This is a genomic window from Pseudomonas sp. CIP-10, assembly GCF_020911845.1.
In the GTDB taxonomy this organism is placed as follows: domain Bacteria; phylum Pseudomonadota; class Gammaproteobacteria; order Pseudomonadales; family Pseudomonadaceae; genus Aquipseudomonas; species Aquipseudomonas alloputida.
Map to the genome: position 1 here is coordinate 1,173,784 of NZ_CP087160.1, position 57,671 is coordinate 1,231,454.

The 57,671-nt window shown below is 62.5% G+C and carries 47 protein-coding genes (2 of these 47 only partly in view); 24 read left to right on the top strand and 23 right to left on the bottom strand.

Features of this window, described 5'->3' with window-relative positions; genetic code table 11:
• The 7 genes from gltS to arcD (LMH93_RS05350) all read right to left on the bottom strand — a co-directional run.
• Positions 1 to 1,160 carry the 5' portion of a sodium/glutamate symporter gene (gltS, locus tag LMH93_RS05320; protein WP_014860118.1) on the bottom strand. 46 nt of this gene lie to the left of the window's left edge, so 1,160 of the gene's 1,206 nt are visible here — the first part of the coding sequence; its start codon is at positions 1,158 to 1,160; its stop codon lies off the left edge, out of view.
• Positions 1,161 to 1,287: 127 nt separating this feature from the next.
• Complete coding sequence (locus LMH93_RS05325; RefSeq protein ID WP_003255078.1) at positions 1,288 to 2,796, bottom strand: sigma-54-dependent transcriptional regulator; 1,509 nt, start codon at positions 2,794 to 2,796, stop codon at positions 1,288 to 1,290.
• A 140-nt stretch (positions 2,797 to 2,936) separates the two neighbouring features.
• Complete coding sequence (locus tag LMH93_RS05330) at positions 2,937 to 3,305, bottom strand: DUF5064 family protein (RefSeq protein ID WP_003255077.1); 369 nt, start codon at positions 3,303 to 3,305, stop codon at positions 2,937 to 2,939.
• A gap of 56 nt (positions 3,306 to 3,361) precedes the next feature.
• A complete protein-coding gene (gene arcC, locus LMH93_RS05335; protein WP_004575648.1) occupies positions 3,362 to 4,291 on the bottom strand; it encodes a carbamate kinase in 930 nt (309 codons plus the stop codon).
• A gap of 187 nt (positions 4,292 to 4,478) precedes the next feature.
• Positions 4,479 to 5,489, bottom strand: coding sequence for an ornithine carbamoyltransferase (locus tag LMH93_RS05340; RefSeq protein ID WP_230064892.1), 1,011 nt, complete (start codon positions 5,487 to 5,489; stop codon positions 4,479 to 4,481).
• Positions 5,490 to 5,558: 69 nt separating this feature from the next.
• The gene (gene arcA / locus LMH93_RS05345; protein ID WP_003255072.1) at positions 5,559 to 6,812 is read right to left on the bottom strand and encodes an arginine deiminase; all 1,254 of its coding nucleotides are present in this window, start codon (positions 6,810 to 6,812) and stop codon (positions 5,559 to 5,561) included.
• A gap of 33 nt (positions 6,813 to 6,845) precedes the next feature.
• A complete protein-coding gene (gene arcD, locus LMH93_RS05350; RefSeq protein WP_003255071.1) occupies positions 6,846 to 8,273 on the bottom strand; it encodes an arginine-ornithine antiporter in 1,428 nt (475 codons plus the stop codon).
• A gap of 436 nt (positions 8,274 to 8,709) precedes the next feature.
• Here arcD (LMH93_RS05350) and arcD (LMH93_RS05355) point away from each other — a divergent pair, with 436 nt between their 5' ends.
• Positions 8,710 to 10,137 (top strand): arginine-ornithine antiporter, encoded by a 1,428-nt coding sequence (gene arcD / locus LMH93_RS05355; RefSeq protein ID WP_003255067.1) that lies wholly within the window; start codon positions 8,710 to 8,712, stop codon positions 10,135 to 10,137.
• Here arcD (LMH93_RS05355) and LMH93_RS05360 read toward each other — a convergent pair.
• The 6 genes from LMH93_RS05360 to gap form a co-directional block, all read right to left on the bottom strand.
• Positions 10,117 to 10,530 (bottom strand): YbaN family protein, encoded by a 414-nt coding sequence (locus tag LMH93_RS05360; protein WP_003255065.1) that lies wholly within the window; start codon positions 10,528 to 10,530, stop codon positions 10,117 to 10,119. The two genes, arcD (LMH93_RS05355) and LMH93_RS05360, sit on opposite strands and share 21 nt — an antisense overlap.
• 54 nt (positions 10,531 to 10,584) lie before the next feature.
• Positions 10,585 to 11,178 (bottom strand): biliverdin-producing heme oxygenase, encoded by a 594-nt coding sequence (locus LMH93_RS05365; protein ID WP_121782918.1) that lies wholly within the window; start codon positions 11,176 to 11,178, stop codon positions 10,585 to 10,587.
• Positions 11,179 to 11,399: 221 nt separating this feature from the next.
• A complete protein-coding gene (locus LMH93_RS05370) occupies positions 11,400 to 13,988 on the bottom strand; it encodes a TonB-dependent receptor (RefSeq protein ID WP_230064893.1) in 2,589 nt (862 codons plus the stop codon).
• 125 nt (positions 13,989 to 14,113) lie between these two features.
• Positions 14,114 to 15,076, bottom strand: coding sequence for a FecR family protein (locus LMH93_RS05375; protein WP_047605015.1), 963 nt, complete (start codon positions 15,074 to 15,076; stop codon positions 14,114 to 14,116).
• A gap of 88 nt (positions 15,077 to 15,164) precedes the next feature.
• A complete protein-coding gene (locus tag LMH93_RS05380; RefSeq protein WP_003255059.1) occupies positions 15,165 to 15,677 on the bottom strand; it encodes an RNA polymerase sigma factor in 513 nt (170 codons plus the stop codon).
• 391 nt (positions 15,678 to 16,068) lie between these two features.
• On the bottom strand, positions 16,069 to 17,070 hold the full coding sequence (gene gap, locus LMH93_RS05385; RefSeq protein WP_014589858.1) for a type I glyceraldehyde-3-phosphate dehydrogenase: 1,002 nt from the start codon (positions 17,068 to 17,070) through the stop codon (positions 16,069 to 16,071).
• Here gap and LMH93_RS05390 point away from each other — a divergent pair.
• From LMH93_RS05390 to LMH93_RS05445, 12 genes are all read left to right on the top strand, one after another.
• Positions 17,069 to 17,257, top strand: a complete 189-nt coding sequence (locus tag LMH93_RS05390) for a hypothetical protein (RefSeq protein WP_135007147.1) — start codon at positions 17,069 to 17,071, stop codon at positions 17,255 to 17,257. The two genes, gap and LMH93_RS05390, sit on opposite strands and share 2 nt — an antisense overlap.
• 77 nt (positions 17,258 to 17,334) lie before the next feature.
• On the top strand, positions 17,335 to 19,161 hold the full coding sequence (gene edd / locus LMH93_RS05395; protein ID WP_003255057.1) for a phosphogluconate dehydratase: 1,827 nt from the start codon (positions 17,335 to 17,337) through the stop codon (positions 19,159 to 19,161).
• On the top strand, positions 19,158 to 20,117 hold the full coding sequence (locus LMH93_RS05400; protein WP_230064894.1) for a glucokinase: 960 nt from the start codon (positions 19,158 to 19,160) through the stop codon (positions 20,115 to 20,117). Before edd ends, LMH93_RS05400 begins: the two co-directional genes overlap by 4 nt.
• 78 nt (positions 20,118 to 20,195) lie before the next feature.
• Entirely contained in the window at positions 20,196 to 20,921 is a 726-nt protein-coding gene (gltR, locus tag LMH93_RS05405; protein WP_003255055.1) for a two-component system response regulator GltR, read from the top strand.
• Positions 20,902 to 22,356: an ATP-binding protein gene (locus tag LMH93_RS05410; RefSeq protein ID WP_010952195.1), complete on the top strand. Its 1,455-nt coding sequence runs from the start codon at positions 20,902 to 20,904 to the stop codon at positions 22,354 to 22,356. Before gltR ends, LMH93_RS05410 begins: the two co-directional genes overlap by 20 nt.
• A gap of 215 nt (positions 22,357 to 22,571) precedes the next feature.
• Entirely contained in the window at positions 22,572 to 23,825 is a 1,254-nt protein-coding gene (locus tag LMH93_RS05415) for a D-mannose isomerase (RefSeq protein WP_230064895.1), read from the top strand.
• Between the two features lie 107 nt (positions 23,826 to 23,932).
• Positions 23,933 to 25,219 carry an ABC transporter substrate-binding protein gene (locus LMH93_RS05420; RefSeq protein WP_230064896.1) on the top strand — a complete coding sequence of 429 codons (1,287 nt, stop codon included), beginning with the start codon at positions 23,933 to 23,935 and terminating at the stop codon, positions 25,217 to 25,219.
• Positions 25,220 to 25,352: 133 nt separating this feature from the next.
• Entirely contained in the window at positions 25,353 to 26,261 is a 909-nt protein-coding gene (locus LMH93_RS05425) for a carbohydrate ABC transporter permease (protein ID WP_003255050.1), read from the top strand.
• Positions 26,254 to 27,099 carry a carbohydrate ABC transporter permease gene (locus LMH93_RS05430; protein ID WP_003255048.1) on the top strand — a complete coding sequence of 282 codons (846 nt, stop codon included), beginning with the start codon at positions 26,254 to 26,256 and terminating at the stop codon, positions 27,097 to 27,099. The genes LMH93_RS05425 and LMH93_RS05430 overlap by 8 nt, the downstream gene beginning before the upstream one ends.
• A 3-nt stretch (positions 27,100 to 27,102) precedes the next feature.
• The gene (locus tag LMH93_RS05435) at positions 27,103 to 28,257 is read left to right on the top strand and encodes an ABC transporter ATP-binding protein (RefSeq protein WP_230064897.1); all 1,155 of its coding nucleotides are present in this window, start codon (positions 27,103 to 27,105) and stop codon (positions 28,255 to 28,257) included.
• 40 nt (positions 28,258 to 28,297) lie between these two features.
• A complete protein-coding gene (locus LMH93_RS05440) occupies positions 28,298 to 29,641 on the top strand; it encodes a carbohydrate porin (protein WP_004575641.1) in 1,344 nt (447 codons plus the stop codon).
• Positions 29,642 to 29,758: 117 nt separating this feature from the next.
• The gene (locus LMH93_RS05445; protein ID WP_003255044.1) at positions 29,759 to 30,613 is read left to right on the top strand and encodes a D-hexose-6-phosphate mutarotase; all 855 of its coding nucleotides are present in this window, start codon (positions 29,759 to 29,761) and stop codon (positions 30,611 to 30,613) included.
• Here the strand turns inward: LMH93_RS05445 and hexR are convergent.
• Positions 30,606 to 31,469, bottom strand: a complete 864-nt coding sequence (hexR, locus tag LMH93_RS05450; RefSeq protein ID WP_169774905.1) for a DNA-binding transcriptional regulator HexR — start codon at positions 31,467 to 31,469, stop codon at positions 30,606 to 30,608. The two genes, LMH93_RS05445 and hexR, sit on opposite strands and share 8 nt — an antisense overlap.
• Positions 31,470 to 31,680: 211 nt before the next feature.
• Here hexR and zwf point away from each other — a divergent pair, with 211 nt between their 5' ends.
• The 3 genes from zwf to LMH93_RS05465 are packed head-to-tail and all read left to right on the top strand — an operon-like array spanning position 31,681 to position 34,548.
• A complete protein-coding gene (gene zwf, locus LMH93_RS05455) occupies positions 31,681 to 33,150 on the top strand; it encodes a glucose-6-phosphate dehydrogenase (RefSeq protein ID WP_010952201.1) in 1,470 nt (489 codons plus the stop codon).
• Entirely contained in the window at positions 33,137 to 33,850 is a 714-nt protein-coding gene (gene pgl / locus LMH93_RS05460; protein WP_019750580.1) for a 6-phosphogluconolactonase, read from the top strand. The genes zwf and pgl overlap by 14 nt, the downstream gene beginning before the upstream one ends.
• 17 nt (positions 33,851 to 33,867) lie before the next feature.
• Entirely contained in the window at positions 33,868 to 34,548 is a 681-nt protein-coding gene (locus LMH93_RS05465) for a bifunctional 4-hydroxy-2-oxoglutarate aldolase/2-dehydro-3-deoxy-phosphogluconate aldolase (RefSeq protein ID WP_003255037.1), read from the top strand.
• A gap of 400 nt (positions 34,549 to 34,948) precedes the next feature.
• Here the strand turns inward: LMH93_RS05465 and leuA are convergent, their stop codons facing one another.
• The 4 genes from leuA to LMH93_RS05485 form a co-directional block, all read right to left on the bottom strand.
• Positions 34,949 to 36,622 carry a 2-isopropylmalate synthase gene (leuA, locus tag LMH93_RS05470; protein WP_003255035.1) on the bottom strand — a complete coding sequence of 558 codons (1,674 nt, stop codon included), beginning with the start codon at positions 36,620 to 36,622 and terminating at the stop codon, positions 34,949 to 34,951.
• A 422-nt stretch (positions 36,623 to 37,044) separates the two neighbouring features.
• Entirely contained in the window at positions 37,045 to 37,872 is an 828-nt protein-coding gene (locus tag LMH93_RS05475) for a M23 family metallopeptidase (protein ID WP_230064898.1), read from the bottom strand.
• 3 nt (positions 37,873 to 37,875) lie between these two features.
• Positions 37,876 to 39,255, bottom strand: a complete 1,380-nt coding sequence (xseA, locus tag LMH93_RS05480; RefSeq protein ID WP_004575640.1) for an exodeoxyribonuclease VII large subunit — start codon at positions 39,253 to 39,255, stop codon at positions 37,876 to 37,878.
• Between the two features lie 205 nt (positions 39,256 to 39,460).
• Positions 39,461 to 40,339, bottom strand: a complete 879-nt coding sequence (locus LMH93_RS05485; protein ID WP_230064899.1) for a LysR family transcriptional regulator — start codon at positions 40,337 to 40,339, stop codon at positions 39,461 to 39,463.
• A 97-nt stretch (positions 40,340 to 40,436) separates the two neighbouring features.
• On the opposite strand from LMH93_RS05485, the gene LMH93_RS05490 reads away from it, so the two are divergent.
• From LMH93_RS05490 to guaA, 4 genes are all read left to right on the top strand, one after another.
• A complete protein-coding gene (locus tag LMH93_RS05490) occupies positions 40,437 to 41,192 on the top strand; it encodes a sulfite exporter TauE/SafE family protein (protein ID WP_003255029.1) in 756 nt (251 codons plus the stop codon).
• A gap of 47 nt (positions 41,193 to 41,239) precedes the next feature.
• Positions 41,240 to 41,797, top strand: coding sequence for a hypothetical protein (locus tag LMH93_RS05495; RefSeq protein ID WP_003255027.1), 558 nt, complete (start codon positions 41,240 to 41,242; stop codon positions 41,795 to 41,797).
• An 86-nt stretch (positions 41,798 to 41,883) separates the two neighbouring features.
• Entirely contained in the window at positions 41,884 to 43,353 is a 1,470-nt protein-coding gene (gene guaB, locus LMH93_RS05500) for an IMP dehydrogenase (RefSeq protein ID WP_003255025.1), read from the top strand.
• Positions 43,354 to 43,431: 78 nt separating this feature from the next.
• Positions 43,432 to 45,009, top strand: coding sequence for a glutamine-hydrolyzing GMP synthase (gene guaA, locus LMH93_RS05505; protein ID WP_003255024.1), 1,578 nt, complete (start codon positions 43,432 to 43,434; stop codon positions 45,007 to 45,009).
• A 55-nt stretch (positions 45,010 to 45,064) separates the two neighbouring features.
• Here guaA and LMH93_RS05510 read toward each other — a convergent pair whose 3' ends face one another.
• Positions 45,065 to 48,022, bottom strand: coding sequence for a membrane-targeted effector domain-containing toxin (locus LMH93_RS05510; protein WP_230064900.1), 2,958 nt, complete (start codon positions 48,020 to 48,022; stop codon positions 45,065 to 45,067).
• Positions 48,023 to 48,218: 196 nt separating this feature from the next.
• On the opposite strand from LMH93_RS05510, the gene LMH93_RS05515 reads away from it, so the two are divergent.
• Both LMH93_RS05515 and tadA read left to right on the top strand, forming a co-directional pair.
• Complete coding sequence (locus LMH93_RS05515; protein WP_003255022.1) at positions 48,219 to 49,598, top strand: multicopper oxidase family protein; 1,380 nt, start codon at positions 48,219 to 48,221, stop codon at positions 49,596 to 49,598.
• Positions 49,598 to 50,077, top strand: a complete 480-nt coding sequence (gene tadA, locus LMH93_RS05520) for a tRNA adenosine(34) deaminase TadA (protein WP_003255021.1) — start codon at positions 49,598 to 49,600, stop codon at positions 50,075 to 50,077. The genes LMH93_RS05515 and tadA overlap by 1 nt, the downstream gene beginning before the upstream one ends.
• A gap of 91 nt (positions 50,078 to 50,168) precedes the next feature.
• Here tadA and mltF read toward each other — a convergent pair whose 3' ends face one another.
• Entirely contained in the window at positions 50,169 to 51,626 is a 1,458-nt protein-coding gene (gene mltF, locus LMH93_RS05525) for a membrane-bound lytic murein transglycosylase MltF (RefSeq protein WP_003255019.1), read from the bottom strand.
• Positions 51,627 to 52,223: 597 nt separating this feature from the next.
• Here mltF and purL point away from each other — a divergent pair.
• Entirely contained in the window at positions 52,224 to 56,123 is a 3,900-nt protein-coding gene (gene purL, locus LMH93_RS05530; RefSeq protein ID WP_230064901.1) for a phosphoribosylformylglycinamidine synthase, read from the top strand.
• A 3-nt stretch (positions 56,124 to 56,126) separates the two neighbouring features.
• Complete coding sequence (locus LMH93_RS05535) at positions 56,127 to 56,438, top strand: NIF3 1 (RefSeq protein WP_012051368.1); 312 nt, start codon at positions 56,127 to 56,129, stop codon at positions 56,436 to 56,438.
• 103 nt (positions 56,439 to 56,541) lie between these two features.
• Here the strand turns inward: LMH93_RS05535 and tatC are convergent, their stop codons facing one another.
• The 3 genes in view from tatC to tatA are tightly spaced (each overlapping or abutting the next) and all read right to left on the bottom strand, a layout consistent with a single transcriptional unit that may run on beyond the window.
• Positions 56,542 to 57,303 carry a twin-arginine translocase subunit TatC gene (gene tatC / locus LMH93_RS05540; protein ID WP_230064902.1) on the bottom strand — a complete coding sequence of 254 codons (762 nt, stop codon included), beginning with the start codon at positions 57,301 to 57,303 and terminating at the stop codon, positions 56,542 to 56,544.
• Positions 57,300 to 57,590: a Sec-independent protein translocase protein TatB gene (gene tatB / locus LMH93_RS05545; RefSeq protein ID WP_003255013.1), complete on the bottom strand. Its 291-nt coding sequence runs from the start codon at positions 57,588 to 57,590 to the stop codon at positions 57,300 to 57,302. Before tatB ends, tatC begins: the two co-directional genes overlap by 4 nt.
• Positions 57,590 to 57,671: the end of a twin-arginine translocase TatA/TatE family subunit gene (gene tatA, locus LMH93_RS05550; RefSeq protein ID WP_003255011.1), read on the bottom strand. It continues 152 nt past the right edge of the window; the window shows 82 of its 234 coding nt (coding positions 153–234); the start codon falls outside the window, past its right edge; it ends in the stop codon at positions 57,590 to 57,592. Before tatA ends, tatB begins: the two co-directional genes overlap by 1 nt.

Sequence of the window (57,671 nt, forward strand, 5' to 3'; positions counted from 1 at the left end):
ATGACATTGATGATGTCGATGAAGAACGCCCCCACCATCGGCACCACCAGGAAGGCGAGGTGCGAGGCACCATAGCGTTGTGTCACCGCCTGCATGTTGGCGATGGCTGTCGGTGTAGCACCCAGGCCGAAGCCACAGTGGCCGGCAGCCAGGACTGCTGCATCGTAGTTGCGCCCCATTACCTTGAACGTCACGAAGATTGCGAACAGCGCCATGACCAGTGTCTGCGCGGCCAACAAGGTAAAGAAGGGTAACGCCAGGGCTGCCAGGTCCCACAATTTGAGCGACATCAAGGCAATGGCCAGGAACAGGGACAAACTCACATTGCCCAGTACCGACACTTCCCGTTCGAATACTTTGTAAACGCCTAAAGCCCGAAGCCCATTGCGCAACACTACACCGACGAAGAGTACGCAAACGAAGGTCGGTAGTTCGAATGCTGTGCCTTTCAACAAGCCATTAAGTAATGTGCCCGTCAGTAAGCTGACCGCAATAAGTGCCAAGGTTTCTATAAATGAAAACGATGTGATCAGGCGCTCTTTGTCGGGTTGTTCAAAGCCCTTGGGTAACTGCGGTGCCTCTTCTTGCACGCCAGGTGTTTCGACCCGTTTGATCAGCAACCGGGCGACTGGCCCACCGATCAAACCGCCCAACACCAGGCCGAAAGTGGCAGAGGCCATTGCCAGTTCCGAAGCCGAAGCCAGGCCGAACCGCTCAGTGAAGGTCGCGCCCCAGGCAGCGCCTGTACCGTGGCCACCCGACAAGCTGATCGAACCGGCCAGCAGGCCCATCAGCGGGTCGAGCCCCAGTGCGGTTGCCAGGCCGATGCCCATGGCGTTCTGAACCATTAGCAAACCCGTCACAACCAGAAGGAATACGGCGACCACGCGTCCCCCCTTCTTCAGGCTTGCGAAGTCTGCACTCAAGCCGATGGTAGCGAAGAATGCCAGCATCAACGGTGTTTGCAACGAGGTATCGAATTGGACGTGTACATCGAAACTGCGCAATGCCAGGAGTAACAGGGCAACGACCAGGCCGCCTGCAACAGGCTCCGGGATATTGTATGCGCGCAGGAAACCAATGCGTGCAACCAGGCCGCGTCCCAGTAGCAGTACCAACGAGGCGGCTACCAGTGTCCCGTAAAAATCGAGTTCGAACATCAGGGTACTCTTCGTTCAGGGTGACAAGCAAAATTGCAATGTCGCCATTCTACGGGGAGCACTCCAGTCACATGTGGCTGAGCGGCTAGGAAAAGTCCGATTCAATTATGGGTTTTGACCACAGCCGTCATGGTTTCCCGGGTATTCCATATTTACGCAGCCTCTGCGCGATAGCCGTGTGCGAAGTTTGCAAGCGCCCGGCCAGTTGCCGTGTTGACGGGTAGCTGGCATACAAGCGCTGTAACAGCTCGCGCTCGAAATCACCTACAGCCTGTTCCAGGCTGGCCACTTCGCCATCTTGCCCGCGTGCCACCGAGGTGCCGGCGATGTCCAGGTCGCCGATATCCACCAGGTTGCCCTCGCAGATAGCCGCGGCGCGAAAGATCACGTTCTGCAATTGGCGCACATTGCCCGGCCAAGGGTTGGCCAGCAGTGCCGAATGGGTGGAGGGGGTCAGCCGACAGGCTGGGCGCTGGATCTGCGTGCACGCCTGCTGCATGAAGAAGTGCGCCAGCATCAGGATGTCCTGGCCACGGTCGCGAAGCGGCGGTACCTCCAGGTTAAGCACGTTCAGGCGGTAGAACAGGTCTTCGCGAAAGCTGCCTTCGGCGACCATGCGCTCCAGATCGCGGTGGGTGGCGCTGATGATGCGCACATCCACCTTCACTTCACGGTCGCCACCCACCCGGCGGAAGCTGCCATCGCTGAGAAAACGCAGCAGCTTGGCCTGCAGGTAGGGCGACATTTCACCAATTTCATCGAGAAACACGGTGCCCTGGTTGGCCAGTTCCATCAGCCCAGGCTTGCCACCTCGTTGCGCGCCGGTAAAGGCCCCGGGCGCGTAGCCGAACAGCTCGCTTTCGGCCAGGCTCTCGGGCAGCGCGGCGCAGTTCAGGGCCAGGAACGGGGCCGCATGGCGGCTGCTGACGGCATGGCAGGCGCGGGCGACCAGTTCTTTGCCGGTGCCGGTCTCGCCATGCACCAGCAGCGGTGCATCGAGCGCAGCCACGCGTAAGGCGCGGGCCTTGAGGGTGCGGATGGCCGGCGACTCGCCAAGCAAGGCATCGAAGCCTTCGGCGTGGTCGTGGTGCAAGGCCGACAGGCGTTCGCCCATGCGCGAGGGGGGGTACAGCGTCAGCAGGCCACCGGCGTTGGTAATCGGCATGGCGTCCAGCAGCAGGCTATGGCCGTTCAGCTGCATTTCGCGCATGGGCAGGTGGAAGTTGTTGTCCAGCAGCGCCTGCAGCAGCGCGGGGTCGCCAAACAGCTCACCCACCGAGCGCCCGGCAGATTCGCGGCCGCACAGTTCGATCAGCGCCGGGTTGGCCAACAGCACCAGGCCTGCGCTGTCCACCGCCAGCACCGGGTCGCTCATGGCGGCCAGCAGGGCATCGAGCTGCAGGTGGCGGCGCTGGCCGGGGAGGATGTCGACCACGTCCACCGATTGCACGCCGTGTACTTCGAACAGCGCGTCGTGCAGTTCTTCAAGTACGGCGGGGCTGAGGGTGGGGGCGTCGATGTAGACGTTCGGCGGGACCATCTCCACGGCGTCCAGGTTGAGGTTGCGGGCACCGAGCAGGGCGAGGACTTCCTGGGTGATGCCGACGCGGTCGATGAAGCTGACGTGGATGCGCATGGGGTTCGAACAGTTGGCAACGGAGGCCGCCAGTATGCCCTGAGACGGGGTTCAGGCCCAAGGTCGGCGGTGGCGCATTCGCGGGCGTGCCCGCTCCCGCAGGGTTGCTGCTGTAGGGGCGGGCTTGCTCGCGAAAAGGGTCACTCCAGATGTTCAGGTTTGATCGGGTCGCCCGATTTCACGTCGAGCTTTTCGCGGATGTCCGCAAACATATGGTCATAGAGCTTGTGCGGCGAACTCAGGGTCTCGAATTTCTTCGGCGGCGCCAGATACGACTGCGCCTTGCGGGTCAGCAGCATGAGGAAGCTGGGCAAGGCCTGGTCCTTGGCCAGGAAGAACTTTTCTTCCACCGTTTTGCCTTCGATGCTGCCATGCATGTGGAACTGAATGCCTCTGCCTTCCTTGGGGTCCGACACAGCTTCGTACTCGATGTTCAGGTCATAGCTGTGGTCGGCGTTGTTCAGCGCAGAGCGCTCAATGTGTACATGACCGGGCTGATACTGGGCCATGGCTATCTCCTTTGGAAGGTCGAAAATGGCAGGCCGCGTAAGCCCGCCGACTGCATTCAACGGTAGCTGATCCCCGGCTTCTCGGTGGAAACCCGAGTGCCGGCTTTGCCTTTGACGATGCCTTCGATGTTCTCCAGCGAACTGATCACCGCCACCTTGCCGGTGTTGCGGGCAAAGTCGCAGGCGGCCTGCACCTTCGGCCCCATGGAGCCGGCGGCAAACCCCAGCGTTTCCAACGCGTCCGGGTGGGCCTGGGCGATGGCCTTCTGCGTCGGCTTGCCCCAGTCAATGTAGGCTGCATCGACGTCGGTGGCGATAATCAGAAGGTCGGCTTCCAATTGCTCGGCCAGCAGCGCCGAGCACAGGTCTTTGTCGATCACCGCCTCGATGCCTTTGAGCTTGCCGTTTTCATCGTACATGGTGGGGATGCCGCCACCGCCTGCGCAAATCACGATGCTGCTTTTTTCCAGCAGCCACTTGATCGGGCGAATTTCGAAGATGCGCTTGGGTTTCGGGCTGGCTACCACGCGGCGGTACTTGTCGCCGTCGGCCTTGACCACCCAGCCCTTTTCCTTGGCCAGGCGCTCGGCCTCTTCCTTGCTGTAGACCGGGCCGATGAACTTGGTCGGGTCCTTGAAGGCAGGGTCGTTGGCGTCCACTTCCACCTGGGTCAGCAGGGTGGCGAACGGCACTTCAAAGTCCAGCAGGTTGCCCAGTTCCTGTTCGATCATGTAACCGATCATGCCCTCGGTCTCGGCACCCAGCACGTCCAGCGGGTAGGCCTCGTCTGGCTTGTACGACAGGGCCTGAAGCGACAGCAGACCCACTTGCGGGCCGTTGCCGTGGGCGATGACCAGCTCGTTGCCAGGGTGAATCTTGGCGATCTGTTCGGTGGCGGTGCGGATATTGGCGCGCTGGTTGTCAGCGGTCATGGGCTCGCCGCGACGAAGCAGGGCGTTGCCGCCCAATGCAACAACGATACGCATGGTAATGTCCTTTGATGAAAGAGGGGACGCTGCGCTCGGACCGCCCCGCTCCCCGGTGTAGGAGCGGGTTTACCCGCGAATGCGTCGGCAGCACCAACAGCGTTACCTGGGCTGACGCCTTCGCGGGTGAACCCGCTCCTACACACACACACACAAGGGCGGGGTGGCCGCGCTATCGAGACAGCCCTTACAGATCAGCCAGGGTCGATACCAGGATCGCCTTGATCGTGTGCATGCGGTTTTCCGCCTGCTCGAAGGCGATGCACGCTGGCGATTCGAACACGTCATCGGTCACTTCGATGCCGTTGGCCAGGTCCGGGTATTGTTCGGCGATCTGCTTGCCTACCTTGGTGTCGGAGTTGTGGAATGCCGGCAGGCAGTGCATGAACTTGGTCCGCGGGTTGCCGGTGCACTTCATCAGTTCGGCATTCACCTGATAAGGCTTGAGCTGCTTGATGCGCTCACCCCAGGCTTCGATCGGCTCGCCCATCGATACCCACACGTCGGTATGCACAAAGTCGACACCCTTGACCGCGGCTTTCGGGTCTTCGGTGAGGGTAATGCGTGCGCCGCTTTCTTCAGCGTACTGCTTGCAGCGCTCGACCAGGTCGTCGTGCGGCCACAGTGCCTTGGGCGCGGCGATGCGCACATCCATGCCCAGCTTGGCGCCGATCAGCAGCAGCGAGTTGCCCATGTTGTTGCGGGCATCGCCCAGGTAGGCGTAGCTGATGTCGTGCAGCGGCTTGTCGCTGTGCTCACGCATGGTCAGCACGTCGGCGATCATCTGGGTGGGGTGATATTCGTCGGTCAGGCCGTTGAACACCGGCACGCCGGCGAACTTGGCCAGCTCTTCGACGATTTCCTGCTTGAAGCCACGGTACTCGATGGCGTCATACATGCGCCCGAGCACACGGGCGGTGTCCTTCATGCTTTCCTTGTGGCCGATCTGCGAGGAGTTGGGGTCGATGTAGGTGACGTTGGCGCCTTGGTCATAGGCTGCGACTTCGAAGGCACAACGGGTACGGGTGGAGGTTTTTTCGAAGATCAGGGCGATGTTGTTGCCCTTCAGGTGCTGCTGCTCGGTGCCCGTGTACTTGGCGCGCTTGAGGTCGCGGGACAGGTCCAGCAGGTAGCGCAACTCGCGGGTGGTGTGGTGTTCCAGGCTGAGCAAGTTGCGGTTGTGAATGTTGAACGCCATGACAGTTTCTCCTTGAGTTCGGTGATGTCCCGGCCGCCACTTCATGGGTGCGGCCGGGCGTAATGGTCGTTAGTAGTCGATCGGGTCGCGCACGATAGGGCAGGTCATGCAGTGGCCGCCGCCACGGCCCCGGCCCAGTTCGCCGGCGCTGATGGTGATGACCTCGATGCCGGCCTTACGCAGCAGGGTGTTGGTGTAGGTGTTGCGGTCGTAGCCAATGACCACGCCCGGCTCGATGGCCACCACGTTGTTACCGTCATCCCACTGTTCGCGCTCGGCGGCGAAGCTGTTGCCGCCGGTCTCGACCACGCGCAGCTTGACACCCAGTTGCTCGCCCACCACTTCGATGAACGACTTGTTGATGCGGCGTACATCCATGCCGTAAGGCTTGCTTTCGTCCGGGCGGATGATGAATGGCACAATCTCTTTCACCACTTCCGGGAAGACCGTGACCAGGTCGCGGTCGCAGAAGCTGAAGACAGTGTCCAGGTGCATGGCGGCGCGGGACTTTGGCAGGCCGGCGACGATCACTTCCTTGACGGCGCCCTTGGCGAACAGGTTTTGCGCGAGCTGGCCGATGGCCTGGCGCGAGGTGCGCTCACCCATGCCGATGAGCACGATGCCATTGCCGATCGGCATCACATCACCGCCTTCGAGGGTGGCATTGCCATGGTCCTTGTCCGGGTCGCCATACCACACCTGGAAGTCGGCCTCGGTGAACGCCTTGTGGAACTTGTAGATGGCGGTGGTCAACAGGGTTTCCTGGCGACGCGCCGGCCAGTACATCGGGTTCAGCGTCACGCCGCCGTAGATCCAGCAGGTGGTGTCGCGGGTGAACTGGGTGTTGGGCAGGGGTGGCAGGATGAAGCTGGAGTGGCCCAGGTAGTCGTTGTACATCTTCACGACTTCGGCGCCTTCGCTCTGCGGCAGGTCCTGGCCTGCCACGCCGCCGATCAGGAATTCGGCCAGGTGGCGTGGCTCCAGGCCTTCGAGCCAGCTGCGCACTTCGTTGGTCAGGCCTACGCCGACGGTATCAGGGGTGATCTTGCGGTCGAGGATCCACTTGAGGGCCTCTTTGTTCTGCACGATATCGGTCAGCAGGTTGTGCATCTCCAGCACATCCACACCACGCTCGCGCATCTTGGTGACGAAGTCGAAATGGTCACGCTTGGCCTGGTCGACCCAGATCACATCGTCGAACAGCAGTTCGTCACAGTTGCTCGGCGTCAGGCGCTTGTGCGCCAGGCCCGGTGCGCAAACCATCACTTTGCGCAGTTTGCCGGCTTCGGAGTGGACACCGTACTTCTGTTTTTCAGCGGACATGGTTTCATTCCTCCAATTGAGCGAAGACGTGGGTCAAAGGGTCAGGAAGCCGTCATACAGGCCAAAGGCTGCCACCAGGGCGCCAATGACCACGGCTGCGAAGATCAGTTTTTCCACGTTGGTGAAGACCGGTTTGCCCACCTCACGCTTGGCCTTGGCGAACAGGATGGCGCCAGGTGCGTAGAGCAGGGCAGAGAGCAGCAGGTATTTCACGCCGCCGGCGTACAGCAGCCAGATGGCGTACAACAGGGCGATGCCACCGATGATCAGGTCCTTCTTGCGTTCGGCCAGGGCCTGTTCGTAGGTTTCGCTGCGCAGTGCCAGCAAGAACGCATAGGCTGCCGACCACAGGTAGGGCACCAGGATCATCGAGGTGGCGAGGTAGATCAGAGACAGGTAGGTGCTGCTTGAGAACAGCGTGATGACCAGAAAGATCTGCACCATGGCGTTGGTCAGCCACAGGGCGTTGGCCGGTACCTGTTTGGCGTTCTCGCGGCGCAGGAACTCCGGCATGGTGTGGTCCTTGGCTGCGGCGAACATGATCTCGGCGCACAACAGCACCCACGACAGCAGCGCCCCGAGCAGCGAGATGACCAGGCCGACGCTGATCAGCACCGCCCCCCAGTGGCCGACCACATGCTCCAGCACGGCAGCCATCGATGGGTTCTGCAGCTTGGCCAGTTCCGGTTGAGTCATGATGCCCAGCGACAGCACGTTGACCAACACCAGGAACAGCAGCACGGTCACGAAGCCGATCACCGTTGCCTTGCCCACGTCGGTGCGTTTTTCTGCCCGCGCCGAGAAGATGCTCGCGCCCTCGATGCCGATGAATACCCACACGGTAACCAGCATCATGTTGCGCACTTGGTTCATGACGCTGCCAAGCTCTGGCGTGCCTACGGCCCAGATATCGGCGGTGAAGATGTCGAGCCTGAAGGCGAACAGGCAGATCAGGGCGAACAGCACCAGCGGCACCACCTTGGCCACAGTGGTGACCAGGTTGATGAAGGCTGCCTCCTTGATGCCGCGCAGTACCAGAAAGTGCACCGCCCACAACAGGATCGACGCGCCAATGATGGCGGCTGGGGTGTTGCCTTCACCGAAGATCGGGAAGAAGTAACCCAGGGTGCTGAACAGCAGCACGAAGTAGCCGACGTTGCCCAGCCAGGCACTGATCCAGTAGCCCCAGGCCGAGGAAAAGCCCATGTAGTCGCCGAAGCCAGCCTTGGCATAGGCATACACCCCACCATCCAGGTCGGGCTTGCGGTTGGCCAGGGTCTGGAACACGAAAGCCAGGGTCAGCATGCCGACCGCGGTGATCCCCCAACCGATCAGCACGGCCCCAACCCCTGCGCTGGCGGCCATGTTTTGCGGCAGCGAGAAGATCCCGCCGCCAATCATCGAGCCGACGACAAGTGCAACTAATGCGCCGAGCTTTAGTTTTCCGGATGAATCAGACATTTAACAACTCCTGCCAGGAGAAAGTTGACGACAGAATAGATCCGACGCCGTTGCCTTGACCTGACTTACGTCAGTTTAAGGCGACGTGAAGGTAGGAAATTTCCTTCACGGGTGCTCCTGGAGAGTGCCGACAGCTTGAGCTGCAGGCCTTGTGTGCTGGCACCTCCATGTCCTTCTAGAGCAAACGCTCTGTTCAGCCTGCGAAGCTTGAAACTAGCCGCTTTTGCCGCTTTAGCAAATTTTTCACAAGAATTTCGAGTTTTATCAGTTTCTTTTCTAGTTGCTGGACTGCTGCTAGTTTTGAGGGAGCAGGTACATAGACAAAGCAGTTATGAGTGATATAGGTTGGGCGCACGGCTTCAGTATAAGTAACGGTATTTATATAGCCAGCAAGGCTGTTTCAAACGCATGACAGGGCTGGAAGAAAGGGAGGCTCATGAGCGAACCGGGACAGAAGCTGCGCCTGGGCGCGCTGATCGCGCTGGTGGTCGGGTCGATGATTGGCGGCGGGATCTTCTCGCTACCGCAGAACATGGCCGCGCGTGCTGATGTGGGTGCAGTGCTGATCGGCTGGGGGATCACCGCAGTCGGCATGTTGGCCCTGGCTTTCGTGTTCCAGACCCTGGCCAACCGCAAGCCGGAACTGGACTCAGGGGTATATGCCTACGCCAAGGCCGGCTTTGGCGAGTACATGGGCTTTTCCTCGGCCTGGGGCTACTGGATCAGCGCCTGGCTGGGCAATGTCGGCTACTTCGTACTGCTGTTCAGCACCCTGGGTTTCTACTTCCCGGTGTTCGGCGAAGGCAACACACCCATCGCCATCGGTTGTGCCTCGCTGCTGCTGTGGTCGGTGCACTTCCTGGTACTGCGCGGCATCAAGGAGGCGGCCTTCATCAACCAGGTCACCACCGTCGCCAAAGTGGTGCCTTTGCTGATTTTCGTGGTGATCGCGGCATTCGCCTTCCGCGCCGATATCTTCACCCGGGATATCTGGGGCTTGAGCAACCCACAATTCGGCAGCGTGCTGGAGCAGGTGCGCAACATGATGCTGGTGACCGTATTCGTGTTCATCGGCATAGAGGGTGCCAGCGTGTATTCCGGGCGCGCCCAGCGTCGGTCAGACGTGGGCAAGGCCACGGTCATCGGTTTTCTGGGTGTGCTGGCGCTGCTGGTGCTGGTCAACGTGTTGTCGCTGGGCATCATGACCCAACCGGAACTGGCCGGGCTGCAGAACCCCTCGCTGGCCTCGGTGCTGGAGCATATCGTCGGCCCCTGGGGCGCCTTGCTGATCAGCCTCGGCCTGGCGGTCTCGCTGCTTGGCGCCTTGCTTTCATGGGCGCTGCTGTGTGCCGAAATCCTTTACGCCACTGCGCGGGACAAGACCATGCCGCGCTTTCTGGCCAAGGAAAACGCCAACCATGTGCCGGCTAACGCCCTGTGGCTGACCAACTGCATGATTCAGGGTTTCCTGCTGATTACGCTGTTCTCCGCCGGTACGTACACCAGTCTGATCTACCTGGCCTCGTCGATGATCCTGGTGCCCTACCTGTGGTCTGCGGCGTATGCCGTGTTGCTGGCGATGCGCGCAGAAACCTATGCCGGGCAGCCGAGGTTGCGGCGCAAGGACTTGCTGGTGGCGCTGGTTGCCCTGCTGTATGCCGTGTGGCTGCTGTATGCCGGCGGGCTCAAGTACCTGCTGCTTTCGGCGCTGCTGTACGCCCCCGGCGTCATCTTGTTCGCGAGGGCCAAGCATGAGCAGGGGCAGACGTTGTTCACGGCCTGGGAAAAGCTGATTTTCGCCGCCGTGCTGGTGGGTGCCGCGCTGGCGGCCTACGCCTTGTATTCAGGGCTGCTGAGCTTGTGACGGGGCAGGGCAGGCGTGTTCCGGGCGTGACCAGATCCACAGGTTGCCCAGGGTCATGCCGGCGATTGCCAGGAATACTGGCCAGTGGTGTTCCAGAAAGGTCAGCATCAGGCCCGCGCACAGCAGCATGCTGATGGTTGCGCTGACCTTGGCCCGGCGCTGGATCACCTTGCCGTTGCGCCAGTTATGCAGAATTGGCCCGAACAGCCGGTGGTTCTCCAGCCATGCCGACAGGCGCGGTGAGCTGCGCGTGGCGGCCCAGGCGGCCAGCAGGATGAACTCGGTGGTCGGCAAGCCAGGAATCACAATGGCGACCAGGCCCACCCCGAGGCTCACGTAGGCCAGGATTCCATACAACAGGCGGGCGAGTTTCGAGCGGGCTGGTCGGGTCATGTTCTCACTGCATAAAACGGTTCGGCCACCGGAGGGGTGGCCGGCTTCGGCGTATCAGACCAGCGCGGCATCCGCAGCGTAGGCGTGCTTGAGCAGCTCGGTGAAGCGCTCGAAAGCGGCCACTGCACCGCGCTCGGCAGCCGCTTCCTCTTCCGGCGAGAGCGCCAGGCCATCGAGGATGCGGGTGAACTGCTTCCAGCCTTCGGCACGGCCACCGGCGGGCTCCCCCAGGTGACGGGCACCGAAGCTGTCGGACAGTTCCAGGGCCACGGCACGCTTGATCAGAAACGCAGCGCCCAGTTTGGAGCCTTCGGAGACGAAGATCCAGCCCATTGCCTCGCCCAGGCTCAGCTTGCCCACGGCACCCGGTACGGCGGCCGGTACTTCGGTGTCGAGGTCGGCAAGGTCCAGGCGGGCCTGGTCGGCACGGCAGCGCTCAGCCAGATCAGGGACGATGGCGATCAGCTGAGGGTCGTTGTACAGGGCCTGCAGCTCGGACTGGAACAGGTACTGCGCGACGACGAAGCGGGCGAAGCTTTCGCGGCTGTCGAAAGGCGCGTGGGATTTGACCAGGGCATCCAGTTCGGCGTGCGGGGCGTGGGTGATCTGGTTCAAGCGCTGGGAGCGCAGGGCTGGGCGTTCGGTCATGGGGCAGTCCTTGGAAAGAGGGCGTCTAGATACAAGACGAAACAGCGGGAGCGGGACAGTAAAAAAAGCCGGTATTTGGTTTGCCAGTACCGGCCTCTTCGCGGGTAAACCCGCTCCTACAGGCGCATCACTGGCTCAAGGCATGCGCAGTTCCTGTAGGAGCGGGTTTACCCGCGAAGGGGCCGGCACTGACGGAACACATCGACTAGTGGCAGCTCAGGTCAGATATCCCAAACCACATTGATACCGAAATTGCGCCCCGGCATGGTCAGGCGGTCGATGTTGGCCGGCTGGGTCACAGCCGCCTCACCCTGGCCGTCGTAGCTGCGCACCGAATCCCACTGCCAGTACTTCTTGTCGGTAAGGTTGTACAGCCCGGCGTTGATGGTGACGTCGTCGGTGACCTTGTAGTAGCCGGTCAGGTCCAGCACACCGTAGCCCGGGGTGCGGAACTTCGAGGTAGAACCGTCAGGCGAATAAAAGGTGCTGTCGTCGACACGGGTCTTGCGCTTGACCAGCGTCCAGCTCAGCAAGCCACCGTAGTTCTGCTGCTCGTAGCCCAGGCCGAATACGCCTTTGAGCGGGTTGACACTGTTCAGCGGTTGACCGGTGTCATCGTTACGACCATAGGTGTAGGCAATCGAGGTTTGGGTATAGAGGCCCTGCGGTGCGCCGAAGTGGTCGAGGTTCAGGCGGCCCTTGAATTCGGCACCCTTGATGGTGGCGTGCTTGATGTTGTTGGCCTGGAAGGTCTGTTCCAGGTTGGCGCTTTGCAGGGCATCTTCGTCGATGAAATCACGGTACTTGTTGTAGAACACTGCCACGTCGAAGTTGCCGGCGTCGAAGTTGCCACGCAGGCCGGTTTCGTAGCTTTTGCTCTTTTCAGGCTCAAGGTTCGGGTTGCCCTCCACGCGGTAGCCTTGGTCCAGGTTCTGGAAGCGGCCATACATGGCTTTGGCGGTCGGCGTGCGGAAGCCCTCTGCATATTGGCCGTACCAGGTGTAATTGTCGTTGAAGGCGTAGGTCAGGCCGAACTTGGGCGAGACGCGGTGCCACTTCTTGTCCGAATCGTCCTGGGAGGTAGGCGCCGTACCGCTGGACTCCAGGCCACGCAGGAATGCCTCGGTGAATTTGGGCTCCATACGGGTGTAGTCGTAGCGCGCGCCGGGCATGAAGGTCCAGTTGTTCCAGCGGATTTCATCCTGCGCGAACAGGCTGTAGGTATTCACGGTCGGGTCCGGGAAGTCGCTGACCAAGGCCTGGCCGTCACGCGCGCTGTCCTGTCCGATGGCTGTACAGGTACCCCCGATGTTCAGGCAAGTGCCGGTGCCGCTACGTGAACCCGTGACTTTCTCCTGTTTGAATGTGGTGCCGTAGGTAAACAGGTGGTCGGTTTGGCCAATGCTGAAGGCCTTGTCCAATTGGGCGTCGAATACCCACTGGCGATCCTTGTAGGTAGTCTGCCGGTCCCGAAGCACTTGGCGTCCCGAGGCGACATACAGCTCATCGGTACGTTGGTCGGTCTTCGCGATCTGGTAGTTGAGGCTCCATTTGACGTGATCTGCGACCACGCTATCGAGGTCGAATTCATGATTGAGGCCGAAGCGTTCACGGGTGATCGTGTCGTTGCCTTGGCGCATGCGGTACGAGTTCATGCCACCAAAGCCGGGGATGAACGGCCCACCCACCGCGCTGAGGATGTTCTGGTCGCGGTCATCTTTGTAGCGCTCGTAGGTGAACCCCAGGCGCGCGTCGTCGGCGTAGTTCCAGCCCAGCTTGGCCAGCACGTTGGTGGTGCGCACGTCCATCGGGTTGGCTTCGGTGCGCGACAGGCCGTCGCCACTGTGGCTGCCGTGGGTTTCGGTCTCGTGGCCGTTGCGCTGGCTCAGGTGCAGCAGGCCGTCGAAATCACCCTGGCGGCCGGCGACGGTGGCGGAGGTCAGCCAGCTTTCGTCGGCCGAGCTGTAGCCGGTTTTCAGGCGTGCACCCACGTCTTTACCGGGCTTGATGATGTCGTCCGGGTCGAGGGTGAAGTAGCTCACCGCACCGCCGATGGCGTTGCTGCCATACAACACCGAGGCCGGGCCGCGGAGGATTTCCACACGTTTGACGATTTCCGGGTCGACGTAGTTGCGCTGGGTTTGGGCGTAGGGGCCGTAGAAGAAGCTGTCGGGGATCGACACGCCGTCGACTTGGGTGAGGATCCGCTCGCCGTCGATACCACGGATGTTGTAGCCGTTCAGCCCGCTGCGTTGGCCGGTTCCGGATACCGACACCCCCGGCTCGTAGCGCACCAGATCCTGGATATTGTTCACGTTCTGCCGGTCCAGTTGCTCACGGGTCTGCACGCTGACAGTGCTCGGCACCTGGCTGACGTCCTGTGCGCTGCGGGTGGCGCTGACGGTCACCTGCTGCAGGGCGATCACGTTGCTTGCGGTTTGGCGCTCCAGTACCACATTGCCGTTGCTGATCTTGCGAAAGCTCAGCCCGGTGCCCCGCAACAGGCGCTTGAGGGCAGCATCTGGCGGCAGCGAACCTTGTACGCCTGGCGAAGCCACGCCGTCGGCCAGCTCGGCGCTGAAGCCGACCTGCCAGCCGGTGACCTGGCTGAAGGCGTTGATCGCCGACACCAGCGGCTGCTGGTCGATGCTGAAGCGGTAGTCGCCCATGCGCGGGCTGCTGGCCTGGGCCGGCTCGGCGGCCAGCGCCGGCAGGCTGCAGGCGCCGCTGGCGAGCAGAGCAAGGGTCAACAGGGACAGTTGGCTTGTACGGCGGGGAAGGTTGGACGAGCGGGTAGGACCAGTGGACATCGGAAGCGCTCCCAGACGCGCGGGCTGTTATAGGTGATGGCTGTTCTTGCTTTAAACAAGAATCAGTTGCATTGGCTATAACGAGACGGGCGGGCGAGTGCGATCGCGTAAAAATAATTCAGGGGTCAGTTCAGGATGACCAGCGCCGGGTACTCATGCAGTTGTGCCGAGGTGATGTGGGCCAGTGCGCGCAGGGTTTCCAGCGGCTGGTCGAGGCGATAGTTACCGGTGACGGCAACGTTCTCCAGCTGCGCATTGCGGTTGATGATCCAGCCCGGGTAGTAGCGCTGCACTTCGGCCAGTACCTGGCTCAACGGGCAGTTCTCGAACACCAGACGGCCGTCGATCCAGGCCAGGTCCTTGTGCATGTCGGGGCGCTGGCGCTGGCCAAAGCCCTGGGGGCCGACGCTGATGCTGTCGCCGGCAGTCAAGCGGATGCGCTGGTCGCGCTCCCCCTGCAGGTCGACATCACCGCGTTGCACCCGTACCTGGGCCTCGCCGTCAAGGTAGCGCACGGCAAAGTCGGTGTCGCGCACCTGTGCGCGCAACGGCCCGGCTTCAACCTCCAGCGGCAACTGAGCGCCCTCGGGGACCTGGAAGTAAGCCTCGCCCTGTAGCAGGCGGGCGACCTGGCGGCCGTCCTGGCGTTCGCTGGCAAATGCTGAATTGGTGTTGAGCAGCACTTTTGCGCCGTCTTCCAGTTGCAAGCGCTGGCGCTCGCCGACCACCGTAAGGTGGTCGGCCTGCAGGCGCATGGGCAGGTTACCGACGGTGAACAGCCCGACCAGCAGCATCGCCGCGGTGGCCAGGGGTTTCCAGTGACTGCGCAGGCGCCCGCGTAATGAGCGGCGTTGCCGCTGGTGCATGTGCGTGGCCACCTGATGCAACGGCGCACCGTTCCACAGTGCCTCAGCCTCGACATAGGCCTCGGCGTTTTCGGGCGCGGCGCTCAGCCATGCTTCAAAGGCCTGGGTGTCCTCGGCATCTGCGCATTGCAGGCGCACCAGCCAGTCCAGCGCCTCGTCCATGGCACGAGCACGGGCAATAGGCCTGGCAGGTGACGGGCGAGGAGCAGGGCTGTCGGTCACGGTGAATCCTTGAATGGTTTTTTGCGAATGATCAAGACTAAGGCGGGGTGTGGCAAGGGCTTTGCGTTGCCGTTCGCCTGCGGTCAGCTTACTTGAGTCGTTCGGCAACACCCATGCAGATTGCCATGATCAGTTTCAGTTCCTTTTGTACCGTGCTGGGCGAAACACTCAGTTGTTCGGCGATTTCCAGATAGGTGGCGCCATGCAGGCGGCTTAGGATGAAAATGCGTTGTTGGCGCTCGCTCAGTTGATTGAGGCTGACGCTGAGGTGCTTGAGCAACTGCTCGGCGTGCGCGGCATCCTCGCTGCTGGTGGCGGGCGCGGCGACACTGTGCAGCACTTCGTCGGGCACGTCGTCGACCAGCATGCGTGCCTGCACCCGGCGTGCACGCAGGTGGTCCAACGCCAGGTTGCGCGCGGTCTGAAACACAAACGGCTCGATGTGCTCGATGGGCCGCTCGCCCAGCGCGCGGGACACCCGCAGGTAGGTTTCCTGCAGCAGGTCTTCGGCCGTGCTGGGGTTACCGACCATGCGCTGCAGGGTACGCAGCAGGGTGAGGCGCTGAACGAGGAAGACGGAATTGAACCGGGACTGACTCACGGGGGGACCTGGCCGACGAAAGGTTAATGATAATGCTTATCATCCTTGCTGCAGGTCAAGTGTGGAATTATCAGGAAAAGGTAAAGATTGTAGTCGCGGGATGCCGTGTGCTTTTTGTGGGAGCGGCCTGCAACCTTGAGCCTGCCCTAACCATTCATCGGTCACGGTGCGTTATACCTTGGTCGACGACCACGTTTGCCACGAGGCCTGAGCAACCCTTGTGGGAGCGGCCTTGTGTCGCGATAGGGCCGCAAAGCGGCCCCAGCAATCTATGCATGATGCGGAGATCCTGGGGCCGCTGCACGGCCCTTTCGCGACGCAAGGCCGCTCCCACAGGGATCGCGCCAGCTTTTAGAAATTGAGCAGGGCAGTTGCCCCCACACGGGTCGCGTCAGCCAGCCCGGTGCAGCGCCAGGCAGTTATCCAGCATCCGGTTGCTGAACCCCCACTCGTTGTCATACCAGGCCAGCACCTTGAGCATCCGCCCGTTGGCCCGGGTATGGTTGGCATCGAAGATCGACGACAGCGGGTTGTGGTTAAAATCGCAGGAAACCAATGGCAGGGCGTTGTAGCCCAATACCTTGGAATGCTTGCTGGCCTCGAGGAACAGCTGGTTGACCTGCTCGGCCGTGGCCTCGCGCTTGAGGTTGACGGTGAGGTCCACCAACGACACGTTGATGACGGGCACCCGCACCGCCATGCCGGTCAGCTTGCCGGCCAGCTCCGGCAGCACCAGGCCCACGGCCTCGGCGGCACCGGTCTTGCTCGGGATCATCGACTGGGTGGCTGAACGCGCACGGTACGGGTCGCTGTGGTAAACGTCAGTCAGCACCTGGTCGTTGGTGTAGGCGTGAATGGTGGTCATTAGGCCTTGCTCGATGCCGAACTCCCGGTGCAGCACCTGGGCGATCGGCGCCAGGCAGTTGGTGGTGCAGGAAGCATTGGAAATGACCTGGTGCGAGGCCCGCAGGATGTCGTGGTTGACCCCGTACACCACAGTGGCATCGGCACCCTTGGCCGGAGCCGAGACAATCACCTTGCCCGCCCCGGCGGCCAGGTGCGCAGCGGCTTTGGCGCGGTCGGTGAACAGCCCGGTGCACTCGAACACCACGTCGATCGCCTCGGCCTTCCAGGGCAGTTCGGCCGGATTGCGAATGGCACTGACCGCAATACGGTCCCCGTTGACCGTCAGGCTTTCGTGGTCGGCCTCGACGGTCGCGTCGAAGGTGCCGTGGACACTGTCGTACTTGAGCAGGTGGGCGTTCATGGTGCTGTCGCCCAGGTCGTTGATGGCGACGACCTGCAGGTCCTGGCGGTAGCCTTGGGTATACAGTGCGCGCAGGACATTGCGCCCGATTCGGCCGAATCCATTGATGGCGATGCGAAGGGTCATGGCAGTACCTCTGGCAGTTCGAGTGAAACCTATGGCACAAAGGAGCTTCACTGAAACGGTTTTGTTGTTGGAATTACAAGATTATTCACTGGCTGATAGAAAACAAGCCTTTTTAGTGGCAGTATTTTGTTTAAATATACAACGAGTGGTTGGGCAACGTGCCTCCACCGATGCAGCGGGCTCCTAACCATGAGCCTAGGCCGCAATCGTTTGGAGGGGAAATGCCCGGTAAACCGCCCTTACAATTAGCCTGGAGTCCAGTACATGCATCCGCGCATCCTTGAGGTCACCCAGCGGCTGGTCGAACGCAGCCGCGCCACCCGCGAACGCTACCTGCAACTGATTCGCGGTGCGGCCAGTGAAGGCCCCATGCGTGCCAGCCTGCAGTGCGCCAACTTCGCCCACGGCGTGGCCGGTTGCGGCAGCGAAGACAAGCAGACTCTGCGCCTGATGAACGCGGCTAACGTGGCCATCGTCTCGGCCTACAACGACATGTTGTCTGCCCACCAGCCTTACTTGCACTTCCCCGAGCAGATCAAGCAGGCCCTGCGCGAGGTCGGCTCGGTCGGCCAGTTCGCCGGTGGCGTGCCGGCCATGTGCGACGGGGTGACCCAGGGCGAGCCGGGCATGGAGCTGGCGATCGCCAGCCGTGAAGTGATCGCGATGTCCACGGCGGTAGCGCTGTCGCACAACATGTTCGACGCAGCACTCATGCTGGGCATCTGCGACAAGATCGTCCCCGGGCTGATGATGGGCGCGCTGCGCTTTGGCCACCTGCCGACCATCTTCGTCCCGGGTGGGCCTATGGTTTCCGGCATCTCCAACAAGCAGAAGGCCGATGTGCGCCAGCGCTATGCCGAAGGCAAGGCCAGCCGCGAAGAGCTGTTGGAGTCCGAGATGAATTCCTACCACAGCCCCGGCACCTGCACCTTCTACGGCACCGCCAACACCAACCAGCTGGTGATGGAAGTGATGGGGCTGCACCTGCCGGGCGCCTCGTTCGTCAACCCGTACACGCCGCTGCGTGACGCACTCACCGCCGAGGCTGCGCAGCAGGTGACGCGCATGACCAAGGCCAGCGGCAGCTTCATGCCGCTGGGCGAAATCGTCGACGAGAAGGCGCTGGTCAATTCCATCGTCGCGCTGCACGCGACTGGCGGCTCGACCAACCACACCCTGCACATCCCGGCGATTGCCCAGGCTGCCGGTATCCAGCTGACCTGGCAGGACATGGCCGACCTCTCCGAAGTGGTGCCGACCCTGTCGCACGTGTACCCCAACGGCAAGGCCGACATCAACCACTTCCAGGCTGCCGGCGGCATGGCCTTCCTGATTCGTGAACTGCTCGATGCCGGCCTGCTGCACGAAGATGTGAACACCGTGGCCGGCCATGGCCTGCGCCGCTACACCCAGGAACCCTTCCTCGACAATGGCAAGCTGGTGTGGCGCGAAGGGCCGCAACACAGCCTGGACGAAAGCATCCTGCGCCCGGTGTCGCGACCATTCTCGGCCGAAGGCGGCCTGCGGGTGATGGAGGGCAACCTGGGCCGTGGCGTGATGAAAGTGTCTGCCGTTGCCCCCGAGCACCAGGTGGTCGAGGCCCCGGCGCGGGTGTTCCAGGACCAGCAGTCGCTGGCCGACGCGTTCAAGGCCGGTGAGCTGGAGCGTGACTTTGTCGCGGTGGTGCGCTTCCAGGGCCCGCGTTGCAATGGCATGCCGGAACTGCACAAACTCACCCCGTTCCTCGGTGTATTGCAGGACCGTGGCTACAAGGTGGCGCTGGTTACCGACGGGCGTATGTCCGGTGCCTCGGGCAAGATCCCTGCGGCCATCCACGTTTGCCCGGAGGCTTACGACGGCGGCCCGCTGGCGCGGGTGCGCGATGGTGATATCGTGCGGGTCGACGGAGTCGAAGGCACGTTGCGGATCATGGTGTCGGCCGAAGAACTGGCCAGCCGTGAGCTGCCGCCAGCCCCCCAGGGCAACGACCTGGGGTGTGGGCGCGAGCTGTTCGGCTTCATGCGCATGGCGTTCAGCCCGGCAGAGCAGGGCGCCAGTGCCTTTACCTCGGCCCTGGAGCACCTCAAATGAAGCACCTGCTGGTTGGTGATATTGGCGGCACCAATGCCCGTTTTGCGTTGTGGCGTGACAACCAGCTGCATGAAGTAAATGTTTTCGCCACCGCGGACTACACCAACCCCGAGCAGGCCATCGAGGCCTACCTGGAAAGCCAAGGTATCGCCCGCGGTGGCCTGGCGGCGGTGTGCCTGGCGGTGGCCGGCCCGGTCGATGGCGATGAATTTCGCTTCACCAACAACCACTGGCGCCTGAGCCGCACGGCATTTTGCAAGACCTTGCAGGTCGAGCGACTGTTGCTGATCAATGATTTCACCGCGATGGCGCTGGGCATGACGCGTCTGCGCGAAGGCGAGTTCCGCGCGGTGTGCCCCGGCCAGGCCGACCCCTCGAGGCCGGCACTGGTGATCGGGCCAGGTACTGGCCTGGGTGTGGGCTCGCTGCTGCGTCTGGGCGAACAGCACTGGAAGGCCCTGCCGGGTGAAGGCGGGCATGTTGACTTGCCGGTAGGCAATGCTCGCGAAGCGGCAATCCACCAGCAGATCCACAGTCAGATCGGCCATGTCAGCGCCGAGGCCGTGCTCAGTGGGGGTGGCCTGGTGCGGCTGTACCAGGCGATCTGTGCGCTGGACGGCGACACGCCCAGGCACAAGACCCCGGCGCATATCACCGACGCCGCACTGGGCGGTGAGCCACGGGCGCTGGCGGTGGTCGAGCAGTTCTGTCGTTTCCTTGGGCGAGTGGCGGGTAACAATGTGCTGACGCTGGGCGCGCGAGGCGGGGTCTATATTGTGGGCGGTGTGATTCCGCGCTTTGCCGAGCTGTTCCTGCGTAGCGGGTTTGCCGCGAGTTTTGCCGACAAGGGGTGTATGAGTGGCTATTTTACCGGGGTGCCGGTGTGGCTGGTGACGGCGGAATTTTCCGGATTGGAGGGGGCAGGGGTAGCGTTGCAGCAGGCGTTGGATCACTGATGGAGCCGCTTTGCGGCGCCAATGGCACTACCCGACAGCAGGCAAAAAGACCTGCAATCAACAAGAGGAAGGACCACCTTGAGCACTGCCGGCAAATCGATCCTGATGGTCGACGACGACCAGGAAATCCGTGAACTGCTGCAAACCTACCTGAGCCGCTCCGGCTTCCAGGTACATGCCGAGGCTGACGGCAAGGGCTTTCGCCACGCGCTGGAAACCACGCCCTGCGACCTGGTCATTCTTGACGTCATGTTGCCCGACGAAGACGGCTTCAGCTTGTGCCGCTGGGTACGCCAGCACCCACGCCAGGCGCGCGTACCTATCATCATGCTCACCGCCAGCTCCGACGAGGCCGACCGGGTCATCGGCCTGGAGCTGGGCGCTGACGACTATCTGGGCAAGCCGTTCAGCCCCCGCGAATTGCAAGCGCGAATCAAGGCTTTGTTGCGCCGCTCCGAGTTCGGCCAGGCGGCGCCGGGCAGTGCCGTATTGGCCTTCGACGACTGGCGCCTGGACACGGTCAGCCACCGCCTGTTCCACCGTGATGGAGAGGAGGTGATCCTTTCTGGCGCCGACTTTGCCCTGCTCAAACTGTTCCTCGATCACCCGCAGCAAATCCTCGACCGCGACACCATCGGCAACGCCACCCGTGGCCGCGAACCGATGCCGCTGGACCGTATCGTCGACATGGCGGTCAGCCGTCTGCGCCAGCGCCTGCGCGATACCGACAAACCTCCCCGGCTGATCCGCACCGTGCGTGGCAGTGGCTACTTGTTGGCGGCGCATGTCTGCTGTGCGCCCTGAGCGGCGCTGGCGCCTGCTGCCGCGCTCCTTGCTGGGGCGCATGCTGCTGCTGACCTTGCTGGTTGTCCTGCTGGCCCAGGGGTTGTCCAGCATTATCTGGGTTTCCCAGCTGCGGGCCAGCCAGCTTCAGGGGCTGCGTGCCAGCGCCAGCAGCCTGGCCCATTCCATGAGTGCCAGCGTCAGTTACTTCCGCTCGCTGCCGGTGGCCTATCGGCCGCTGGTGCTCGACCAATTGCGCAGCATGGGCGGCACGCGTTTCTTCGTGTCGCTCAACGCCACACCGCTGGACATGCAGGCACTGCCCGTTACCCCTCGCAAGCAAGCGGTGATCGATGTATTCCAGCAGGTGCTGCACGAGCGCCTGGGTTCGCAGATGGAAATTTCCGTGGAGTTTGTCGGGCCTGACGACCTGCGCATCTTCAACAGCGGCCTCAAACTCGACGAACTGCCGCGCTCATGGGCCCATTATTCGCTGACCCTGGAGCCGCTGAAACCCCCGGTACTGGTCACGCAGATCCGCTTGGGCGAGGGCGAATGGTTGTACATCGCCTCACTGTTGCCCGAACCGTACACGGGGCTGGAAGCCGAACGCCTGCCGCGCCAGCAGATCGGCTTCATCGTGCTGACCACGGCCTTGCTGTTGCTGTTCATCGGCTTGCTGGTGCATTGGCAAAGCTGGCCACTGAAGCGCCTGGCGCGGGCCGCCCGAGAGATGTCGCTGGGTGCCGATGTGGCGCCAGTGGCTGAAGCTGGCGGCAGCGAAGTGGTCGAGGTGAGCCGGGCATTCAACAGCATGCGCGAGCGTATCAGCCGTTACCTGACCGAACGCAGCCAGCTGTTCAGCGCCATTTCCCACGACTTGCGCACGCCGATCACGCGCCTGCGATTGCGCGTCGAACTGCTGGAAGACGAGCGATTGCAAGCCAAGTTCAGCCAGGACCTGGACGAGCTGGAGTTGCTGGTCAAAGGCGCCTTGCAGTGCGTGAAGGACACCGACATCCACGAAAACATCGAGCCGGTCGACCTTAACCAGGTGCTGGAGATTTTGGCCGAGCCTTACCTGGGCGATGGTCGCATCACCGTCGAGGGCCAGGCGTTGGCGCCTTACCCGGGCAAGCCGCTGGCGTTGCGTCGCTGCATCGGCAACCTGATCGACAACGCCATCAAGTACGGCGAACGGGCGCGGCTACGCATCATCGACGGGGCAGAGGGCTTTGTGCTGCAGGTGGATGATCAGGGGCCCGGGGTGCCGCAACAGCAGCTGGAACAGGTGTTCGAGCCGCATTTCCGTCTGGCCGGGCAGCAGCAGGGCTATGGGCTGGGGTTGGGCATTGCGCGCAACATCGCCCATAGCCATGGGGGCGAGGTGAGCTTGCTGAACCTGCGTGAGGGCGGGCTGCGGGTGACCCTGTATCTGCCGCGGGGTATGGATTGAATTTTTGGGGTGCCTGTGCGGGCCTCTTCGCGGGTGAACCCGCTCCTGCGACGCAAACCTGACTCGGCCGTTGTAGGAGCGGGTTCACCCGCGAAGAGGCCCGCACAGGCACCCCAAATGTCACTGACCGGTGACAATCCCGTCGTCCTTCGTGACATCCGCCATGACCCCGCTGGCTAGAATTCGCAAACGACTGGCAAGGATCAAGCTGGCCCATGAACACCCTCAACCTGCCGCCCACCAGCTGGCTCAACGCCCCGGCCCATACCGCCTGGCGCCTGGCCGAAGCGCAGCGCCTGCTGGCATTCGCCAAAGCCGCGAAACTGCCCGACGGCTTTGGCAACCTGGATGCCAAAGGCCAGCTCACGCCCGGCGCCTGCGCCGAAACCATGAATACCGCGCGAATGACCCACTGCTTCGCCCTGGCCCATCTGCAGGGCATTCCCGGCAGCCTGGCCTATGCCGAACACGGTGTGGCTGCCCTGCGTGGGGCCATGCAGGACGCCAGCTACGGTGGCTGGTTCGCCCACCCCGGCGGCCAGGAAGACAGCGGCAAGGCCGCCTACCTGCATGCCTTCGTCGCCCTTGCCGCCAGCTCTGCAGTGGTGGCCGGTGCAGCCGATGCCCAGCTGTTGCTGGCCGATGCAACCGAGGTGATCGAAACGCACTTCTGGAGCGAAGCCAAGGGTGCCCTTCGAGAGACCTTCTCTCGCGCATGGCAACTGCCTGAGCCATACCGTGGCGCCAACAGCAACATGCACGCGACCGAGGCATTCCTGGCCCTGGCCGATGCCACCGGCAACAGCCTTTGGCTGCAACGCGCCTTGCGCATTGCTGAGCGCATTATCCATACCCATGCCGCCGCCAACGGTTATCGGGTCATCGAACATTTCGACGCCCATTGGCAGCCGCTGCCGGATTACAACCGCGAGCACCCCGCCGACCACTTCCGGCCCTATGGCACTACGCCCGGGCATGCCATGGAGTGGGCACGGCTCCTGTTGCACCTGGAGGCCAGCCTGCAACGGGCCGGGTTGTTCGCCCCGCAGTGGCTTCCAGACAGTGCCTGCAGATTGTTCGATGCCGCCTGCCAGCATGCCTGGAATGTCGATGGCGCTGCAGGTTTCGTCTACACCCTGGACTGGGCCAATCGCCCGGTGGTGCATGCACGCCTGCACTGGGTGCACGCCGAAGCTTGTGCCGCCGCAGCAGCCTTGTTGCTGCGCACCGGCGAAGCCCAGTACGAGCAGTGGTACCGCAACTGCTGGGGCTTTATCGCCAACCATTTCATCGACCCTGTCGCTGGCAGCTGGCACCACGAACTCGATGCCCGCAACCGGCCAGCGGGGACCCTCTGGCCAGGCAAGCCCGACCTCTACCACGCCTACCAGGCGCTGCTGCTGCCAGGCTTGCCGCTGGCACCCAGCCTGGCCAGTAACCTGGCCAGCTCCAGCTATGTAACCAGATGATGACATTCACGCATCGTTTCGTTACCTGACGAGGCGGGCACGCTGTTTAGACTTCATGCTACGCAAGCGATCGACTTGCACGGCATAACAACAAGAAAGGTGCTCCGATGAATTCCACGCTCCGTCTCGCTGCCGCAATCTCTCTGGCTTCTTTACTTCCTTTGGGGGCTTCGGCTGCCGAACCCAAAGGCAGTGTCGAGGTCGTGCACTGGTGGACCTCTGGCGGTGAAAAGGCGGCGGTCGATGTGCTCAAGGCGCAGGTCGAGAAAGACGGCTTCACCTGGAAGGACGGCGCTGTTGCCGGTGGTGGTGGTGCCACGGCCATGACCGTGCTGAAAAGCCGCGCCGTCGCAGGCAACCCGCCCGGTGTCGCGCAGATCAAAGGCCCCGACATCCAGGACTGGGCGGCCACCGGCTTGCTTGATGCCGATGTGCTCAAGGATGTGGCCAAGGCCGAAAAGTGGGATTCGCTGCTCGACAAGAAAGTGGCCGACACCGTGAAGTACGACGGTGATTACGTTGCTGTACCGGTGAACATCCACCGCATCAACTGGTTGTGGATCAACCCCGAGGTGTTCAAAAAAGCCGGCATCGACAAGGCGCCTACCACCCTCGACGAATTCTACGCCGCCGCCGACAAGCTCAAGGCGGCCGGCTTCATCCCGCTGGCTCATGGTGGCCAACCCTGGCAGGACAGCACCGTATTCGAAAGCGTGGTGCTGTCGGTGATGGGCGTCGATGGCTACAAGAAGGCCTTGGTCGACCTCGACAGTGCAACGCTGACCGGGCCGCAGATGGTCAAGGCGCTGACCGAGTTGAAAAAGGTCGCCACCTACATGGACCCGGACGGCAAGGGCCAGGACTGGAACCTGGAAGCCGCCAAGGTCATCAACGGTAAGGCCGGCATGCAGATCATGGGCGACTGGGCCAAGAGCGAATGGACCCTGGCGAAGAAAACCGCCGGCAAGGATTACCAGTGCGTGCCGTTCCCCGGTACCGACAAGGCCTTCCTGTACAACATCGACTCGCTGGTGGTGTTCAAACAGAACAACGCCGGCACCTCTGCCGGGCAGCAGGACATCGCGCGCAAAGTGCTGGGGGAGGACTTCCAGAAGGTCTTTAGCATCAACAAAGGGTCGATCCCGGTGCGTAACGACATGCTCGCCGACATGGGCAAGCACGGTTTCGATGCCTGCGCGCAAACCTCCGCCAAGGACTTCCTTGCCGATGCCAAGACCGGCGGCCTGCAGCCGAGCATGGCGCACAACATGGCCACCACGCTGGCTGTGCAGGGTGCGTTCTTCGATGTGGTGACCAACTACATCAACGACCCCAAGGCCGACCCGGCCGATGCGGCGAAGAAGCTGGCGGCGGCGATCAAGGCTGCCCAGTAACGGCTGTTCGCGGGCACGCCCGCTCCCAGATGGGCCCTGCTCACCACTGTTCCTGGTCATGACGCCGGACCTGTGGGAGCGGGCTTGCCCGCGAAGCGGTGCGTAGCACCGCCACTACCTCGGGATCCAAGACATGACTACGACCACCGCCCAACTGCGGGCCTCACCCCTGGACGCGCTTCAGCGCTGGCTGCCCAAGCTGGTGCTGGCACCCAGCATGTTCATCGTCCTGGTGGGCTTCTACGGCTACATCCTCTGGACCTTCGTGCTGTCCTTCACCACCTCGACCTTTCTGCCTACCTACAAGTGGGCGGGCCTTGCGCAATACGCCCGTCTGTTCGACAACGACCGCTGGTGGGTGGCGAGCAAGAACCTGCTTCTGTTCGGCGGCCTGTTCATTGCCATCAGCCTGGCCATCGGTGTGTTGCTGGCAGTGTTGCTCGACCAGCGCATCCGTCGCGAGGGCTTCATCCGCACTATCTACCTGTACCCCATGGCACTGTCGATGATCGTCACCGGCACGGCCTGGAAGTGGCTGCTCAACCCCGGCATGGGCCTGGACAAGCTGCTGCGCGACTGGGGCTGGGAGGGTTTTCGCCTGGACTGGCTGATCGATCCCGACCGGGTGGTGTATTGCCTGGTGATCGCGGCCGTGTGGCAGGCTTCGGGCTTCATCATGGCAATGTTCCTTGCCGGCTTGCGTGGCGTTGACCCGTCGATCATCCGCGCTGCGCAAATGGATGGTGCCAGCCTGCCGCGTATCTACTGGACCGTGGTGCTGCCCAGCCTGCGCCCGGTGTTCTTCAGCGCGCTGATGATCCTCTCGCACATTGCCATCAAGAGCTTCGACCTGGTGGCGGCAATGACGGCCGGCGGCCCGGGTTACTCCTCCGACCTGCCGGCAATGTTCATGTACTCGTTCACCTTCAGCCGCGGCCAGATGGGCATGGGCTCGGCCAGCGCCATCCTGATGCTCGGGGCAATCCTGGCGATCCTCGTGCCTTACCTGTACTCGGAGCTGCGGAGCAAACGCCATGCATAGTCCTGTCGACAAGCCGGTGCTCAGCCTCAGCCGTATGGCCATCCATGCCGTGTTGCTGATCGCCGTGCTGCTGTATCTGGTACCGCTGGTGGTGATGCTGCTGACCAGCTTCAAGACCCCCGAAGACATCAGCACCGGCAACCTGCTGAGCTGGCCTGCAGTGATTACCGGCATAGGCTGGGTCAAGGCCTGGGGAGCGGTCAGCGGTTACTTCTGGAACTCGATCATGATCACCGTGCCCGCGGTGCTGATCTCCACCGCGATTGGTGCACTGAACGGCTATGTGCTGTCGATGTGGCGCTTCCGAGGTTCGCAACTGTTCTTCGGCCTGCTGCTGTTCGGCTGTTTCCTGCCGTTCCAGACTGTGCTGCTGCCTGCCTCGTTCACCCTCGGCAAGCTTGGCCTGGCCAGCACCACCGGTGGCCTGGTGCTGGTGCATGTGGTCTACGGCCTGGCCTTCACCACGCTGTTCTTCCGCAACTTCTACGTGAGCATCCCCGACGCCTTGGTCAAGGCCGCACGGTTGGACGGCGCCGGGTTCTTCACCATCTTCCGCCGCATCATCCTGCCGATGTCCACGCCGATCATCATGGTCTGCCTGATCTGGCAGTTCACCCAGATCTGGAACGACTTCCTGTTCGGCGTGGTGTTCTCCAGCGGTGACTCGCAACCGATTACCGTAGCCCTGAACAATCTGGTCAATACCAGCACCGGGGCCAAGGAATACAACGTCGACATGGCGGCAGCAATGATCGCTGGCCTGCCAACCCTGCTGGTCTACGTGGTGGCAGGCAAATATTTCGTGCGCGGGCTGACGGCCGGCGCGGTCAAGGGGTAAGCCATGGCAACGCTCGAACTTCGCAATGTGAACAAGACCTACGGCAGCGGCCTGCCGGATACCCTCAAGGACATCCAGCTGTCGATCAAGGATGGCGAGTTCCTGATCCTGGTGGGCCCGTCGGGCTGCGGCAAGTCGACCTTGATGAACTGTATCGCCGGCCTGGAGCAGATCACCGGCGGCGCCATCCTCATCGACGAGCAGGACGTCAGTGGCATGAGCCCCAAGGACCGCGATATCGCCATGGTGTTCCAGTCCTATGCGCTGTACCCCACCATGAGCGTGCGCGAGAACATCGAATTCGGCCTGAAGATCCGCAAGCTGCCCCAGGCCGCCATCGATGAGGAAGTGGCGCGGGTGGCCAAGTTGCTGCAGATCGAACACTTGCTGGCGCGCAAGCCGGCGCAGCTGTCCGGCGGCCAGCAGCAGCGCGTGGCCATGGGCCGGGCACTGGCGCGGCGACCCAAGATCTACCTGTTCGATGAACCCCTGTCCAACCTCGATGCCAAGCTGCGGGTCGAAATGCGCACCGAAATGAAGTTGATGCACCAGCGCCTGAAGACCACCACGGTGTACGTCACCCATGACCAGATCGAGGCCATGACCCTGGGCGACAAGGTGGCGGTGATGAAGGACGGCATCATCCAGCAGTTCGGCACCCCGCAGCAGATCTACAACGACCCGGCCAACCAGTTCGTGGCCAGCTTTATCGGTTCGCCACCAATGAACTTCATTCCGGTGCGTCTGGCCAGGCAGGACGGCCGCTTGCTGGCGTTGCTCGACAGCGGCCAGGCGCGCTGCGAGCTGCCTTTGGGGCTGGCTGCTGACGCGCTGGAGGGGCGCGAGATCATCCTCGGCATCCGCCCTGAGCAGATTGCCCTGGGCGCTGCTGACGGCAATGGTTTGCCGGCTATCCGCGCCGAGGTGCAGGTCATAGAGCCCACCGGGCCGGACCTACTGGTGTTCGTCACGCTCAACCAGACCAAGGTGTGCTGCCGCCTGGCGCCAGATGTGGCGTGCCGGGTGGGTGACACCCTCAACCTGCAATTCGACCCGGCCCGGGTGCTGCTGTTCGACGCTACCAATGGCGAGCGCCTGCACCTGGCCAGCACTGGCGCAACCGCAAAGGACAACGTGGCTCACTTCAAAGGCCGTTGAATCGTCTACACCATCAATAAGAAAAAGAGGACGCAAAGGGATGGAACAGCGCAAACGCATCAAGACACTGGGATCGCTGGCCCTGCTTGCACTTGTAGGCAGCAGCGGTACACAGGCTGCCGAGGCTTTTTCCAGCGAATCCAAATGGATGACCGGCGACTGGGGCGGCACCCGGACCGAGCTGCTGGACAAGGGCTATGACTTCACCCTCGATTATGTGGGCGAGGTGGCTGGCAACCTGCATGGCGGCTACAACGACGACAAGACCGCACGCTACAGCGACCAGTTCGCCCTCGGCGCGCATCTGGACTTGCAGAAGATACTGGGCTGGCATGATGCCGAGTTCAAGCTGGCAATCACCGAGCGAAGCGGTCGCAACCTGTCCAACGACCGCATCAGCGACCCGCGCGCCGGGCAGTTCAGCTCGGTGCAGGAGGTGTGGGGCCGTGGCCAGACCTGGCGCCTGACCCAGATGTGGATCAAGCAAAAGTACTTTGACGGCGCGCTTGACGTGAAATTTGGCCGTTTTGGCGAGGGGGAGGACTTCAACAGCTTCCCTTGCGACTTCCAGAACCTGGCCTTCTGCGGCTCGCAGGTGGGCAACTGGGTGGGCGGTATCTGGTACAACTGGCCGGTCAGCCAGTGGGCGCTGCGGGTGAAGTACAACATCACCCCGGCGTTCTTCGTGCAGGTCGGGGCCTTCGAGCAGAACCCCTCCAACCTGGAAACCGGCAACGGCTTCAAGCTGAGCGGTAGCGGTACCAAGGGTGCGATCCTGCCGGTGGAAGCGGTGTGGTCGCCCAAGGTCAATGGTCTGCCGGGCGAGTACCGCCTGGGTTACTACTACAGCACGGCCAAGGCTGACGATGTGTACGACGACGTCAACGGCAACCCGCAGGCGCTGACCGGTGAGGCCTTCAAGTCGCATTCCAGCAAGCACGGATGGTGGGTGGTGGCGCAGCAGCAGGTCACTGCCCATGGCGGCGACGTCAACCGTGGCCTCAGCCTGTTCGCCAACTTCACCGTGCACGACAAGGCCACCAACGTGGTCGACAACTACCAGCAGGTGGGGCTGGTCTACAAAGGCGCTTTCGACGCTCGGCCCAAGGATGATATCGGCTTCGGCGTGGCGCGAATTCATGTGAATGACGACGTGAAGAAGCGCGCCGAACTGCTCAACGCACAGAGCGGCATCAACGATTACGACAACCCTGGTTTCGTACCGCTGCAGCGTACCGAATACAACGCAGAGCTCTACTACGGCTTCCACGTCACCAACTGGCTGACCGTGAGGCCCAACCTGCAGTACATCAAGAGCCCTGGCGGGGTGGACGAGGTGGATAACGCGCTGGTCGCTGGCTTGAAGATTCAGTCGTCATTCTGAGGCAACTTGTTGTAAATTTACGCCAATCCATTTTCGGTTCCCGGCACCCACTGGTCTGCAGTGGGTGTTGGGGATAGGCCGAGACAGCGCTATCTCAAACAACAAGAGCTCTGAACCATGCCCGAACATCCGCTCCATCGCTTCTTTTCCTCGCAGCGGCCCCGGCCGACATTCGAGTGGGAGCGTTATCAGCAGCGCGATGTCCTGATCATCGATCACCCCCGTTGCCAGGCGGTGTTCAGCCGCCAGGGCGCGCAGTTGTTGCACTTTCAACCAGCGGGTGAACGGCCGTGGCTGTGGTGCGCCGAACAGTGGCCGCAGGTTGGGGCGATCCGGGGTGGTGTGCCGGTGTGCTGGCCCTGGTATGGCCGTCATCCCAGCGAAGACCTGTGGCCGGCCCACGGTTGGGCGCGGCTGCTGGACTGGAAGCTGGTGGACAGCCGTGAGGACGAGGAGGGCGTGACCCTGAAATGGCGGCTGGACCTGTGCGACTGGCAGGTCGACCTGCACGCCCGGCTGGGTAGCCGCATGGAACTGAGCCTGAGCACCGAGCATCAGGACAGCGAACCCTGCCAGTTGAGCCATGCACTGCTGGCGTACTGGCGCATCAGTGACGTGTCCGAGATAGCGCTGTCTGGGTTGGAAGATATTGAGGGCTACGACCGCCTCAACCGCCAGGCTTGCCGTGAAGATGGCGCGCTGAAGCTCAAGGGCGGCTGCCAGAAGGTCTACCCCGGTACGCCACGGGTGCAATTGCAGGACCCGGCCTGGCAGCGCGAGCTGTGCATCGATACCGGTGACAGCGACGACACCGTGGTCTGGCACCCTGGCAATCGCCCGCTGATGGGGGTGACTGGCCGCGAGTCGCAGCGTTTTGTCTGCGTCGAGGCGACCAGCGGCAGTGGCGAAGGCCTGAGCCTGGCGCCTGGACAGCGTGCGCACCTGCGTTTGCAGGCGCACCGGCTCAGTTGAGTTCGTCGTCCTCGATCGGGTAGCGGCTGGCGTTGAGGCTTTCCTTGATCTTGCGCAGGTGGGGCTGGAAGTCCACGCCGCGGCGCAGGGTCATGCCGGTGGCCAGTACATCGAGCACGGTCAGCTGGATGATCCGCGAGGTCATCGGCATGTAGATGTCGGTATCTTCCGGCAGCGGGATGTGCAGGCTCAGGCTGCAGGCATTGGCCAGTGGCGAGCCCGCGGCGGTCAGGCCAAGCACCGAAGCGCCGTTTTCACGTGCCAGGCGCGCCACTTCGACCAGTTCGCGGGTGCGCCCGGTGTAGGAAATGATCACGAACAGATCGCCGGTGTGGGCGACCGAGGCCAGCATGCGTTGCATCAGCACATCGGCGTGGGCCGACACGGCCAGGTTGAAGCGGAAGAACTTGTGCTGCGCATCCAGGGCCACCGGGGCCGAGGCACCGAGGCCGAAGAAGTGGATCTGCCGGGCCTGGATCATCATGTCCACGGCGCGGCTGACCTGTTGCGGGTCCAGTTGCTGGCAGGCGCTGTCAAGCGAGGCGATGGCGCTGGCGAAGATCTTCTGGGTATAGGCGGCCGGGTCATCGTCGGCCTCCACTGCGCGGCTGACATACGCAGCCCCACTGGCCAGGCTCTGCGCCAGTTGCAGCTTCAGCTCGGGGTAGCCGCTGACGCCGAACGAGCGGCAGAAGCGGTTGACGGTCGGTTCGCTGACCTTGGCCGCCTGGGCCAGCGCAGCGATGCTGAAACGGGTGGCTTGTTGCGGGTTGAGCAGGATGACTTCGGCGACTTTGCGTTCGGCCTTGTTCAGCTCGTCGAGGCGGCCCTGGATCTGTTCCAGGAGGTTTCGCACGCGGTCCATGGGTGTGTCCTTGGGTCGGGAAGACAGCCGGCTGTGGGAGCAGCAGGCTTTTTGCACGGTCGTCTATCGTACTGTCGGTGCGGTTGGCGCACCACTTGTCTGTAACACTTGCGTGTAATGTTGTGGTTTTTACTACATTATCCCTTGAAAACCGTGTGTGAAAGCGGTATTCCTAGACCAACTTTAGGAAAGAACCAACATCATGGCTGCAATCAGTGTCGAACCTTGCACCTTTGCCCTGTTTGGCGCCCTCGGCGACCTGGCATTGCGCAAGCTGTTTCCTGCGCTCTACCAGCTCGACCGGGCCAACCTGTTGCACCCGGACACTCGCCTGCTGGCCCTCGCCCGTGAGGTCGGCAGTGCGCAGGAGCACCTGGACAGCATCGAAGCCCACCTGCGTCGGCACGTGCCCGAGGCAGATATCGAGCCTGCCGCGCTGGGTCGCTTCCTCGCCCGCCTGAATTACCAGCATCTGGACTTCCTTCAGCCCGAGGGCTATCAGGCCCTGGCCGAGCAACTGCCGGGCGAGCTGCCGCTGATCGCCTACTTCGCCACGGCGGCGGCGGTGTATGGGGCCATCTGCGAAAACCTCGACAAGGTCGGGCTGGCTGCGCGCACCCGGGTAGTGCTCGAGAAACCGATTGGCCACGACCTGGAGTCGTCGCGCCGGGTCAACGATGCCGTTGCGCGGTTTTTCCCTGAAAGCCGGGTTTACCGCATTGACCACTACCTGGGCAAAGAGACGGTGCAGAACCTGATTGCCCTGCGCTTCGCCAATAGCCTGTTCGAAACCCAGTGGAACCAGAACTCCATCTCCCATGTGGAGATTACCGTCGCGGAAAAGGTCGGTATCGAGGGCCGTTGGGGTTATTTCGACAAGGCCGGCCAACTGCGCGACATGATCCAGAACCACCTGCTGCAGTTGCTGTGCCTGATCGCCATGGACCCGCCCAGCGAACTGTCCGCCGATGCCATCCGCGACGAGAAGGTGAAAGTGCTTAAAGCCCTGGCACCGATCACTGGTGACGGTTTGAGCACCAGTGTGGTGCGCGGCCAGTACATTGCCGGCTACAGCGAAGGCAAGCCGGTACCTGGTTACCTGGAAGAAGACAACGCCAACGCCCAGAGCGACACCGAAACCTTCGTCGCCCTGCGCGCCGACATCCGTAACTGGCGCTGGTCGGGCGTGCCGTTCTACCTGCGAACCGGCAAGCGCATGCCGCAAAAACTGTCGCAGATCGTCATTCACTTCAAGGAAACGCCGCATTACATCTTCGCCCCGGAACAGCGTTTGCAGATCGGTAACAAGCTGATCATCCGCCTGCAACCGGACGAAGGCATTTCTTTACGGGTGATGACCAAGGAGCAGGGCCTGGACAAGGGCATGCAACTGCGCAGTGGCCCATTGCAGCTGAATTTTTCCGATGCCTGGCGCAGTGCACGAATTCCGGATGCCTACGAGCGGCTGTTGCTCGAAGTGATGCGCGGCAACCAGAACCTGTTCGTGCGCAAGGACGAAATCGAGTACGCCTGGAAGTGGTGCGACCAGTTGATCGCCGGCTGGCGTAATGCGGGCGATGCGCCCAAGCCATACGCGGCGGGCTCCTGGGGGCCGATGAGCTCGATTGCACTGATCACACGCGATGGGAGGGCGTGGTATGGGGATATCTGAATTGAAACTGCCAGCGGCCGTGAAGGCTCATGAACTGGCGGATGCCAAGGCACTGTCCGTGTCCTTGGCCCATGATGTGGCTGAGCGCCTGCGCGCCGCGATTGCCGCCAAGGGGCAGGCCTGTGTGGTGTTGTCTGGCGGCCGCAGCCCGGTGCCGTTCCTGGAGAAGCTGGCCAGCGAGCAGCTGGACTGGGCCAAGGTCATCGTCAGCCTGGCTGATGAGCGCTGGGTGCCAGTGGAGCACGCTGACAGCAATGCCGGCCTGCTGGCTCGCCACCTGTTGAAGGGCGCAGCGGCCAAGGCCCGCTTCGTTGGCCTGTACCAGCAGGCGGAGAACCTTGATGCAGCTGCGCTCAAAGCTGACCAGGCCTTGGCCGAGCTACCGCCGATCGACGTGCTGGTGCTGGGTATGGGCGATGATGGCCATACCGCCTCGCTGTTCCCCGCCAGTCCTAACCTGGAAGCAGGCCTGGACCCGGCCGGCCCACGCCGCTGCCTGCCATTGCTGGCGCCAAGCGTGCCGCACCAGCGCCTGTCGATGACCCGTTCGCTGCTGGCCAGCGCGGCCTTCATCGCGCTGTCTGTGCAAGGCCAGAGCAAACTCGCTACCCTGCGCGCCGCGCTGGCGGGCAATGACCTTACTGAAATGCCGATTCGCGCTTTTCTTCACGACCCCCTGGACATCTACTGGTGCCCATGAGCCAAGGATCCACAGTCATGACCACCCTTGAACGCCCACAGCCCAAGCTCTCGATGGCTGATAAAGCCGCGCGGATCGACGCCATTTGCAAAAAGGCGCGCATCCTGCCGGTAATCACCATTGCTCGTGAGGAAGACATCCTGCCGCTGGCTGACGCCCTGGCCGCTGGCGGCATCCGTACCCTGGAAGTGACCCTGCGCTCACAGCATGGCCTCAAGGCCATTCAGGTGCTGCGTGAGCAGCGCCCGGAGCTGTGTGTCGGCGCCGGTACCGTGCTCGATCGCAGCATGTTCGCGGCGGTTGAAGCTGCGGGCGCGCAGTTCGTCGTTACCCCAGGCATTACCCAGGACATTCTCGAGGCTGGCGTGGACAGCGAAATCCCGCTGTTGCCGGGCATCAGCACGCCGTCCGAAATCATGATGGGCTATGCCCTGGGCTACCGCCGGTTCAAGTTGTTCCCGGCGGAAATCAGCGGCGGCGTAGCGGCGATCAAGGCCTTTGGTGGCCCGTTCGGCGACATTCGTTTTTGTCCTACCGGTGGTGTAAACCCGGCCAACGTGCGCAACTACATGGCACTGCCAAACGTGATGTGCGTGGGGGGAACCTGGATGCTCGACAGCAGCTGGATCAAGAACGGTGACTGGGCGCGGATCGAAGCGTGCAGTGCCGAGGCGATGGCACTGCTGGACGCCAACTGAAAACTGTTGTGTGCTTTACGGCTTGTGGGGCGCTTGGTCGGCGCCCCTTTTTTTTGCCTGGGGTATATGCAGTGGTTGTGCTGGCCCTTTCGCGGGTAAACCCGCTCCTACGCACCGATCTGCGGTGGACATACACCGGGGGGTGGACACAGGCCGTTGTAGGAGCGGGTTAACCCGCGAATGGGCCGGGCCTGCTGGCCAATATCCCTGGCCGTTCACCGTTGCCGTGGCCTCCGTATTCGCGGGTAAACCCGCTCCTACACCTGATCGGTGGTGGACACACATTGGTGATTGGACACAGGCCGTTGTAGGAGCGGGTTTACCCGCGAAAGGGCCAGTGCAGGCCAACAAAAAAGCCCGCATCAAACGATGCGGGCTTTCTCATCCCTCATTCCAGGCTTCAGGCCGCCTTGGCTTCCTGCTGGCTCAGCGAGCGGTTCAGCGCGCTGAACAGGGCCTTGAAGCTGGCCGTGGTGATGTTCTCATCGATACCCACGCCATGCACCGGACGGCCACCGGCTACACGCAGTTCAATGTAGGCCGCGGCCTTGGCATTGGTGCCAGCGCCAATGGCGTGCTCGTTGTAGTCCATGATCTCCACGGCAATCGGCAGGCCGGCCACCAGTGCTTCCAGGGCGCCGTTGCCCTTGCCGCGCCAGTGCAGGGTGGTTTCGCCTTCACCGGCAACTTCCACTTCCACGGCGCTGTGGCCGTTTTCTTCCTGCAGGCGATGGCTGACCAGTGCGTATGGCGCGTTGGCCTGGAGGTATTCCTTGTGCAGCAGGCTGTAGATCTGCTGGGCGGTCATTTCCAGGCCCAGGCGGTCAGTCTCACCCTGCACCACCTGGCTGAATTCGATCTGCATGCGACGCGGCAGGCTGATGCCATATTCCTGCTCGAGCAGGTAGGTGATACCGCCTTTGCCCGACTGGCTGTTGACGCGGATTACCGCTTCGTAGCTGCGGCCGATGTCGGCCGGGTCGATCGGCAGGTAAGGCACCTCCCACAGTTCCCCATCCTGCTGCTTGGCGAAGCCCTTGCGGATGGCGTCCTGGTGCGAGCCGGAGAACGCGGTATGGACCAGGTCGCCCACATACGGGTGACGTGGGTGCACCGGCAACTGGTTGCACTCTTCGACCACCTTGCGCACACCGTCGATGTCGGAGAAGTCCAGCAACGGGTCGATGCCCTGGGTGTAGAGGTTCAGTGCCAAGGTCACCAGGTCGACGTTACCGGTACGCTCGCCGTTGCCGAACAGGCAGCCTTCGGCACGGTCGGCACCGGCCATGAGGCCCAGTTCGGTGGCAGCGATGCCGGTGCCGCGGTCGTTGTGGCAGTGCAGGCTGATGATCACGCTGTCGCGGCGGCTGACGTTGCGGCAGAACCACTCGATCTGGTCGGCGTAGATATTTGGCGTGGACACTTCCACGGTGGCCGGCAGGTTGAGGATGATCTTGTGTTCAGGGGTAGGGTTCCACACCTCGATGACCGCGTCGCAGACTTCCTTGGCGAACTCCATTTCAGTGGCGCTGAAGGTTTCTGGCGAGTACTGGAAGGTCCACTGGGTTTCCGGCTGCTGGGCGGCGTACTTGACGAACAGCTTGGCCGCGTTCACCGCGATGTCCTTCACGCCTTGCTTGTCCTGATTGAAGACGATGCGGCGGAACGACGGGCTGGTGGCGTTGTACAGGTGGACGATGGCCTTCTTCGCACCGCGCAGCGATTCGAAGGTGCGGGCAATCAGGTCTTCACGTGCCTGGGTGAGCACCTGGATGGTGGTGTCATCCGGGATGTGGCCGTCCTGGATCAGGGTGCGCACGAAGTCGAAATCGGTTTGCGAGGCAGACGGGAACGAGGCTTCGATCTCCTTCACGCCAACCTGTACCAAGGTCTTCCAGAAGCGCAGTTTCTTCTCCGAGTCCATCGGCTCTATCAGCGACTGGTTGCCGTCACGCAGGTCGGAACTGCACCAGATAGGTGCCTGGGTGATGGTCTTCGACGGCCAGGTACGGTCAGGCAGGTCGATGGTCGGGAAAGCGCGGTATTTCTTCGAAGGGTCTTTGAGCATGGTCATGGAAGCAATCCTTTTGTGTGCGGCCGAGATCGGGCCTGCCGAGCGATAACGATATGAAGAGGCGAGGCGACGCGATTCAGCCTGGTAGTCGGGCGCTGACCAGGCAGAGGCTGCGATGTTGTCGGAGCAGGATGAGGGTGCTGAAGGTTTTCATGCCTTCAAACTTAACCAGTGGGGTGGGGGATGGCAAGCGTTCGGGGAAAATTGAGAGAAATGCTTAAAAAAAGCCATTAGGCGAGATTTTATGGCTTGATTGGGCTGAGTGCTTCGTTGCTTTTGCGCGGTATTTTTCGATGGCGCAACACAATGGAAGAAATGCCAGCGGTGCTGGCCCATTCGTGGGTAACCCCGCGCCTACAGGTACGCCGCCCCTTGTAGGAGCGGGTTTACCCGCGAATGGGCCGGCCCAGGCAGCGCACCGTTCAGGGCTGGAACGCCCCAATGAAAATCGCCGGGTCCACCCGCGCATCGTTCAGGCTGACGTTCCAGTGCATGTGCGGCCCGGTAGCACGCCCGGTCGAGCCCACGCGCCCGACCACCTCGCCACGACGCAGTTGCTGGCCCACCTGCACATCGATTTTCGACATGTGGCAGAACATGCTGATAAAGCCCTGCCCATGGTCGACGAACACCGTGCGGCCGTTGAAGAAATAGTCCCCCACCAGAATCACTTTGCCATTGGCGGGTGTCTTGATCGGCGTGCCTGCCGGCACCGCAAAATCCAGCCCCGCATGCGGGTTGCGTTCTTGGCCGTTGAAGAAGCGGCGCACGCCGAACTTGCTCGACAGCGGGCCGTTGACCGGCTTGTCGAGAACCAGGTTGCTCGGCAGGTTAGGGCTGAAGCTGCGGTAGGCCTTGATCTGCTCGGCCAGTTCGCGGTCGATGCGCTTGAGGTCGGCCGGGTTCGGGTTGACCTGGCGCGTGTTCTTCAGGGTGATGCGCTGCTCAGGGTACTTCTTGCTGCCTACGCTGAAAGGCAGGGTGCGCCCGCCCTGGTTCAGCACTGCGGTACCGGGCTTCTGGGTCAGCGGGATGCCGACGATGGCCAGCCAGTTGTCCTGCTCCTTCACCACCAGCACCGGTTTGCCGTCGAAACGGGCGCTGGGTGCGTTGGCGGCGGGGCCCAGGTCGACGACTGCCACACCGCCGGGTACCGGTTTGTTCAGTGTGCGGGTGATGTAGCTGGCCTGGGCGCCGCCGGCCAGCAGCAGCAGGGAAAGGGCAAGCAGATGCGCGAGCACGCGGGGCATGTGTCAGTCCAGTAGTGAGAGGGTGACCGGGGTCAGGTGGTTGTCTTCGACCCGCACCAGCAGCTCGCCTTCGTTCAGGCGGGCGGTCAGGCGTTGGCCGTTGCGGGTCTGTTCCGCGCTGCGAATGGCCTGGCCTTGTTCATCCAGCAAAATGCTGTATCCGCGGGCCAGGGTGGCCAGCGGACTGACCACCTGCAGTGTCTGCAACTGGGCCTGGAACCGCTGGCGACGGTCCTTGAGCACCTCACGCATGGCCCGTGGCAGGCGCTCGGCCAGGCTGTCCAGGCGCTGGTTCAGCAGTTTCAGGTTACGCCCCGGATGCTGCGCGGCCAGGCGGGCGTCCAGGCGTGCCAGGCGTTCGCGGCGCTGGTTGAGGTTAAGCATGAACGCGCGACGCAGGCGCATGTCCAGGTCGTCCAGGCGTTGAGCCTGCTGGCGCAAACGCTCGCCTGGATGACGCAGGCGGCGGGTGAGTGACTCCAGGCGCAGGCGGTCGTGGGTCAGGCGGTTCTGCATGCGCAGCAGCAGGCGCCGTTGCAGGCCATCCAGGCGTTGCCGAAGGCCGCTGTTGTCAGGGGCCAGCAGCTCGGCGGCAGCCGACGGGGTGGGCGCGCGCACGTCAGCCACGAAGTCGCTGATCGACACGTCGGTTTCATGGCCCACGGCGCTGACAATTGGCGTGACGCAGGCGGCCACGGCACGCGCCACGGCTTCCTCGTTGAAACACCACAGGTCTTCCAGCGAACCACCACCACGCGCCAGAATCAGCGCATCGAAGCCGAGGCTGTCGGCCAGGCGGATGGCGCGTACGATCTGCGCGATGGCTTCGCGGCCCTGTACCGCCGTAGGGATCAGGTTCAGCTCCACCTGCGGGGCACGGCGGCCGAACACACTGATGATGTCGCGGATCACCGCGCCAGTGGGCGAGGTGATGATGCCGATGCGCTGCGGGTGAGCCGGCAGTGGCTTCTTTCGTTCGGTGCTGAACAGTCCCTCGGCACCGAGCTTTTCCTTCAGGGCCTCGAAAGCCAGGCGCAGCGCGCCATCACCGGCGGGCTCGACGGTGTCGAGAATCAGCTGGTAGTCGCCACGTCCCTCGAACAGCGAAACCTTGCCGCGCACCCGCACCGCCAGGCCATCGCGCAGCGCCTGGCGTACCCGCGTGGCGTTCTGCCGGAACAACGCACAACGCACCTGGGCGCCGCTGTCCTTGAGGGTGAAGTACATGTGGCCGGACGCCGGGCGGGCGAGGTTGGAGATTTCGCCTTCCACCCACACGCTGCGGAAAACGTCTTCCAGCAGCACGCGGGCGCGGCCGTTGAGTTGGCTGACGGTAAGGACCTCGCGGTCCAGCCCGAGTCGTTCGAAAGGGTCTTTGATCATGGCTGGCATCATAAATGACATCGGCCCCGGTTGTCTGTCTTGCCCCTACTGTCAGCCTTGACCCAATCCTTGTGGGAGCGGCCTTGCGTCGCGAAAGGGCCGCAACGCGGCCCCGGCACTTCATGCGGCGAAGCTGAAAACCTGGGGCCGCATCGCAGCCCTTTCGCGACGCAAGGCCGCTCCCACAAGACCGCAACCGGTGCCTTCAGCCCTGCATCGTCGCCACGAACTGCCGCACCAGTTGCCCCGCATCACGGCGACAGGCCAGTGCCACTGTGCTCTGGCAATCACCCTCCAGCGCTACGAAGCTGACTGAAGCCGGGGCAATCTCGCACATGCACCGCGGCAACAACGCCACCCCAAACCCCGCCTGTATCAGCTGCAACTGCGTAGTCTTGCGCGACAGTACCTGCGCCGCCTGCGGGAAGAACCCTGCCTCCATGCACAATGAGGCAGACAAGTAGCTCAAACCACCACGATCCCGGTGCGGGATGGAAATGAAGCGCTCTTCCTTCAATTGCTCCAGTTGCACGTGCTGAGTACCCGCCAAGGGGTGTCCAGCGGCGACCGCCAGCAACAAGGGTTCGTCGAACAACTCGTGCAGCACCACGCCTTCATGCTGGCGCAGCACCGGCAAGCGCAACAGGCCGATATCCAGCCGTCCGGCAGCAATGTCTTCCAGCTGTGCCTCCGATGACTGCTGCGCAATCTCCAGCGAAACCCCTGGGTTGTGCTTCAGGTAGTTCCCCAGGCGAGCCAGAAGCCCGCCGGTCAGCGGCACGGTGCTGGAATGGTTCAGGCGCAAGCTGCCTTGCAACCCTTGGCCAATGTCACGGGTAACCCGCTCGGCCTGTGCCAGGTCGGCCAGCAAGCGTCGCGCCCGTTCAAGAAAGGCGTGACCCGCCAGCGTCAGGCGAGGCAGGCGCGCCGTGCGTTCGAACAGCGGCGTGCCCAGTTGCTGCTCCAGCTCCTTGATCTGCCGGCTAAGGGCCGACTGGGCGACGTACAGGCGCTCGGCTGCACTGCTGAAACTGCCGCACTCGGCGATCTCCACGAAGTAACGCAACTGTCGGATTGACGTCATGTCATGCCTTTTCGAGATGGCTTTTGGGATAAAGGCATATTAGTCGGCATGGCTCATGGCTGGCTAACCTTTGCCTGTCTTCCCAGGAACTGCTGCCATGCTTGCCCAACTGTCGTTTTCCGGCCTTGACTGGCTGCCGATCCTGTTCGCCATCGCTGCGGCCTACATCGTCTTCGGCATCGCCGGCTTCGGTACTGCACTCGTGGCGGGGCCGGTGCTGATTCACTTCATGCCGTTGTCACGCATCATCCCGTTGCTGGTGCTGCTGGATTTCGTGGCCGCGTTCGGCAACCTGCTGCCGTCGCGCCGGGATGTGGTACGCAGTGAATTGCTGCGGCTGCTGCCCTTCATGGCCTTGGGTTGTACGTTGGGCGTGGTGTTCCTGCTGCAACTGAAGTCCGACCTGTTGCTGCTGTTGATGGGGGTATTCGTGACTGCCTATGCACTTTACGGGCTGGCAGTGAAAGTGAGGCCAGCCAGCCTGTCCGGCTTCTGGGCGGTGCCGATGGGCACGGCAGGCGGGTTGTTCGGGGCTTTGTTCGGCAGCGGCGGGTTTCTTTATGCCCTTTACCTGAGCGCACGGCTGGAGGTGAAGGAACAGGTACGCGCCACCCAGAGCGCGCTGATCAGCTGCAGTACGATAGTGCGTCTGTCGCTGTTCCTGATCGCCGGTGTCTATGCCGACCAAAGCCTGCTGCTGCTCGCCGCCTGCCTGCTGCCTGTCATGTTCATTGGCCTGTGGGTAGGGCGTCGGTTGACCCACCGGTTATCCCGTGAAGCGTTCGTACGGCTGGTGACCTGGCTGGTGCTGGCCAGTGGGCTGGCGTTGATTGGTCGCTACCTGAGCGCCTGAGCGGTAGAATTGCGTCATTACCGGCGTTTCTCAGGCTTGTCCCGTTCATGAACACCCAGAGCATCATCGTTCCAAAGCTGTCTACCGTCCCGGTGCATGAAGCCCGTGCCCGCGCCATCCTGCGCTGGCTGGTGCGCGAAAAGGTCGTCGAGGAGCAGCTGACCACCTGTGGCCGCACCGGTAACCGCATGGGCCATGCCCTGGCGGCAGGGGCGCGCAAAGTGGCCCTGCACCCGGAAAAACTGCCCTTCGGCGAACCGGTCAACGGCCTGGAAGTGATGCTCAAGCGCTGCATTTATACCCCCACCGAAGGCTTCCTCGAAGAAGCCGGTTGCCCGGAGTGCCGGCGCGAGGTAGGCGAGCCGTTGTTCGAAAGCCTGGAAGAGTGGATGCCGGCAGTGAGCGACAACTTTACCTGCCCACTGTGCGGCTTCGAAGATGACATCAATGGCTTCATTTACCTGCAGCCATGTGCCTTTTCCAACCTGGGGTTCATCTTCAACAACTGGGGCGAGGCCGGGTTCACCCAGGCCTTTCTCGACAGCTTCGCCGACTGGCTCGACCAGCCGGTGGCCGTGGTGCAGGTAAAACTGCCACAAGCCTGACCGAAGGCCCTTATTTTGCATTGAGCGGCGCGCCATGCATGAGTATAATGGCGCGCTTCCATTTTTCCCGCCCGGGAGCCCCCGCGATGCTGCGTATCAGCCAAGAAGCCCTGACCTTCGACGATATCCTCCTTGTACCTGGCTATTCCGAGGTACTGCCCAATGAAGTCAGTCTCAAGACCCGTTTGACCCGTGGCATCGAGCTGAACATTCCGCTGGTTTCCGCTGCCATGGATACCGTGACCGAAGCGCGTCTGGCCATTGCCATGGCTCAGGAAGGCGGTATCGGCATCATCCACAAGAACATGACCATCGAACAACAGGCCGGCGAAGTGCGCAAGGTCAAGAAGTTCGAGGCTGGGGTGGTCAAGGACCCGATCACCATCGACGCCGATGCCACTGTGCGCGACCTGTTCGAGCTGACCCGCCTGAACAACATCTCCGGCGTGCCGGTACTGGCGAACGGCGACCTGGTTGGCATCGTCACCTCCCGTGACGTGCGCTTCGAAAATCGCCTGGACGCCAAGGTTCGCGACGTGATGACGCCGAAAGAGCGCCTGGTCACCGTCCGCGAAGGCGCCGATAAAAACGAAGTTCGCGAGCTGCTGCACAAGCATCGCCTGGAAAAAGTCCTGATCGTTGACGACAAGTTCAACCTCAAGGGCATGATGACCGTCAAGGACATCGAAAAAGCCAAGGCTTACCCACTGGCCAGCAAGGACGACCAAGGTCGCCTGCGCGTCGGCGCCGCCGTCGGCACCGGCAAGGACACCGGCGAGCGCGTTGCTGCGCTGGTGGCAGCTGGCGTTGATGTCGTCGTCGTCGACACTGCCCACGGCCACTCCAAGGGTGTGATCGACCGCGTACGCTGGGTGAAAGAAACCTACCCGCAAGTGCAGGTGATCGGCGGCAACATCGCCACCGGCGCTGCCGCCAAGGCCCTGGCCGAAGCGGGTGCCGATGCGGTCAAGGTCGGTATCGGCCCTGGCTCTATCTGCACCACCCGTATCGTTGCCGGTGTCGGCGTGCCGCAAATCAGCGCCATCGCCAACGTTGCCGCAGCACTGGAAGGCACTGGCGTGCCACTGATCGCTGACGGCGGTATCCGCTTCTCCGGTGACCTGTCCAAGGCCATCGTTGCCGGTGCGTCCTGCGTGATGATGGGTTCGATGTTCGCCGGTACCGAAGAGGCCCCGGGTGAGGTCGAGCTGTTCCAGGGCCGTTCCTACAAGGCCTACCGCGGCATGGGCTCGCTGGGTGCCATGGCACAGGCGCAAGGCTCGTCCGACCGTTACTTCCAGGACTCCTCGGCCGGCGCCGAGAAGCTGGTACCGGAAGGCATCGAAGGCCGCGTTCCTTACAAAGGCGCCCTGGCCGCGATCATCCACCAGCTGATGGGCGGCCTGCGTTCGTCCATGGGCTATACCGGCAGCGCAACCATCGAAGAAATGCGCACCAAGCCGGAGTTCGTGCGCATCACCGGTGCCGGCATGGCCGAATCCCACGTGCACGACGTGCAAATCACCAAAGAAGCCCCTAACTACCGCGTAGGCTGAGGCTTCCAGCTACAACATAAAGCGGGGCTGTCATGACAGCCCCGCGTCGTTTCCGATTTCCACTGACGAGATTGAGTCATGGCCCTCGACATTCACGCTCACCGCATCCTGATCCTCGATTTCGGTTCCCAGTACACCCAGCTGATCGCCCGCCGCGTGCGCGAAATCGGCGTGTACTGCGAACTGCACCCGTTCGACATGGACGATGAAGCGATCCGCGAATTCAACCCGCGCGGCATCATCCTTGCCGGCGGCCCCGAGTCGGTCCACGAAGCCAACAGCCCGCGCGCTCCGCAAGCCGTGTTTGACCTGAATGTGCCTGTGCTGGGTATTTGCTACGGCATGCAGACCATGGCCGAGCAGATGGGCGGCAAGGTAGAAGGTTCCGACCTGCGTGAGTTCGGTTATGCCCGCGTGGACGTTGTCGGCAAGAGCCGCCTGCTCGACGGCATCGAAGACCACGTTGACGACGACGGCGTGCTGGGCCTGGACGTGTGGATGAGCCACGGTGACAAGGTCACCCAGATGCCTGGCAACTTCAACATTCTGGCCAGCACCCCAAGCTGCCCGATCGCTGGCATGTACGACGACGTCCGCGGCTACTACGGCGTGCAGTTCCACCCTGAAGTGACCCACACCAAGCAAGGGGGTCGCATCCTGTCCCGCTTCGTGCAGGACATCTGCGGCTGTGAAGCCCTGTGGACGGCGTCCAACATCGTCGAAGACGCCATCGCCCAGGTGCGTGCGCAAGTCGGTTCGGCCAACGTCCTGCTGGGCCTGTCCGGCGGCGTTGACAGCTCGGTGGTTGCCGCGCTGCTGCACCGCGCCATCGGCGACCAGTTGACCTGCGTATTCGTCGACAACGGCCTGCTGCGCCTGCACGAAGGTGACCAGGTGATGGCCATGTTCAAAGAGAACATGGGCGTCAAGGTGATCCGCGCCGACGCTGAAAAGCAGTTCCTCGACAACCTGGCCGGCGAAGCCGACCCTGAGAAGAAGCGCAAGATCATCGGCCGCACCTTCATCGACGTGTTCGATGCCGAAGCCAGCAAGCTGGAGAACATCCAGTTCCTCGCCCAGGGCACCATCTACCCGGACGTGATCGAGTCGGCTGGCGCCAAGAGCGGCAAGGCTCACGTGATCAAGTCGCACCACAACGTTGGTGGCCTGCCGGAGGAGATGAACCTCAAGCTGGTCGAGCCGCTGCGTGAGCTGTTCAAGGACGAAGTGCGCAAGATCGGCCTGGAGCTGGGCCTGCCGTACGACATGGTCTACCGCCACCCGTTCCCGGGCCCGGGCCTGGGCGTGCGTATCCTTGGTGAAGTGAAGAAGGAATACGCCGACATCCTGCGTCGCGCCGACCACATCTTCATCGAAGAGCTGCGCAAGGCCGACTGGTACCACAAGACCAGCCAGGCATTCGTGGTGTTCCAGCCGGTCAAGTCGGTCGGCGTCGTCGGCGACGGCCGTCGCTACGCCTGGGTTGTGGCCCTGCGTGCCGTCGAGACCGTGGACTTCATGACCGCGCGTTGGGCACACCTGCCGTACGAGCTGCTGGAAACCGTCAGCGGTCGTATCATCAACGAAATCGACGGTATCTCGCGCGTTACCTACGACGTGTCGAGCAAGCCGCCTGCCACTATCGAGTGGGAATAAGCTGAACCCCAAGGGCGCCGCAAGGCGCCCTTGTCGTATCTGCGCCTTGCCTGGCTCAAGGGGCGATGTGATGCATGCCGCGTAATCTCAATTGGGTATGAAGCTCGCCCAGGTTTTGAAAGCGACGTTCATGGATGGTTGGCCAATCGGGGCGCTCCAGGTAGTAAAAGCGCCCATCGCGCTGGATCAGCGTGCGTCGCAAGGTCGAGTCCCGGCTGCGGTTGATCAGGTATTCCTCGCCCTGGGTGCGTTCGATCGCGTAATCGCCAGGCCTCACCAGCAGGCTGTCAAAGTCTGGTGATGGCGGGCGGGTGGTCAATACGGCGGCGCGTAGCCGCAGGTCACTTTGCACATGCCTTACGGTGCCACCTTCGTCCAAGGCATCCACACCAGGGTCTGCGCTGTAAGCGTCAGGTTCGCCGATCGGGCGGTCTTCGACACGCAGTCCAATCGCGCCTTCGGTTTCGGCCAGCCCGGTTACGCCATGGAAGGTGTTGGCGTGGGTACTGCCGACCAGCGCAATCCATTTTCCCGAGCCGCGCGCGGCCTGGTCTGCCTCGATGATCAAGTGTGCATGGAAGTTCATCATGCGCTGGCGTGCCACATCGGAAACGGGATTTGCCCACGCCTGGCGGTAACTGGCCATGCAGTCGATGGACTGTATGCGTACGCCGTTTTTCTGTGCGCTGACCAGTACCTGCCGAAAGGTGTAGCGGCCCTCGGGGTCGGTGCGGTGGCCGACATCCTGGCTTTCCACGTAGCGATCCAGCTCCTGCGGCATCACGCCGGTGCGGTTGAAGGTATCCAGGTCTGCTTGCTGGAAGTCGGTGGTGAAGTGCTCCATGTACAGCGTCTTTACCTTCAGTTTGCGTAGCTGGCGCATGTTGTCGATCAGCAATCGCTTGCTGCCAAGGCCACTGTGCGCTTCGCCAATGACCAAGCCGTTACTGTTGTTGTAGAGACTTTTCAAAATGTATTTGGAAGAAGCGTTGGCGGGTAATTCTGGTATATGCGGCCGTGCCGGTGTTTGCACTGTGGTCATGAACGTTTGGGCATCGGCGGCCAGTTGATCACGTAGTTGGCGAAATCGGGCGATGGCGGCCTGTCGATCAGGGGCATCGAGGAACGCTCGCGCACCGGTAATCTCATCGTCAGAAACATCCTTCAGTGAGGCGCGCAAATCGGCTGGCACTGCGTAAGGTGTTTCAGCCAAGGGTGGCACGCTTGCTCTTGCTGACGGCCGGCCCCAGATTTTCAGGCTCGACAGCATGCCTCCGTTGAGGCCAAGGCGTTCCACTGGGTGCCACTGGCCTGCACCATCCAGGCGGATGGGCAAGCTTTTGTAAAATGAGAAAGGGTTTTCAGGATCGACGATGGTCCAGGATTTCAGTTCGGGTACAAAACGTACTTGGTAAGGCATCTCATCGATCAATGCGTAAAACTGCCCATCTTGCAGATGGATACCTTCAAGAAACCCTGTACCAGGTTTGCCGCCAAGCACTACATTCGTTTCGAAAGGGCGCAGTGCAGCCCACCTTTCGCTTGGCTGGAAGGGCTGAGGTACCCAGGTTTCAATCGCCTCTGCCACCTCTGAAGCACTTTCATCAGTGGGTTCCCCGCTGTGTTCATGCGCTGATTCTTCCGCCGGTATCGGGGCTTCCCCTTCCTCAGTCGCAGCGCCTGCTTCAGCCACCTCTGCGAACTCGTCAAGGGGTTTGCCTGGTGCGCTGAGCAGAAAGGTCGCGTTGAACAGTGTCTCGATGGCGGCGAAAATGGCGCCGGTTGTACCTGCCTTGCGTTCACGCGTTGTGTGCCCGTGTACCGCCTGGTAGATGTTCAAACCCATTTCAGCAATGCCTGCCCCCACCAGCGCCAACGCTACCGGCCAACTCACTGCCGCCATGGGGCCGAACACCTGCAGGCCCGCCTTCAGATAACCGATCCACAATTGTCTGCGCAGGTCGGCGTTGGAGCGCAAAGAGAAATGCGCATCATCGATCATCCGCTTGCGAGCCTTGTTGCGCAGCCAGTCGAAGGCATCCTCTTCAATGGTCAGGTCGAGGGTATTGAGGCCGCTGTAATCATGGTTGCCCCAGCCGTGAAAGAGCAGATCGATCAGATGATTCAACCCGACTTTGCCGTCAGCCTCTTCACGATCGTCGAGGGAAAAATGTGCCAGAAAGCGGGTTCGGTTTTCGACATAGGTGCAGTTTGTGAGCACCCACCAGAACAGTGCCTGGTCGTTCTGGAAGTAATGTAAGCCGTCGACATCGCCCGGCATGTAAATCAGCTGGCTGCCATTGGCCAATTGCAGGCGAAGGATGTCCGTCGCCACATACCCGCCAATGTCCAACGCGCATACGCGCGTTGCGCCACCCGGCAAGACCCTTTGTTGCAGTGCTTCCAGCGACGGCGGCCAGGTCGTCTCGCCCACCAGGGCATGAGCGATATCCTGGCCGTGACGGGCTAGCGCGGACGAGGGCTCTTGCGCGCAGGCTTCCAGTAATTTGCTCATGAAGTTGGCTTTGGCCAGCGTGCGGAAGTGCTCTGAATGTTTTGCCCAGAACGAGGTCATCCGCGTCTTGAAACCCGAGGCAAAATCAATGCGCCAGAAATACTCCAGCACGTCCTTGGGGTCGAGTCGAACTTCATTGCGCTCGTCATACACGTCTTTGCCTGGTCCATCGCTGTAAAAGCCAGCGAGGTAACTGAGCACGTCAGCGTTGTCCCGGGCTTGGGCATCGAAGCGGTGCATCACCAGTTGTGGCAGGGTCAGGGATTCAAAGGGCTGATCCAGGTGCTGCCAGCCGTTGAAGGTTCGAGGGCTGCTGACGGCGGTGTGGAAACGGTGCAGGTAGACATTGTCGGGCTCGAGTGCTTTCAGGTCATGACGCGCAAGGAGCTGTTGTGCGACTTCGCGCGCCATCTCGCGCATGTCAGGGCAGTCTTCAGTGAGTTGTCCGGCGAGGGTCATCAGCATTTGCTGGTCGCTGGGGAGGGTGTCGGCAAGCATCACGGTTGTCCAATAGAGGTGAAAGGCTGCCAGTTTTGAACGGTCGTGAGCCAGGGCGGTGGTGCTTATTGCTTGTCCGGTCGCTTCGTGACGCCGGGTTTTCACTTAATATTTCCCGTTTGCAGGTGTATCGTATTCGCCTTTATCGTCAGTCCTGCTGGCAGTTTGATTGCACCGAAGCGAGGTACCCGCACCGATGTCCTTCACCCGTCGACAAATGCTCAAAGGCCTCACTGGCCTGGTTGTAGTAGGCCTGGGGGCCGGAGGCGCGGCGCGATACTGGTTGGGCAAGGTCGAGGACGAGAACGCCGGGCACGACTACGAGCTGATTGCCGCCCCGCTGGAAGTGGAGCTGGTGCCGGGTTTCAAGACCGAGGCCTGGGCTTTTGGCCCTTCAGCGCCGGGGACGGAGTTGCGAGTACGCCAAGGCACCTGGTTGCGGGTGCGCTTCATCAATCACCTGCCGGTCGAAACCACTATCCATTGGCACGGCATTCGCCTGCCGCTGGAAATGGACGGCGTACCCTATGTGTCGCAGTTGCCGGTCAAGCCGGGTGAGTACTTCGATTACAAATTCCGCGTGCCGGACGCCGGCAGTTACTGGTACCACCCGCACGTCAGCAGCTCCGAGGAGCTAGGCCGCGGTCTGGTCGGGCCGCTGATCGTCGAGGAACGTGAACCCACCGGGTTCCAGCATGAGCGCACGCTGAGCCTGAAGAACTGGCATGTGGACGAGCAGGGCGCATGGCTGCCTTTCAGCATCCCGCGCGAGGCCGCGCGCAACGGCACTGCCGGGCGGTTGATCACCATCAACGGCCAGGCCGACTCGATCACCGAGCTGCCGGCCGGCCAGGTGGTGCGGGTGCGCGTGCTGAACCTGGACAATACCTGGACCTACCGCCTCAACCTCAAGGGCAACTGCGAGGCGAGAATTTATGCCCTCGACGGCAACCCGGTGACCCCGCGTGCGCTGGACGAATACTGGCTAGGCCCTGGCATGCGTATCTGCCTGGCCATCCGCATTCCTGAGGCAGGTGAGGAAATTTCCCTGCGCGACGGTTTCGTGCGCCTGGGCACCCTGCGTTCGGTGGCCAGCAACGACGCGCCGAGTGACTGGCCGCCCGCGCTGCCACCCAATCCGATCGCCGAGCCGGACCTGGAGAATGCCGAAAAGCTGAACTTCAATTTCGAGTGGGCGGCCGGCGTCTCTGTCACCGCTGATCCGGCCAAACCGTCGAGCATGTGGCAGATCAACGGCCAGGCCTGGGATATTACCGACAAGACCTGTGCCGACCGCCCCATCGCCACGTTGCAGAAGGGCAAGAGCTACATCTTCGAGCTTAAGAACATGACCCAGTACCAGCACCCGATCCACTTGCATGGCATGAGCTTCAAGGTGATCGCCTCCAACCGTCACGACATCAAGGAACCGTGGTTCACCGACACCTACTTGCTGGGCAAGAACGAGCGCGCTCAGGTAGCACTGGTGGCGGATAACCCTGGGACCTGGATGTTTCACTGCCACGTCATCGACCACATGGAAACCGGCCTGATGGCCGCGATTGCGGTGGTCTGATGCGCCCGCAGATCATCGATCGCAGTCGCGATCAGGAGTTCATGCGCCTGGCGCTGGCCTTGGCCGCCGAAGGCGCGGTGCTGGGCGAGGTGCCGGTGGGGGCGGTGCTGGTACAGCATGGGCAGGTGATCGGCCAGGGTTTCAATCGGCCGATCATCGACAGCGACCCCAGCGCGCATGCCGAGATGGTGGCGATCAGGGCGGCAGCCAGGTCGGCCAGCAACTACCGGCTACCCGGCAGCACCCTGTATGTGACCCTGGAACCGTGCAGCATGTGTGCGGGGCTGATCGTGCATTCGCGGGTGATGCGCGTGGTGTTTGGCGCGCTGGAGCCCAAGGCGGGGATCGTGCAGAGCCAGGGGCAGTTCTTTGGCCAAGGCTTTCTCAATCACCGGGTGATGGTGGAGGGCGGGGTGCTGGCGCAAGAGTGCGGGCAGATCCTCAGCGACTTCTTCAAGGCCCGCCGGGCCAAGGCTTGAGCTGCACCGGCCTCTTCGCGGGCAAGCCCGCCCCTACAGGTTCTGCGCAAATCTTGTAGGCGCGGGTTTGCCCGCGAAGAGGCCTACTGGCTTACATCGGCGACGACTTATCCGCTGGCTTGTCCTTGTTGACCCCGGGCACATGCAGGTTGCCCTCGGCCACCTGGCCTTCGAGCTGCGGCTGGGTCACCCAGGTGAGGATGTCGTAGTAACGACGGATGTTGGCCACGAAATGCACCGGTTCGCCCCCACGGGCATAGCCGTACTTGGTCTGCCGGTACCACTGCTTCTGAGCCAGCCGCGGCAGCATCTTCTTCACGTCCAGCCACTTGTTCGGGTTGAGCTTCTCGCGCTTGGCCAGGGTGCGGGCGTCTTCCAGGTGGCCGCTGCCGACGTTGTAGGCCGCCAGGGCAAACCAGGTGCGATCCGGTTCCTGAATGCTGTCGTCAAGCTCTTCCTTGATCTTCATGAAGTACTTGGCGCCGCCCTGGATGCTCTGCCTCGGGTCCAGGCGGTTGGACACGCCCATGGCCTGGGCGGTGCGCTGGGTCAGCATCATCAGGCCGCGCACGCCGGTCTTGGAGGTGACTTCCGGCTGCCACATCGATTCCTGGTAGCCGATGGCGGCCAGCAGGCGCCAGTCGACCTGCTCGACCTTGGCGTAGCTCTTGAAGTGCTTCTCGTACTTGGGCAGGCGCTGCTGCAGGTGCTGGGCGAAGGTGTAGGCGCCGACATAGCCAAGCACGTCGACATGGCCGTAGTAGCGGTCCTTCAAGCGTTGAAGGGTGCCGTTTTTCTGTGCCTTGTCGAGAAATTCGTTGATTTCGTTGAGCAGGCTGTTGTCTTCGCCTGCTGCCACTGCCCAGCGCTGGTCGCGGGTGTCGCCCAAATCGAAGGCGACCCGCACGTTGGGGAAATACACCTGGTTCATCGCCAGTTCGTTGGAGTCCACCAGGGTCAAGTCGATCTGACCTTCGTCCACCATGCGCAGCAGGTCGACCACTTCGACGGCGTCGGATTCCTCATATTGCAAGGCAGGGTACTGCTTTTTCAGCTCGGCCAACTGGTCAGCATGGCTGCTGCCCTTGAGCACCATGATCTTCTTGCCGACCAAACCCTGGGCGCCGGTGGGGCGCGGGCGGCCGTTGCGGTAGATGACCTGCGGGGTCACCTCCAGGTAGGGATGGGAGTATTTCACCTGGGTTTTGCGCCGTTCACTGCTGACCAGGCCGGCGGCAGCCAGTACCGGGCCGGAGGGCTTGCCGAGGGAGTCGTAGAGCTCGTCCAGGTTGTCGGCGGTCTCGATCTGCAGCTTTACGCCGAGATCGTCGGCGAAATGCTGGACCAGTTCGTACTCGAAGCCGGTTTCGCCGTTACGGTCCTGGAAGTAGGTTGCAGGGCTGTTGCGTGTGATCACGCGCAGCACGCCATCCTCCTTCACGCGCTCGAGGGTGCTGGGTTTTTCAACGCAGGCACCTAGCAGCAGAAAGAGTCCGGTTGCGAGAAGCCATTTGGCGCAACGCTGGCGCAAAGCAGTGTGGGCGAACATAGGTTGCAGTATACGCAAAGGACTGGCCCAACCATATCTCGACAACGGTTAGCTTGTCTGGTAGCGGGTTGTGTGGTTGGGGGAGGGGGATTGCATGAGGGCTACCAGGTGTCCGGTTTGAGACATTTAGCGCCTGGGAGATCGAGCGCCGCCAGGTGTCCGCCTTAAGACATTCTGCGCCTGTGAGATCGAGCGCCGCAGGTGTCCGCCTTAAAATATTCAGCGCCTATGAGATCGAGCGCCGCCAAGTGTCCGGCTCGACACATTCTGCGCCTATAAGATCGAGCGCCGCCCGCGCGGCGCTCGATCTCGCAGGCGCAGAATGTGTCGAGGCGGACACCTGGCGGCGCTCGATCTCACAGGCGCAGAATGTGTCGAGGCGGACACCTGCGGCGCTCGATCTCCCTGGCGCTGAATGTGTCGAACCGGACACCCGGCGCCGCTCGATCTCGTCTCAAGCCGGACACCGCTGAAAACTGACCCCGAAGTCCGGTTCCGCCGCCCGGCAGGCGTGGCTTAGAGCAGGTGCCGAAAGCCATCGAATTAGGCTAGAATGCACGGCCTCTAAGCACACCCCTTCCTGAGGCTGTCCCGACGATGTTGATCCTGCGCGGCGCTCCTGCCCTTTCTGCCTTTCGCCACGGTAAATTACTCGAGCAACTGAGCCAGAAAGTCCCCGCTGTTACTGGTTTGTATGCCGAATTTGCCCACTTCGCCGATGTTGACGGCGAGCTGACCGCCGACCAGCAGCAGGTGCTGGGCCGTCTGCTCAAGTACGGCCCGAGCGTGCCGGTACAGGAGCCGACGGGTCGTCTGTTCCTGGTGGTACCGCGCCTGGGCACCATTTCGCCATGGGCCAGCAAGGCCAGCGACATCGCCCACAACTGCGGCCTGCAGTCGATCCAGCGCCTGGAGCGCGGCATCGCCTACTACGTGGCCGGCACCCTGAGCGACGCTGACGCCGCCCTGATCGCCGCCGAACTGCACGACCGCATGACCCAGCGGGTGCTCGGCCAGCTGGAGCAGGCCGCTGACCTGTTCAGCCACGCCCAGCCCAAGCCAATGACCTCGGTCGACATCCTGGCCGGCGGCCGTGACGCCCTGGCCAAGGCCAACATCGACCTGGGCCTGGCCCTGGCCGAAGACGAGATCGACTACCTGGTCAATGCCTTCCAGGGCCTCAAGCGCAACCCGAACGACATCGAACTGATGATGTTCGCCCAGGCCAACTCCGAGCACTGCCGCCACAAGATCTTCAACGCCAGTTGGGATATCGACGGCCAGGCCCAGGAAAAAAGCCTGTTCGGCATGATCAAGAACACCTACCAGATGCACAACGAAGGTGTGCTGTCGGCGTACAAGGACAACGCCTCGGTGATCGTCGGCAACGTTGCCGGCCGCTTCTTCCCGAACCCTGAAACCCGCCAGTACGGCGCGGTGCAGGAGCCGGTGCACATCCTGATGAAGGTGGAAACGCACAACCACCCGACCGCCATCGCCCCGTTCTCCGGCGCCTCCACCGGCTCCGGTGGCGAAATCCGCGACGAAGGTGCGACCGGCCGTGGCGCCAAGCCCAAGGCCGGCCTGACCGGCTTCACCGTGTCCAACCTGCGCATTCCAGGCTTCGAACAGCCTTGGGAGCAGGCCTATGGCAAGCCCGAGCGTATCGTCGACGCCCTCGACATCATGATCGAAGGCCCTCTTGGCGGCGCTGCGTTCAACAACGAATTCGGCCGCCCGGCCCTGACCGGTTACTTCCGTACCTTCGAGCAAGCCATCAGCACCCCGCACGGTGAAGAAGTGCGCGGCTACCACAAGCCGATCATGCTCGCCGGCGGTATGGGCAACATCCGTGAAGACCACGTGCAGAAGGGTGAAATCACTGTCGGCGCCAAGCTGATCGTGCTCGGTGGCCCGGCCATGCTGATCGGCCTGGGCGGCGGCGCTGCTTCGTCGGTGGCTACCGGTGCCAGTTCGGCTGACCTGGATTTCGCTTCGGTACAGCGCGAAAACCCGGAAATGGAGCGCCGTTGCCAGGAGGTCATCGACCGTTGCTGGCAGCTGGGCGACAACAACCCGATCGCCTTCATCCACGACGTGGGCGCTGGCGGTATTTCCAACGCCTTCCCTGAGCTGGTCAACGACGGTGGCCGCGGTGGCCGCTTCGAGCTGCGCAACGTGCCCAACGACGAGCCGGGCATGGCCCCGCACGAAATCTGGAGCAACGAATCGCAAGAGCGTTACGTGCTGGCCGTCAGCGCGGTCGACTTCGAGCGCTTCAAGGCCATCTGCGAGCGCGAGCGTTGCCCGTTTGCCGTGGTCGGTGAAGCCACTGAGGAACCGCACCTGACCGTCAGCGACAGCCACTTCGGCAACACCCCGGTGGACATGCCGCTGGACGTGCTGCTGGGCAAGCCGCCGCGCATGCACCGTTCGGTTACCCGCGAAGCCGAGCTGGGCGATGACTTCGACCCGAGCGAACTGGACCTGGACAGCGCCGTCCAGCGCGTGCTGAACCACCCGGCCGTGGCCAGCAAGAGCTTCCTGATCACCATTGGCGACCGCACCATCACCGGCCTGGTTGCCCGCGACCAGATGGTCGGCCCGTGGCAGGTTCCGGTGGCTGACTGCGCCGTTACCGCCACCAGCTTCGACGTCTACACCGGTGAAGCCATGGCCATGGGCGAGCGTACGCCGCTGGCGCTGCTGGATGCCCCGGCGTCCGGCCGCATGGCCATCGGCGAAACCCTGACCAACCTGGCGGCTTCGCGCATCGAAAAGCTGTCCGACATCAAACTGTCGGCCAACTGGATGTCCGCTGCTGGTCACCCAGGTGAAGACGCACGCCTGTACGACACCGTGAAGGCTGTCGGCATGGAGCTGTGCCCGGAGCTGGGCATCACTATTCCGGTCGGCAAAGACTCGATGTCGATGAAGACCAAGTGGAGCGACGAGGGCGTCGAGAAGAGCGTCACCTCGCCGATGTCGCTGATCATCACCGGCTTCGCCCCGGTCACCGACATCCGTAAGACCCTGACCCCGCAACTGCGCATGGACAAGGGCGAGACCGACCTGATCCTGATCGACCTGGGCCGCGGCAAGAACCGCATGGGCGCCTCGATCCTGGCCCAGACCTACGGCAAGATCGCTGCCCAGGCACCGGACGTCGACGACGCCGAAGACCTCAAGGCCTTCTTCGCCGTGATCCAGGGCCTGAACGCCGACGGCCACCTGCTGGCCTACCACGACCGTTCCGACGGCGGCCTGGTTACCACCGTGCTGGAAATGGCCTTCGCTGGCCACTGCGGCCTCGACCTGCAACTCGACCCACTGACCGACAGCAAGGGCGAAGTGCCGGCCATCCTCTTCAACGAAGAGCTGGGTGCGGTGATCCAGGTTCGCCAGGATGCTACCCCGGACGTGCTGGCACAGTTCAGCGCTGCTGGCCTGGGTGAAGAGTGCGTCGCGGTGATCGGCAAGCCAGTCAACAACGCTGAAGTGACCATCAGCCTGAACGGCGAAGTGCTGTTCGACGATGACCGTCGCATGCTGCAGCGCCAGTGGGCTGAAACCAGCTACCAGATCCAGCGCCTGCGCGACAACGCCGACTGCGCTGACCAGGAGTTCGACCTGCTGCTCGAGGAAGACAACCCAGGTCTGTCGGTGAAGCTGGGCTTCGACGTCAACGACGACATCGCGGCGCCTTACATCAAGAAAGGCGTGCGCCCGCAAGTGGCCATCCTGCGCGAGCAGGGCGTCAACGGCCAGGTCGAGATGGCTGCTGCCTTCGACCGCGCCGGCTTCGCCGCCATCGACGTGCACATGAGCGATATTCTCGCTGGCCGTGTCGACTTCGAAGCCTTCAAGGGCCTGGTCGCCTGTGGCGGCTTCTCGTACGGTGACGTGCTGGGCGCTGGCGAAGGCTGGGCCAAGTCGGCGCTGTTCAACGCCCGTGCCCGTGACGCCTTCCAGGCCTTCTTCGAGCGTACCGACAGCTTCGCCCTGGGCGTGTGCAACGGTTGCCAGATGATGTCCAACCTGCACGAGCTGATCCCGGGCACCGAGTACTGGCCGCACTTCGTGCGCAACCGCTCGGAGCAGTTCGAGGCACGCGTGGCCATGGTCGAAGTGCAGAAGTCCAACTCGATCTTCCTGCAGGGCATGGCCGGTTCGCGCATGCCGATCGCCATCGCCCACGGCGAAGGCCATGCCGAGTTCGCCAGCGAAGAAGCACTGCTGGCCGCTGACGTGTCCGGTTGCGTGGCCCTGCGCTACGTCGACAACCACGGCAAGGTCACCGAAGCCTACCCGGCCAACCCGAACGGCTCGCCGCGTGGTATCACTGGCCTGACCAGCCGCGACGGCCGCGTGACTATCATGATGCCGCACCCGGAGCGTGTGTTCCGCGCTGTGCAAAACTCCTGGCGCCCGGACGAGTGGCAGGAAGATGCCGCGCTGATGCGTATGTTCCGCAACGCGCGGGTGTGGGTGAACTAAGGCGTGTACAAGCTCGCCTTCTTCGTCCCCGCCAGCCATGTCGAAGTGGTCAAGGCCGCTGTGTTCGCCGCTGGCGGCGGGCGCATCGGTGACTATGAGCACTGCGCCTGGCAAACCCTTGGCCAGGGCCAGTTCCGCCCGTTGGACGGCAGCCAGCCGTTCCTCGGGCAAACCGGCCAGGTCGAAGTGGTGGAAGAGTGGAAGGTGGAGCTGGTGGTGGCTGACGAGCTGATTGTGCAGGTCGTCGCTGCGCTCAAGCAGAGCCACCCGTACGAGACGCCAGCCTATGAAGTCTGGCGGCTCGCCGAGTTCTAGAACGCATCACGGCTATTCGCGGGCACGCCCGCTCCCACAGGGATATCACAATCTTCAGAACCTGTGATATCCCTGTGGGAGCGGGCGTGCCCGCGAAAGGGCTCTACAATCCAGCCACAATCTCCTTGCCTGGCTCCGGCCGCTTCAACATTCCACAAGCCAGCAACCCCACCTCGAACAGCACCCACATCGGCACTGCCAGCATCGTCTGCGAAAACACATCCGGCGGTGTCAGGATCATCCCCACCACAAAGCACCCGACGACCACGTAGGGCCTGCTGCGCCGCAATGTGGCCACATCGGCCAACCCTGCCCAGACCACGATGAACGTCGCCACCGGGATCTCGAACGCCAGCCCGAAGGCCAGAAACAGCGCCAGGATAAAGTCCAGGTACTGGCTGATATCGGTCATCATCGCCACGCCGTCCGGCGTCACGCTGGCAAAGAAACCGAACATCATCGGGAACACCAGAAAGAACGCGAACGCCATGCCGGCATAGAACAAAACGATGCTCGATACCAGCAGCGGCAGGGCAATGCGCCGTTCACGGCGGTACAGCCCCGGCGCCAGAAAGCCCCAGGCCTGATGCAGCAGCAGCGGCATGGCCAGGAACAGGGCGCACATCGCGGTCAGCTTGAACGGTGCCAGAAAGGGCGAGGTGACGCTGGTGGCGATCATGCTCGCGCCTTCCGGCAAAAAGCGCCGTAGCGGCTCGGATATGAGCGTGTACAGCGTCTGGGCAAAGGGGAACAGGCCGGTGAACACCAAGGCCACCAGCGCCAGGCAACGCACCAGGCGTTTGCGCAGGTCGCGCAGGTGTTCGGTCAGGGGCATGCTCGCGGCAGGGTCCATGGCAATACTCATGAAGCATTTTCCTTGGGCAGCACGGCCGTGGCCGCATCATTGGCCGGTTCCGCGTTCAGGCTGATGCCCTGGCGGATCTCCTGTTCCAGGCGTTGCAGAGGTGCCTGGTCGAGGTTGGGCATCTCGATTTCGCGCTCCACCTGCGTGCGCAAGGCGTGCATGGCCCGGCGCGCCTGGCCCAGGCCGCGGCCGAGGGTGCGGGCTGCTACCGGCAGGCGCTCGGGGCCCAGCACCAACAGCGCGACGACGCCGATCAGCAGCAACTCGCTGAAGCCTACCTCGAACATCAGGCCTGGCGGTCCGCTTGAGATTGCTGGGCAACTTGGCCGTTCAGCGGGCACTGTTGCTGCACGTGCGCCTGGTCAGCG

What these genes read in the sequence shown, in the direction of transcription:
- LMH93_RS05445 (WP_003255044.1), top strand. Translation starts at nt 29,759, where the DNA reads ATGCCCGAACATCCGCTCCATCGCTTCTTTTCCTCGCAGCGGCCCCGG.
- LMH93_RS05340 (WP_230064892.1), bottom strand. Translation starts at nt 5,489, where the DNA reads ATGGCGTTCAACATTCACAACCGCAACTTGCTCAGCCTGGAACACCAC.
- tadA (WP_003255021.1), top strand. Translation starts at nt 49,598, where the DNA reads ATGCGCCCGCAGATCATCGATCGCAGTCGCGATCAGGAGTTCATGCGC.
- xseA (WP_004575640.1), bottom strand. Translation starts at nt 39,255, where the DNA reads ATGATCAAAGACCCTTTCGAACGACTCGGGCTGGACCGCGAGGTCCTT.
- LMH93_RS05420 (WP_230064896.1), top strand. Translation starts at nt 23,933, where the DNA reads ATGAATTCCACGCTCCGTCTCGCTGCCGCAATCTCTCTGGCTTCTTTA.
- purL (WP_230064901.1), top strand. Translation starts at nt 52,224, where the DNA reads ATGTTGATCCTGCGCGGCGCTCCTGCCCTTTCTGCCTTTCGCCACGGT.
- LMH93_RS05390 (WP_135007147.1), top strand. Translation starts at nt 17,069, where the DNA reads ATGGCAGTACCTCTGGCAGTTCGAGTGAAACCTATGGCACAAAGGAGC.
- tatC (WP_230064902.1), bottom strand. Translation starts at nt 57,303, where the DNA reads ATGAGTATTGCCATGGACCCTGCCGCGAGCATGCCCCTGACCGAACAC.
- LMH93_RS05515 (WP_003255022.1), top strand. Translation starts at nt 48,219, where the DNA reads ATGTCCTTCACCCGTCGACAAATGCTCAAAGGCCTCACTGGCCTGGTT.
- leuA (WP_003255035.1), bottom strand. Translation starts at nt 36,622, where the DNA reads ATGACCATGCTCAAAGACCCTTCGAAGAAATACCGCGCTTTCCCGACC.
- LMH93_RS05475 (WP_230064898.1), bottom strand. Translation starts at nt 37,872, where the DNA reads ATGCCCCGCGTGCTCGCGCATCTGCTTGCCCTTTCCCTGCTGCTGCTG.
- LMH93_RS05425 (WP_003255050.1), top strand. Translation starts at nt 25,353, where the DNA reads ATGACTACGACCACCGCCCAACTGCGGGCCTCACCCCTGGACGCGCTT.
- LMH93_RS05510 (WP_230064900.1), bottom strand. Translation starts at nt 48,022, where the DNA reads ATGCTTGCCGACACCCTCCCCAGCGACCAGCAAATGCTGATGACCCTC.
- arcD (WP_003255067.1), top strand. Translation starts at nt 8,710, where the DNA reads ATGAGCGAACCGGGACAGAAGCTGCGCCTGGGCGCGCTGATCGCGCTG.
- arcD (WP_003255071.1), bottom strand. Translation starts at nt 8,273, where the DNA reads ATGTCTGATTCATCCGGAAAACTAAAGCTCGGCGCATTAGTTGCACTT.
- arcA (WP_003255072.1), bottom strand. Translation starts at nt 6,812, where the DNA reads ATGTCCGCTGAAAAACAGAAGTACGGTGTCCACTCCGAAGCCGGCAAA.
- LMH93_RS05415 (WP_230064895.1), top strand. Translation starts at nt 22,572, where the DNA reads ATGAACACCCTCAACCTGCCGCCCACCAGCTGGCTCAACGCCCCGGCC.
- LMH93_RS05365 (WP_121782918.1), bottom strand. Translation starts at nt 11,178, where the DNA reads ATGACCGAACGCCCAGCCCTGCGCTCCCAGCGCTTGAACCAGATCACC.
- gap (WP_014589858.1), bottom strand. Translation starts at nt 17,070, where the DNA reads ATGACCCTTCGCATCGCCATCAATGGATTCGGCCGAATCGGGCGCAAT.
- LMH93_RS05370 (WP_230064893.1), bottom strand. Translation starts at nt 13,988, where the DNA reads ATGTCCACTGGTCCTACCCGCTCGTCCAACCTTCCCCGCCGTACAAGC.
- LMH93_RS05430 (WP_003255048.1), top strand. Translation starts at nt 26,254, where the DNA reads ATGCATAGTCCTGTCGACAAGCCGGTGCTCAGCCTCAGCCGTATGGCC.
- mltF (WP_003255019.1), bottom strand. Translation starts at nt 51,626, where the DNA reads ATGTTCGCCCACACTGCTTTGCGCCAGCGTTGCGCCAAATGGCTTCTC.
- guaA (WP_003255024.1), top strand. Translation starts at nt 43,432, where the DNA reads ATGGCCCTCGACATTCACGCTCACCGCATCCTGATCCTCGATTTCGGT.
- LMH93_RS05435 (WP_230064897.1), top strand. Translation starts at nt 27,103, where the DNA reads ATGGCAACGCTCGAACTTCGCAATGTGAACAAGACCTACGGCAGCGGC.
- LMH93_RS05495 (WP_003255027.1), top strand. Translation starts at nt 41,240, where the DNA reads ATGAACACCCAGAGCATCATCGTTCCAAAGCTGTCTACCGTCCCGGTG.
- guaB (WP_003255025.1), top strand. Translation starts at nt 41,884, where the DNA reads ATGCTGCGTATCAGCCAAGAAGCCCTGACCTTCGACGATATCCTCCTT.
- LMH93_RS05490 (WP_003255029.1), top strand. Translation starts at nt 40,437, where the DNA reads ATGCTTGCCCAACTGTCGTTTTCCGGCCTTGACTGGCTGCCGATCCTG.
- zwf (WP_010952201.1), top strand. Translation starts at nt 31,681, where the DNA reads ATGGCTGCAATCAGTGTCGAACCTTGCACCTTTGCCCTGTTTGGCGCC.
- LMH93_RS05465 (WP_003255037.1), top strand. Translation starts at nt 33,868, where the DNA reads ATGACCACCCTTGAACGCCCACAGCCCAAGCTCTCGATGGCTGATAAA.
- LMH93_RS05485 (WP_230064899.1), bottom strand. Translation starts at nt 40,339, where the DNA reads ATGACGTCAATCCGACAGTTGCGTTACTTCGTGGAGATCGCCGAGTGC.
- tatB (WP_003255013.1), bottom strand. Translation starts at nt 57,590, where the DNA reads ATGTTCGAGGTAGGCTTCAGCGAGTTGCTGCTGATCGGCGTCGTCGCG.
- pgl (WP_019750580.1), top strand. Translation starts at nt 33,137, where the DNA reads ATGGGGATATCTGAATTGAAACTGCCAGCGGCCGTGAAGGCTCATGAA.
- edd (WP_003255057.1), top strand. Translation starts at nt 17,335, where the DNA reads ATGCATCCGCGCATCCTTGAGGTCACCCAGCGGCTGGTCGAACGCAGC.
- LMH93_RS05330 (WP_003255077.1), bottom strand. Translation starts at nt 3,305, where the DNA reads ATGGCCCAGTATCAGCCCGGTCATGTACACATTGAGCGCTCTGCGCTG.
- LMH93_RS05410 (WP_010952195.1), top strand. Translation starts at nt 20,902, where the DNA reads ATGTCTGCTGTGCGCCCTGAGCGGCGCTGGCGCCTGCTGCCGCGCTCC.
- LMH93_RS05360 (WP_003255065.1), bottom strand. Translation starts at nt 10,530, where the DNA reads ATGACCCGACCAGCCCGCTCGAAACTCGCCCGCCTGTTGTATGGAATC.
- arcC (WP_004575648.1), bottom strand. Translation starts at nt 4,291, where the DNA reads ATGCGTATCGTTGTTGCATTGGGCGGCAACGCCCTGCTTCGTCGCGGC.
- LMH93_RS05325 (WP_003255078.1), bottom strand. Translation starts at nt 2,796, where the DNA reads ATGCGCATCCACGTCAGCTTCATCGACCGCGTCGGCATCACCCAGGAA.
- LMH93_RS05400 (WP_230064894.1), top strand. Translation starts at nt 19,158, where the DNA reads ATGAAGCACCTGCTGGTTGGTGATATTGGCGGCACCAATGCCCGTTTT.
- LMH93_RS05440 (WP_004575641.1), top strand. Translation starts at nt 28,298, where the DNA reads ATGGAACAGCGCAAACGCATCAAGACACTGGGATCGCTGGCCCTGCTT.